Origin of the sequence: Aeromicrobium sp. Root495, from assembly GCF_001426755.1 — a bacterium.
GTDB lineage: Bacteria > Actinomycetota > Actinomycetes > Propionibacteriales > Nocardioidaceae > Aeromicrobium.
On sequence record NZ_LMFJ01000002.1, the window covers coordinates 460957 to 515889 of the forward strand.

A 54933-nucleotide genomic window follows, 5' to 3' on the forward strand; every position below is an offset into this window, starting at 1 on the left:
ACGCGTCGTCGCCTCGCTGCGTCGGCGGGACGTAAGGGCGCGCGGCGAAGGGATCGTTCGGGTCGGTCATGGGACAAGATTCTTCCGTATCTCTGAGAACCCGCTGAGCCACGCGTGTGAGTCCGAGAAGATCTTGGCCCTGACCTGGGCGTTTAGCCCTCCGATGCCAGGGGAAGCGTCATCGTGAAGACACTTCCCTCGCCGGGCGCGGACGCAGCGCTCACGGTGCCGCCGTGGCGCTCGGCGGCCCTGCGGACGATCGAGAGGCCGAGGCCGGAGCCGGGCAGGGTGCGGGCCTCGCTCGAGCGGTAGAACCGGTCGAACACGTGCGGGAGGTCCTCGGCGGAGATGCCGGGGCCCTCGTCGGACACGACGACCTGACCGCCCGTGAGGCGGACCGTCACCGTGCCGTCGGGAGGGCTCCACTTCACGGCGTTGTCGAGCAGGTTGGTGACGGCGCGCTCGAGCAGAGGCGGCTCGCCGAGGACCTGCCACGTCTCCAGCTCGACGTCGAGCGTGACGCCCGCGGCGCGTGGCCTGACGCGGTCGACGGCGGCCTGGACGACGTCGGCGAGGTCGAGCTCCTCGGGGTCGCGGCCGACCGGGTCCTCGCGCGCGAGCTCCACGAGGTCGCCCACGAGCGTCGTGAGCTCGTGCAGCTGCGCGCGGACGTCGTCCATGATCTCGCGGCGCTGGCCCTCGGAGAGGCTGCGTTCCTGGTCCTCCGCGGCCTGGCCGAGCAGCTCGATGTTGGTGCGCAGGCTCGTGAGCGGCGTGCGCAGCTCGTGCCCGGCGTCGGCTACGAGCTGACGCTGACGCTCCTGCGACGCGTCGAGGGCGAGGAGCATCTGGTTGAAGGCGATCGTGAGGCGGGCCAGCTCGTCGGTGCCGGTGACCTCGATGGGCGTGAGCTCCGCCGTGCGGGCCACGTTCTCGATGGCGCCCGTGAGCCTGCGGACGGGGCGCAGGCCGTTGGTGGCCACCGCCCAGCCGGCGACCGTCGCGACGAACACGCCGCCGAGCGTGCTGATGATGAGGATGAGGCGGAGTCGCTCGAGCGCGTCCTGCTGACCCTCCATGGACTGCGCCAGCACGAGTGCGGTGCCGTTTCCGGCCTGGATCGCCACGACCCGGTAGGGCCGCCCGCTGATCTTGACCGACCGGGCCGACTCCGCTGTCTCGCCGATGGAGACCTCGAGCTCCTGGTAGCCGATGTACGGCCGGGCCGCCGTGCCGAGGTCGGAGAACAGTCGTCCGCCGCGGACCACGGCGACCTTGACGTCGGCGAGGGCGAGCGAGGCCGTGGGCGTGCCCTGGATGGTCTGCTCGGCGAACCCCGCCTCCACGGCCGTGTGGGCCCGGCGGAGGAGCGACTCGTCGAGGGACGTGTTGAACTGCGCGCGCACCGTGACGTAGAGACCGATGCTGACGACGGCGAGGATCCCGACGACGGCTGCAGCGGTCAGGGCGACCACGCGAGTGGCGAGCGAGGCGCGACTCGTGAGCGGCTGGATGCGTTCGTGGACGGCCTCGATGGTCCGGTCCACGGCTTCACGCGGCCGCCCCAGGGCGGTGCCCCGAGGGGACCCGGGCTGGCTCACGGAGGCGTCTCGCGCAGGACGTAGCCCACGCCCCGCACGGTGTGCAGCAGCCGGTCCTCACCCTCCGCCTCGAGCTTGCGCCGGACGTAGCCGACGTAGACCTCGAGCGAGTTGGCCGTGGTGGGGAAGTCGAAGCCCCAGACCTCCTCGAGGATGAACGAGCGCTCCAGCACGCGCTTGGGGCGCTGCATGAACAGCTCGAGCAGGGCGAACTCGGTGCGCGTCAGCGAGATGGCGCGCTGGCCGCGGCTGACGTCGCGGGTGACGGGGTCGAGCGTGAGGTCGGAGAAGACGAGCGGCTCCTCGTCGTCCTCGCCGTCCATGCGACGAGCGGTGCGGCGCAGCAGCGCGCGTACGCGGGCCAGGAGCTCGTCGAGCGCGAACGGCTTGGTGAGGTAGTCGTCGGCCCCGGCGTCGAGGCCGTCGACGCGGTCGGTCACGGCGTCGCGCGCGGTGAGCACGAGGATGGGCACGTCGTTCCCCGCGCTCCGGAGCGCGCGGGTGGCCTCGAGGCCGTCGAGCCGCGGCATCATGACGTCCATGATGATGACGTCGGGCGACGTCGCCGGCACCCGCGCGAGGGCCTCGGCGCCGTCGGAGGCGAGCTCGACGGAGTAGCCGTTGAACTCCAGGGACCTGCGGAGCGAGTCGCGCACGGCGCGGTCATCGTCGACGACGAGGATCTTCATGGTGCCCAGTCTGCCCGCTCCGGCTGAGCAATGGCTGAGTCTCGGCCCGGCCGGACCCGTCCGGGGCGGTGAGCCTGTCACCTGACGCCCCCGCAGCGGTGAGCCTGTCACCGCTCCGACGTGCCGATGGGTGACACACTCACCGCCCTGGGGACCCGGGCCGCGGAGGAGGCGGGTCAGGCGGAGAGGGCGGCCTGCGCGGCCGCTGCGGCACGGCTGCCGTACGAGCCGCCGAACAGCACGGCGTGCACGAGGAGCGGGTGCAGCTGGTGCAGCGGCACACGGTCCTGCCAGCCGTCGGCGAGGGGAGCGGCCTCGTCGTAGGCATCGATGACGCGCTGGAGGTGGGGCAGCCCGAAGAGCGACAGCATGGCGAGGTCGGTCTCGCGGTGACCACCGTGCGCAGCGGGGTCGATGACCCAGGCGGTGTGGTTGGTCCCCCACACGACGTTGCCCGACCAGAGGTCGCCGTGCAGGCGCGCCGGCGGCTCCGCCGGTCCGGCCAGCTCGTGGATGCGGCGCATGGCCTGCTCGATGACGGCTGCCTCGTCGGAGGTGAGTGCGCCTCGGTCGACTCCGGCGCGGACGTACGGCATGACCCGGCGCGACGCGAAGAACTCGGGCCACGTGGGCAGGGGCCGGTTGGGCAGCGGCGCGAGGCCGATGAAGCCGTCGACGTCGAGCCCGAACGTGTCGGCGCCCGCCGCGTGGGTGGCGGCGAGAGCCCGTCCCAGACGCTCGGCAGAGTCGCCCGAGGGCTTCTCGGACTCCACCCAGGCCAGGATGATGCAGTCGTCCGCGACGGACAGCACCTCGGGCACGGGAGCGCCGCCGGCCTCGGCGAGCCAGCGCAGGCCCGCGGCCTCGCGCTGGAAGAAGCCCGTGGGCGGGTGCGGCCTGGTCTTGATGACGGCGTTGCGACCGTCGGTGAGGCGCAGACGGGTGGTGGTGCAGATGTCGCCGCCGGCGACGGGCGTCGTGGAGATGACGCCGTGGCCCAGCAGCGTCTCCGCGCGGTGCGCGGTTCCTGTCATGCGAGCCATGGACTCGACGTTACCGCGCGTACCGGTCGCGCAGGTCCGGCAGCCGCTCGAGGAGGACGTCGACGGTCCGCTCGACCATCGCGAGCACGTGCTGGAAGCCCTCGTCGCCGCCGTACCAGGGGTCGGGGACCTCGTCGTCACCCTCGCCGGACTCCGGGTCGAAGGAGCGGAAGAGCACGGCCCGGCCGGCCGCCGCCACCGTGGGTGCCTGCTCGACCATGTCGGCGAGGTTGCTGTGGTCCATCGCGAGCATCAGGTCGGTCTCGGCGTAGGTGTCGACGGAGAACGTCCTGGCCCGGTGCCGGGTGGGGTCGTAGCCGGCGGCGCCCAGGGCCGCAGCGGCCCGGGGGTCCATGCTCTCGCCCTCGTGCCAGCCGCCGGTGCCCGACGACGTGACCACGACGTCGTCGATGCCGGCGTCCTGGAGGCGCGACTCGAGGACGACGTGGGCCATGGGCGAGCGACAGATGTTGCCCAGGCACACCAGCTCGACGCCCCAGGGAGAGCTCGTCATGCGGGGTTCTTGACGCCGCCACCCAGCAGGGCGTTGACGACCGAGATGACGACGGACGCGAGGACGGCCCAGCCGAAGCTCTCGATGTGGAACGCGACGTCGAGGGCGTCGGCGATCGTGGACGTGAGCAGCAGCAGGAGTGCGTTCACGACCAGGAGGAACAGGCCCAGCGTCAGCACGATGAAGGGGAGCGAGAGCAGCTTCACGACCGGTGCGATCCACAGGTTGATGGCGGCGAACACGGCCGAGATGACGGCGAGCGCGACGAGCTGCTCGGACATCGAGTCGGCGTCGCTGCCGATGGACATGTGCGTGCCGAGGAGCCAGGCGGCCACGGACAGGGCCGCGGCGCTCAGGACCCACGAGGTCAGGAAGCGTGACATGGGTCCAGTCTGCCGGATGCCCGGCAGTCGGGCGTGGTCCCGTGGAAGGCGTTCCAGCGCTACTGAGCGGGCGGGAGCGCCGGCTCCGGCGCCTCGACCCGGGCGGTCTGCGCCAGAACGATCCCGAGCAGGACGGCGGCCATGCCGGCGAGCTGGAGCGGGCTGAGGGCCTCCTCGAACCAGGCCCAGCCGACGGTGGCGGCCATGACGGGCTCGAACATCGCCACCACGCTCACGACGGTGGCGGGAAGGCCGCGCATCGCGAGCAGGAACAGGAAGAAGGGGACCACGGTGCCGAGCACGACGATCCAGAGCATCGGGATCCAGGCGGGGACGGAGTACTCGGAGAACCGCCCGAGGAGGGAGGCGTCGGCGCCCAGCGCGTCGGCGGTCCACACGGGTCGGACGACGTTCATGACGACGGCGGCCACGGCGAACGACCACAGGATGTAGCGCAGGGGCTCGTCGGACACGGCATCGTCCTCGCCGAGCAGGAAGTAGGCGGCGAAGCACACCGCGGCGGCGAGGGCCATCACGACGCCGAAGCCGTCGAAGGCGAGGCCGTCCCAGACCTGGCTGACCACGGCGAGACCCACGAGCGTGAGCCCGAGCGCCGGCCAGACCCGGGAGTGCACGGCCTGGTGGCGGCCGAAGCGCACCCACAGCACCACCAGCACGGGACCCAGGTACTCGAGCAGGAGCGCGATCCCGAGCGGCAGGCGGTTGATCGCGATGTTGTACGTCCACTGCAGGCCGGCGATGCCGACCACGCCGAGCGCCAGGACCAGGACGAGCCGGCGACCCCGCGGGACCCGCAGGGCGGAGCGGTCCACGACGAGCGCCACGACCACCAGGACGAGCAGTCCGGCCGTGATGCGCAGCGTCGTGAACGTGGCCGTGTCCGTGCCCGAGCGAAGGGGGACGCGGGACATCCCGGCGTTGAGCCCGAAGAGGGTCGCGGCGGTCAGCACGAGCACGTAGGCCAGCAACGGGCTCGTGGGTCTCAGGCGCACCCGAGCATCCTCCCAGGGCTACCCTGCCGACATGGCCGCACCCGTCCCCCGCCCCGCGATCGATGCCGTCCCCGCCTACCGTCCCGGCCGCCCGGCATCCGACGACGCACTGAAGCTCTCGAGCAACGAGAACCCGTTCGGCCCGCTGCCGAGCGTCGCCGACGCGGCCGCCGCGGAGCTGCGCCGCATCAACCGCTACCCCGACGCCGGGATGACGCGGCTCTACGGCGCCCTCGAGCAGACGTCGGGCATCCCGGCCGACCGCTTCGCCGCAGGGACCGGGTCGGTGGCGGTCCTCTACGGGCTCCTGTCGGCCTACTGCTCGCCGGGCGACGAGGTGGTCTACGCCTGGCGCTCGTTCGAGGCCTACCCCATCGCCGTGGAGTTGAGCGGCGCCACCTCCGTCCGTGTCCCGCTGCGCGAGGACGGGACGCACGACCTCGAGGCCATGGCGACCGCCGTCACGCCGCGGACCAAGGTCGTGCTGGTCTGCACCCCCAACAACCCGACCGGGCCGGTCGTGCGGCACGACGACCTGATCGCCTTCCTGGACGGGGTGCCGGAGGACGTCGTCGTGGTGGTCGACGAGGCCTACGTGGAGTTCGTCCGCGACCCCGACGCGGCGCGCGGCCTCGACGTGGTGCTGGAGGAGCGACCCAACGTGGTGGTCCTGCGCACCTTCTCCAAGGCCTACGGCCTGGCCGGCCTGCGCGTGGGCTACCTGTGCGGTCCGGCCGCGATCGCCGAGGCGGTGCGCAAGACGACGCCGCCGTTCAGCGTCACCGACGTGGCGCAGGCCGCCGCCGTCGCGTCGCTCGCCGCCGTCGACGAGCTGGCCGAACGGGTCGACGCCGTGGTCTCGGAGCGGACGTCGATGCTGGCGGCGCTGCGGGCCCAGGGCTGGTCGGTGCCCGACAGCCAGGCCAACTTCGTGTGGCTGCCGCTGGGCGACGACGCGCTCGACTTCGCGGCCGCCGTCGACCCCATCTCGGTCCGGGCCTTCGCGGGTGAGGGCGTCCGGGTCACGGTCGGGGACCCGCAGGTCAACGCGCGCCTGGTCGAGGGCGCCGCACGCTGGATCACGGGGCGCTGAGCGGTTACCGTGGACCCAGGTGTGACACCCGTCACCCCCGTGTGAGTCGGCCGGACCCGCCACCCCTGGGTCCCACGGCTCGCAGCTTCGCCTCCGCCTCGGTGATCCCGGGCCGGCAGACCGAGGAGCTCCATGAGCGATCCCGCAGTCCACGCACCCGTCCTCCAGCTGCTCACGCCTGAGGGGGAGCGCAGCGCGTCCGCCGGGCAGGACCCGGCCATCCGCTTCGACGGCGACGACGACACCGTCCGCGCGCTCTACCGCGACCTCCTGCTCGTCCGCCGCATCGACACCGAGGCCCACGCGCTGCAGCGCCACGGTGAGCTCGGGCTCTGGGCCCCGTGCCTGGGTCAGGAGGCGGCACAGGTCGGCTCCGGACGGGCCCTCTCGCCCCAGGACTTCGCGTTCCCCACGTACCGCGAGCACGGCGTCGCCTGGTGCCGCGGCATCGACCCGGCCCGCCTGCTCGGACTCTTCCGCGGCGTCGAGCTCGGCGGCTGGGACCCGGCCGAGACGGGCTTCGGCCTCTACAGCATCGTCATTGGCGCGCAGACGTTGCACGCCGTGGGCTACGGCCTCGGACTCACCATGGACGGCGTCGTGGGTCACGACGCCGCCGCCGGCACCGAGGGCACGGACGCCGCCGTCATCGCCTACTTCGGTGACGGCGCCACGAGCCAGGGCGACGTCAACGAGGCGTTCGTCTGGGCGGCCTCGTTCCAAGCGCCGGTCGTCTTCTTCTGCCAGAACAACCAGTACGCCATCTCGGTGCCGCTCGAGCGTCAGACCCGCGTGCCGCTCGCGCAGCGCGCCCAGGGCTTCGGCTTCCCCGGGGTGAGGGTCGACGGCAACGACGTCCTCGCCGTCCAGGCCGTCACCGAGTGGGCGCTCGACCGGGCCCGCTCCGGCCAGGGCCCCGTCCTCATCGAGGCGGTCACGTTCCGGATGGGAGCCCACACCACGTCCGACGACCCCTCGCGCTACCGCGAGCAGGCCGAGACCGACGAGTGGAAGGCCAAGGACCCGCTCCTGCGGGTCGAGCGATACCTGCGGTCGGTCGGCACCGACGACGCGTTCTTCACCGACCTCGACGCCGATGCCGAGGCGCTCGGCGAGCACCTGCGCTCCGTGTGCCGCGCGATGCCCGATCCCGACCTCGCCGCGATGTTCGACGTCGTGCACGCCGAGATCACGCCCGAGCTGGCGGCCCAGAAGGCCGAGCTGCTCGCCTACCGGGCGGGCTTCGAGCCGGAGGTGGCCCGATGAGCACGCGCACCCTGAGCATCGCCAAGGCGGTCAACGCCGGCCTCCGCGCCGCGATGGAGCACGACGAGAAGGTCCTCGTGATGGGCGAGGACGTCGGCCGTCTCGGCGGCGTCTTCCGCGTCACCGACGGTCTCCAGAAAGACTTCGGCGAGCACCGGGTCATCGACACCCCGCTCGGCGAGTCCGGCATCGTCGGCGCCGCCGTGGGCCTCACGTTCCGGGGCTACCGCCCCGTCGTGGAGATCCAGTTCGACGGGTTCGTCTACCCCGCCTACGACCAGATCGTCAGCCAGGTGGCCCGTCTCCACGCCCGCAGTGGTGGCCTCGTCACCATGCCGGTCGTCATCCGCATCCCGTTCGGCGGTGGCATCGGCGCGGTGGAGCACCACTCCGAGAGCCCCGAGGCGCAGTTCGCGCTCACCGCCGGGCTCAAGGTGGTCTCACCGTCCAACGCCCACGACGCCTTCTGGATGATCCAGCAGGCGGTGGCCTCCGACGACCCGATCGTCTTCATGGAGCCCAAGCGGCGGTACTGGGAGAACGGCGAGGTGGGCGACGAGCCCCATCCGCTCCACGCCTCGCGCGTGCTCCGCCGCGGCTCGCACGCCACCCTCGTGACCTACGGACCCATGGTCCGCACGTGCCTCGACGCGGCCCAGGCTGCCGCCGCCGACGGCATCCAGCTCGACGTCATCGACCTCCGCACTCTCTCCCCGCTCGACCTCGTGCCGGTGCTGGAGTCCGTGCGTCGCACCGGTCGCCTCGTCGTGGTGCACGAGGCCGCGCGCACGCTCGGCCTGGCCGCGGAGGTGGCCACCCGGGTGCAGGAGGAGTGCTTCCACTCCCTCGAGGCCCCGGTGCTGCGCGTCACGGGCTACGACGTCCCCTATCCGCCGAGCCGCGTCGAGGAGGAGTACCTGCCGGACCTCGACCGGGTGCTCGACGCCGTCGACCGCTCGCTGGCGTTCTGAGGAGGCGGAGATGAACGCGAGCACCTTCAACCTCCCCGACGTCGGAGAAGGCCTCACCGAGGCAGAGGTCGTCACGTGGCGCGTGGCCGAGGGCGACGTCGTCAAGGTCAACGACGTCCTCGTCGACATCGAGACGGCCAAGTCCATCGTCGAGCTGCCGAGCCCCTTCGCGGGGACCGTCACCGGCCTCCTCGTGGGCGAGGGCGAGACCGTGCCGGTGGGAACACCCATCATCACGATCGGCGCCGCGTCGCCGGCTGCCCCTCCACAGGACCAGGACCCGCCGTTCGAAGCTCCTGCAGAGACCCGCCAGCCCGTCCTCGTGGGCTACGGGCCCCGGTCCGGCGCCACCACGCGCCGACGCAAGAAGTCGGCCTCACCGGTCGAGCCCGTCGAGGCCCTTCGACAGTCGCCCCCAGACGCTTCGGTCCCGGGAGGAACCTCCCAGGGGGCGAGCGCGGCTCAGGGAGCGAACGGCGTGCGGGTGCTGGCGAAGCCGCCGGTCCGCAAGCTCGCGAAGGACCTCGGCGTCGACCTGGCGTCCGTCCCGGCCGCGGGGCCCATCGTCACGCGGGCCGAGGTGGAGGCCTTCGCCCGCGGCGCCCAGCCGCAGGCGGCACCCACGCCCACGTCTGCTCCTTCCGTCGAGGGAGACGTCCGCGTCCCCGTCAAGGGCGTCCGCAAGGCCACCGCCGAGGCCATGGTGGCCTCGGCCTTCACCGCGCCCCACGTCACGGAGTGGGTCACGGTCGACGTCTCCCGGACCGTGGAGCTCGTGGACCGGCTCAAGGCCGACCGTCGCTTCGCCGACGTCAAGGTCACGCCGACGCTCCTCGTGGCGCGGGCCGTGTGCCTCGCGCTGCGTCGCACGCCCCAGCTCAACGCGTCGTGGGACGAGGCGGCCCAGGAGATCGTGCTGCGAGCCGGGGTGAACCTCGGCGTCGCGGCGGCCACCGAGCGCGGCCTCGTGGTCCCGGTGGTGCCGGCAGCGGACCGCATGAGCCTGGCCGACCTCGGCACGGCGCTGGGCGAGCTCACCCGCACCGCGCGCGAGGGCCGCACGCAGCCGGCGCAGATGAGCGGCGGCACGTTCACCCTCACCAACGTCGGCGTCTTCGGCGTCGACGGCGGGACGCCCATCCTCAACCCGGGCCAGTCGGGGATCCTCGCGGTCGGGGCCATCGCCCGTCGGCCGTGGGTGGACGAGAACGACGTCGTGGTCCCGCGCTGGGTCACCACGTTGTCGGTGAGCTTCGACCACCGCGTGGCCGACGGCGAGCAGGGCTCGCGGTTCCTCGCCGACGTCGCGGCGATGCTCCACGACCCGGCCCTGGCGCTCACCTTCTGAGCACCGGCACCGCGGGTGGGCGTCAGGACAGGCGCTCGCCCGCGGTGACCGACGACCCGATCGTGTTGCCCGGAGCAGCGAGCGGGCAGCGCCAGCGGTCGTCGTACCGGCACGAGGGGTGGTACGCGAAGTTGAGGTCGAGGACGAGCTCGTCGTCAGTGCCCCCGAGCCACGAGCCCTTGGCCGTGTCGAGCACGTAGCGGCCCGCGCCGTAGCTCTCGCGTCCGCTCGTGCCGTCCTTGATCGGCACGAAGAGCCCACCGGCGTACTGGTGCATGCGCCAGACGTCGAGACCCTCGCCCTCGGGCAGCGTCGCGCGCCCGACGCGCCGCATCACCAGCGATCCGTCGTCCCCTGTGTCCAGGACCCGTTCGTCGTCCTCGGCGGCAACGACGGGCACCACGAGCCGCCAGTCGGTGTCGTAGGGCCAGTACGGCAGGCCCGTCTCCCGCAGCGGGTCACGCGCCGGGAGGGGCGACTGCGGGTGGGTGCGGAACAGCTCGTCGCGGCCTGATCGCCAGCGGGCATGGGCCCGGTCATGATCGGCGTCGGCGCGCACTGCGGCGTAGAGGTCCGCGACGCGGAGCCGCCAGTCGACGAGGGAGGCTTCCATGGCCGTCACGCTGCCACATCCTGGGGCGGTCCGCCGGAGGCCCCGGTCCTAGACTGACGAGGTGACCACGGCAGGCTCGACCCCCGCGGCGCGGGCGGGAAGGTCGGCCGTCCCCATCTGGCTCGTGGGTCTGTCGGTGTACCTCCTCGCCGTGTTCCACCGGTCCTCGCTCGCCGTGGCCGGCCTTGCGGCCGGCGACCGGTTCGGGATCAGCGCGGCGCAGCTCTCGACGTTCGTCATGCTCCAGCTCGTGGTCTATGCGGGGATGCAGATCCCGGTGGGCCTGCTGCTGGACCGCTTCGGGCCGCGACGCCTGCTGATCCTCGGCACCGTCATCCTCACGCTGGCTCAGACCGGCTTCGCCTTCGCGGACTCGTATCTCGTGGCCCTCGTGGCCCGCGTGTTCGTGGGGCTCGGCGACGCCCTCACGTTCGTCTGCGTCCTGCGCCTCGTCAACACCTGGTTCGCACCTCGCCGCATCCCGGTCGTCACGCAGATCACCGGGGTGACGGGACAGCTCGGCGCGGTGCTCGCCGCGGCGCCGATGGCCTGGGCCCTGCGCGAGCAGGGGTGGACGCCCACCTACCTCACGGCGGCCGGCATCGGAGCGGTGCTGCTCCTGCTCGTGGTCCCCGTGGTGCACGACTCGCCCCAGGAGCGGTCGGCCTCGGGCCCGGCTCTCGCGTGGTCCACGATCCGCTCCAGCCTCGCCGCCTCCTGGGCCCACCCCGGCACCCGGCTCGGCTTCTGGACCCACTTCACCACCCAGTTCAGCGCCACCACCCTCGGACTGCTCTGGGGCTACCCCTTCTTCGTGCGTGGTGAGGGGAGGACGCCGGGCGAGGCCGGGTTCCTGCTGACGATGCTCGTGCTCTCCCTCATGGTGGCGGGCCCTCTCATCGGCTACCTCATCACGCGCGAGCCGTGGCACCGCTCGTCGCTCGTGCTGGGCATCGTGTGGTCGATCGTCGGGGCATGGACCGTCGTCCTGGTCTGGCCGGGCAACGCCCCGTGGTGGTTGCTGCTCGTGCTCGTGGTGGTCACCGGGATCGGCGGGCCGGCGTCGATGATCGGGTTCGACTTCGCCCGGTCCTTCAACCCGCCCGACCGGCTGGGTGCCGCGACGGGCATCGTCAACCAGGCCGGCTTCGTCGCCAGCCTCGTGCTCGTGCTGGCCATCGGCTTCGTTCTCGACTGGCGCACGCCGGGGAGCAGCACCGCGTACACGCCGGAGGCGTTCCGCTGGGCGATGTCGGTGCAGTACGTGCTCTGGGCTCTCGGTCTCGTGCAGATCTGGCGCTACCGGCGGCAGACCCGCGCCCAGGTCCCGCGCTCGTAGGCTCCCGTGGGTCGGCTTCGTGGTGCAGGCGCAGGACAGCCCCCGGAGCATCGCTCCGGGGGCTGCTCCGAGTGAAGGTCAGGCGGCGTCGGGCTGACGCACGAACATGACGTTCGTGGTGCCGTTGTGCTCCAGCTCGCCGACGGGCTCGAAGCCGCGTCCGCGGTGGAAGGCCAGCGAGCCCTCGTTGTGGTCGTAGACCTCGAGGGCGACGGGCTTGTCGCCCTCGATCTCCTCGTAGAGACGCGAGGCCACGCCCTGGCGACGGTGGTCCTCGGAGACGACGATGCGGTCGAGGTATACGTAGTCGTCGAGACGCTTCTCGAACCAGTCGTAGCGGCTCGAGTCATAGGTGGCGCCCGTGGGGAGCGTGATGACGAACCCGGCGATGTCGCCGTCGTCGTCGAGCACGAGGGCCTGGTCGGCCTGCTTCACGAGCAGCGCGAGGTCCTCGCGGTCGAGCGGACCGACACCCTCCAGGGCTGTCTGGTTGATCTCCACCACGGTGTCGAGGTCGGACGGGCGGATGTCGCGCACCGTCATCTGGTCGGCCGGGGTCGTCGTCTCAGTCATGTCTAGGCTCATCGAATTCGACGTTACGTCAACCTGGCGCGCCTGGCCACCTGAGAGGGGTCCGCCATGAGGCATCTCACGAAATTCGTGTGATGCGGGTCACGTCTGGGCGGTCAGACCCGGAACGACAGCCCCGTGGCCTGCTCGGAGGCCGTCCAGAGGTTGGCCGCGAGGTCGGCGTCGCGGGCCCAGCGCGTCATGCCGGAGAGCTCGGGAGCTCCACGGGTGCCACCGAGACCGCGAGGTCCGTAGTACTCGCCGCTCTTCGCCGCGGGATCGGTGGCGGCGCGAAGCGTCGGCAGCGCTCCGGCGGCGGCCGACTGCGAGAACGGCTTGCTCACCTGGGCGAAGGCCGAGCCCAGGACGGGGTTGCCCATGGCCACTCCGGTCTTCTGCAGGTTGGTGGAGGCGACACCGGGGTGCGCGGCGATGCTGGCGATGCCCGAGCCCGCCGCCTCGAGCCTGCGGTGCAGCTCCTGCGCGAAGATCAGGTTGGCGAGCTTGGACTCGGCGTAGGTCTGCCAGCGGCGGTACTTGCGCGGCGACCCCTCGGGGGTGAGGGCGCGCAGGTCGAGCCCGGTGGCCTGCTTGTGGGCGATGGAGCTGACCGAGACCACGCGGGCGTCGGGCGCGAGGTTGGGCCAGAGTCGCGCGTTCCAGGCGAAGTGGCCGATGTGGTTGGTGCCCATCTGCAGCTCGAAGCCGTCGACCGTCCGCGACTCCGGGGGCACCATGATCCCGGCGTTGTTCACCAGCAGGTCGATGCGCTCGTACCGCTCGGCCGTGGTCTCGGCGGCCTCCTGGACCGACCCGAGGTCGGCGAGGTCGAGGGCGATGACGTCGAACGTGCGGCCGGGCAGCTCCTTCTCGAGCCGGGCCACGGTGTCGGCGGCCTTCTGCTCGTTCCGCGCGGTGACCGCCACGTCGGCGCCGTGACGGGCCAGCTCGAGCGCCGTGTAGAAGCCGAGGCCTCCGGTGGCGCCCGTGACGATGGCGCGGCGACCGCTGAGGTCGGGGATGTCGGACTTCTTCCAGGTCATGCCGTCACCGTAGCGGCGACGTCCTGGCCCCGCTGGTCACTGGGTGGCGCCACGCGGCTACTGGCCGGTGCGACCGTCGATGCACTCGCGCAGGAGATCGGCGTGGCCGACGTGCCGCGCGTACTCCTCGATCATGTGGACCACGAGGTCGCGCACGCTCACGACGTCGTCGACGCCCGGGACGGGCAGCTGGGTGGCCAGCTCGGACTCGGGCAGGGCGTCGAGCCAGGCGGCGGCCTCGGCCGTGACGGCGTCCCAGCGGGCGAAGGCCTCGTCGAGGCACTCCTGCGTGCCGAAGGCCTCGTTGAAGTCGGCGTCGCGGTCGCCGTCGTGTCGGTACGGGCGCGGGACGGGGCTGCCCTGGGCGACGACCCGGAACCAGTAGTGCTCCACGGCGGCGAGGTGGCGTACGAGGCCGAGCAGGCTCATCGTGCTGGGCGGCACGCTCCGGGTGGCGAGCTGCTCCGGTGTGAGGCCGTCGCACTTGAGGCGCAGGGTGATCCGGTAGTTGGTGAGGTACTCGGCGTAGGTGGCCTTCTCGCCCTCGGGGTTGCCGTAGGTGCGGGGGTCGTCCTCGTCGGTGGTCCAGACGTCGCTCATGACTCGACGGTAGGCCGAGAGCGCCGGCACCACCAGGTCCAGCCGGCGAGCGCGAAGCCGGCCAGGGACGACAGGATCCCGATGCCCAGCCCCAGCCGCTGGCGGTCGGTGAAGCCCTCGACCGCCGCCACCGCGTACGTGGCCGGATCGGTGGCCCGGTCCTTCGGGGCGCAGGCCACCTGGACGTCCTTGCCGCCGTCGGGCACGAAGCCGATGAGCGTCCAGACCGTCCCGTCGCGTGTGACGGTGAGGGTCAGGGACGCGTCGTCGACCTGCTTGGACTCCGAGCCCTTGGGGCCGTTGCGGTAGCGGCACCGGACGTCGCGGTCGGTCTGGGGCACGTCGGTGAACACGGCGACGGACCGGTTGGGTGCGTCGACGGGTGAGGTGGAGGGCTGCAGCGTCGCTTCGCGGACGAGGTTCCAGGAGGTGCCGGCGGTGGCCACGCCGACCATCCAGCCGCCGAAGATGAGCACGATGGCCACCAGGTACCAGCCGGTCTTCACAGGACGCACCGCCTCACTCTGGCACACGTCCACCACGAAGTGGCCCCATGACACCGCGGCGCGGGCGCTTGACGCTGCCGAGGGCTGCGCGCGAAGATCCTTGAAAACTCAATGACCTGGAGGTCATCCCATGGACGAGGTCTTCCTCATCTCCCGCATCCTGTTCGCCTACCTGGTGATCGGCTCCGGCATCGGCCACCTGACCGCCACCGGCGCGATGGCCGGCTACGCCGAGTCGAAGGGTCTCTCCAACGCCAAGACGATGGTCCAGGTGAGCGGCGTCGCGCTCCTGGCCGGTGGCATCTCGGTGCTCCTCGGCATCTGGGGCGACATCGGCTCGCTGGGCCTCGCGATCCTCTTCCTCGTCATCGCGGTCGTCATGCACGCGTTCTGGAAGGAGTCCGACGCCCAGGCCAGGCAGGCCGAGATGGTCAGCTTCAACAAGAACGTCTCGCTCGCCGGTGGTGCGCTCGCGCTCTTCGTGCTGCTGTCGAACGACTTCGCGCCGTACACGATCACGGGCTCGCTCATCAACTGGTGACCCGACACGAAGGCGCCCCGGCTCGATGAGCCGGGGCGCCTTCGTGCTGTTCAGCTGCGGATCAGAACGCAGCCTCGTCGAGCTCCATGATGCTGTCGTCGATGTTCTCGGCGAGCGCGCGCTCCGAGGCCAGCTTCGGCAGGATGTTGCGCGCGAAGAACGAGGCCGCGGCGACCTTGCCCTCGTAGAACGACTGCTCCGTGCCGGTGGCGCCGGCGTCGAGCGCTGTCTGCGCCACGGCCGCACCGCGCAGCAGGAGCCACGCGACGGTGAGGTCGCCGAGCACGTAGACGAGACGGGTCGTGTTGAGACCGACCTTGTAGATGTTCTTCAGGTCGCCCTTCTCGTCGGCCGGGTTGGACGCCATGAGGTCGTTGAAGACCGCGCCCAGGATGGCCTGCGTGTCCTCGAGGCCCTTGGCGAGCAGCTCGCGCTCGACCTTGAGGCGGCCGTTGCCGGCGTCGCCCTGGGCGAACTCCTGGATCTCGTTGGCGAGGTGACCGATGGCGCGGCCCTTGTCCTTCACGATCTTGCGGAAGAACAGGTCCTGGCCCTGGATGGCCGTGGTGCCCTCGTACAGGGTGTCGATCTTGGCGTCGCGCACGTACTGCTCGATGGGGTAGTCCTGCAGGAAGCCGGAACCACCGAAGGTCTGGAGCGACTCGGTGCCCAGCACGACCCAGGAGCGCTCCGAGCCGTAGCCCTTCACGATCGGGAGCAGGAGGTCGTTGACGGCCTCCTCGAGCGAGGCGTCCTCGCCGCTCTTGGCCTTGAGCGTGATGGCGTCCTGCCACGTGGAGGTGTAGATGGCGAGCGAGCGCAGGCCCTCGGCGAACGCCTTCTGCGTGAGCAGCGAGCGGCGGACGTCGGGGTGGTGCGTGATGGTGACGCGCGGGGCCGTCTTGTCGGCGGCCTGCGTGAGGTCGGCGCCCTGGACGCGCTCCTTGGCGTACTCGAGCGCGTTGAGGTAGCCGGTGGACAGCGTGGCGATGGCCTTGGCGCCCACCATCATGCGGGCGTTCTCGATGACGCGGAACATCTGGTTGATGCCGTCGTGCACCTCGCCGAGCAGCCAGCCGCGAGCGGCCTGGCCCTCGCCGGTGGAGGAGTCTCCGAAGGTGACCTCGCACGTGGTGGACACCTTGATGCCCATCTTCTTCTCGACGTTGGTCACGTAGGCGCCGTTGCGCTCGCCCGTGAGCTCGCCCGTCTCGACGTCGAAGTGGTACTTGGGGACCAGGAAGAGGCTCAGGCCCTTGGTGCCGGGGCCGCCGTGGCCCTCGACGCCCTGGGGGCGGGCGAGGACGAGGTGCATGATGTTCTCGGCCATGTCGTGCTCACCCGAGGTGATGAAGCGCTTGACGCCCTCGATGTTCCAGGTGCCGTCCTCGTTGGGGAAGGCCTTGGTGCGGCCGGCACCCACGTCGGAGCCCGCGTCGGGCTCGGTGAGCACCATGGTGGCGCCCCAGCGTCGGTCGACCATGTGCTGCGCGATCTTGACGTCGCGGTCCTGCGTGCCGTTCTCGAAGACGATGCGCGCGAAGGCGGGGCCGCAGGCGAACATCCAGATGGGCGGGTTGGCGCCCAGGACGAACTCGGCGGAGGACCACACGAGCGAGTTGGGGGCCGTCTGGCCGCCGAGGGCCTCGGGCACCTGGAGGCGCCACCACTCGGCGTCCATCCACTTCTGGTAGCTGTCGGCGAAGGACTTGTTCATCGTCACCGAGTGCGTGGCGGGGTCGTAGACCGGCGGGTTGCGGTCCGAGTCCTCGAAGGAGTCGGCCAGGTCCTCGCGGGCGGTGCGCTCGATCTCGCCGAGGATGCTCTTGGCGGTGTCGACGTCGAAGTCCTCGAAGATGCCCTGGCCGTAGACCTCGCCGCGGTCGAACAGCTCGAAGAGGTTGAACTCGATGTCGCGCTGGTTGCTCTTGTAGTGGCTCATGCCGTGCTCGTTCCTTGTCGCATAGTCAGGAATCCGGGGGGTCGTCCGGTGCCGTTGACGTCGAGACGGTCCGACGGCTACCGGCGGGTAACTTAAGTATCCGTCGTACCTGGGTCAGAACACAAGTCCTGCGGTGTGAGGTTCAGCGCGTGACGACTTCGAGGGAGCTCGACCGCTCGGGACTGAGGGCGCCGCACGTCACCGTGCGGGCCAACCGCCCTCCGTCCGGGCCACGCCTGCCTGGGTCAGGCCGTCGAGGCAGTCGTCGCGCCTCTCCAGCGAGGCGGTGTCCTGGAGCAGGCCCTTGGCACGCAACGCGTTCAAGAGCTCCTGGGTGCGCTGGGCTCCGGTCCCCCCACTGGCCGGCGGGTCGCGGAAGTCGAACACCTGGACCCGACCGGCGCGGCGGCTGGTGTCGGCCCACGCCGGGAGGTCGTCCGTGGTGAGACGGCCGCTCTCGAGCCACGCGCGGGTCGCCTGGACGGTGCAGTAGAGGTTGCCGTAGGAGCCGAGGTCGAAGCAGCCGTTCGAGGTGCCGGCACCGCACGGCGCACGGGACGCCGTGGAGTCGTCGTCGCACCCGGAGACCGCCAAAAGGAGCAGGACCGCCGTGACCGCCGAGAGAAGACGACGGGAGGGCGTCACCGGTCGGCCAGGTAGCCAGGACCGCCCTGCGACCTCTCCACGTCGGCGTCGGTGGTGCTCTCCATGCAGCTCTCGACCTCGGCCGGGTCGAGCTCGACGCTCTTGAGCCCGGGCGACGACAGCAGGCGACCCACGAGAGCGGCCGAGCTGTCGGAGGGCTGCTTCGTGAAGTCCACGATGCGTGGCGTCCCCTCGACCTCGGTCCGGTCGGCGAACGAGGGCAGCTCCGAGCGCTCGAGCTCGCCGTCGTCGATCATCTGGCGCAGCTGCTGGACCTGGCAGTACGAGTCCAGCGACGCGACCGACGTCGCGAGCGTCGAGGCCGGGGAGGGCTCTGCGGGCTCGGACCCGTCGTCGGACTGACAGGCCGTCAGCACGAGCACGGCGGCCGCGCCCACCAGCAGCCTCCCGAGCGCACGGGAGGCGACGGCGCAGGAGGTCACGGGCGACCCCAGTCGTCCTGGTCGAGGAAGTCGTCCTTGTTGAGCTTGTCGGCCTGGTCCAGCTTGTACTGGTCGTTGTACCCCTTGTAGGTGGAGTGAAGCTCGGTCGTGAAGTTGGTGTAGACGGAGTCCTGGTGCGGCGGGTTCTGGGAGAAGTAGTCGCTGAAGAAGTCGATCGCCGCGCCCTGCACGTTGGCGTTGGAGGTGCCCTCGGGGTTGGCCAGCGACGCGGGCAGGTCGGCTCGGTCGATCCGGCCGGAGTCCACCAGCGCGTCCACCATGGCGAGCGTGTTGTTGGTGGTCACGTTGGCGCCGTCGGCCTGCCAGTCCGGCAGCTGCTCGGCGTTGGGCTCGGGCATGTGCTCGGCCGTCAGCAGGTTGGACAGCAGGGTGTTGCCCACACCCGCTGCAGGCCCGAGGATGTCGCCGGCGCCGGGGATCTTCCCGGCCAGGGTCGCAGCGATGCCGGAGGCGATCTTCATGTTGCGGACCCGCTCGGCCTCCTGGTCGTCGGCGTTCAGGCCACGCTCCTGCGCCTCGTTGATGAGGGCGGCGTCCCACAACCCCTGCAGGCGTCCGTTCTTGTCACCCAGCACCAGCGTGTTCTCGGTGGTGGGGTGCTCGGACCACTCCCGGATGGCGTCCTGCTGGTAGGCGGCGACGTACGCACTGAGCCGTCCGGCGCCCCGGTCGTAGTCGAAGGAGGACGGCTGACCCGTGTCGGCGTCGCCCACGTGGTCGCTCGCGATGTAGGTCATGAGTCGGATGCGGTCGCCCTCCGAGAGCGGGCTGCCGCTTGCTCCGTCGGTCCCGGACTCCGAGGCGAACTCGTCGAGGTGGTCCGAGAAGGCGTCGGCGATCTCACGGGTGATCAGCGTGTTCCGGTAGGCGGCGGACTCGCCCTCGCCGCCCATCAGGTGCCGGAAGTTCCCGTCCTCCGTCGACGTGATGTCCTGACTCAGCTTGTCGAAGGCGCGGTCGGCGCGTTCCACGGCGGCCGGGTCGTCCGAGACGGCGTCGTCGTGGATCCAGGAGTACATCTGGGCCGCCTTGGCCTCGTCGCCGTTCTCGAGGTCGAACGGCTGGTCGAGGATCGTGGCGTTGAAGTCCGAGCGGTAGTTGGGCGGCACGTCCTCGCCCGCCACGAGATCGGCCGTGGCGTCGCGGTTGCGGCTGGTCATGTCGAGCACGTCGGCGAGGAGCCCCGTGTTCCAGGGGTCCTGACGGTCGCCGCCGGGCTGGTTGGCCCAGAAGTCCTCGGAGTTGGCGGTGGACGTGGCGGCCGATGACGCCATCTGCTTGGCCAGGTCGTCGCCGGGGGCGGCGTCGCCGTGCACCATGAGCTCGGCCAGGTCCTGGAAGTCGCCGGCGTCGTCGAACGTCCAGTAGGCGCCGCTGATGCTGCCCTTCATCTCCGAGGAGAAGACCTGCTCGGCGTCGTGACGCAGGTCCTCCGGCAGGTCGGTGTACCCGCCGCCGAAGTCCTCCTGCGACGTGTTGAGGATGGCGTTGGCGTACGCCTTGAACATGTTGGACTGCTGGCCGTCGCTGTAGCCGTCGCCCTCGTGGTACTCGAAGTGGGTGCCGTCAGAGACGGTGTAGCTGGTGGTCCAGCGGTGCTTGTCGTCCTTGATGTAGTCCTGGATGTCGCTCTGCTTGTCCCACGTGTCGGCGACGAACTTCTGCAGGTAGTCCTGGGCGCCGGTCACCGAGGCGTTGCGCGCCAGGTCGATGCCGTTCTTGGCCGCCCAGGGAGCCAGCAGGGCGAGCCCGTTGTTGACGTCCTGCACGTTCTCCATGGCCGAGAGGAACCCGGCGGGGCCGGAGCTGTTCGCGTCGTCGAGCGCGCGGACGACCCGGTCGGCGTCGGCCTCGCCGTCGTCTGCGTCCACCCGGGGCAGGGCCAGCGAGATGATGGCGGCCTGCAGGTCCTCGCTGGGGTGGGGCACCTCCATCCACTGCTCCAGCAGCTCGGGGTTGGCCTCCCGGAACGCGAGTCGCTCCTCCTCGGTCATGAGACCGGCGTTGACGCGGTTCTTGTAGTACTGGAACTTGTCGTCGGCGTTGAGCGTGAGGCCGGGCCACAGGCTCGCCTGGGTGAGCGGGATGAGGCCCGCGAGCACGAGCGACCTCACGTCGGCCTCGGTGGGCCCTGACTCGAACTTGCCGGCGACGGAGTCGGCCTCGGTCTCGAGCGTCTCGAGGGCGCGGTCGTAGCGGCCCTGGAGCTTGGCCTTCTCCTGGGCCTTGATCTCGGGGTACGTGAGCGGATCCGGTGTGTCGGCGCCGTCGCCGCTCCCCTCGTCCTCGGACGGACTGGGCTGGGCGTTGAAGCGCGCCGTGGTGTTGGCGTTCAGCTCCTCGCTGAGCGTCGTGACCGTCGAGTCGAAGGTGGAGACCGTCGCCGCGAAGCTGGTGAGCAGTCCGATGGCGTAGGTGCCGTTCTGGGCCAGGCGCCGGGCCGCGTTGGTGGCCGGCTCGAGGTTCATCTGGGTGGCGTCGGTGACGTCTCCCTCGATGTTGCTCGCCACGGCGGCATCGTCGTCGGCCAGGTCGCCGATGAGCGACTGCACCGTGGCGGTGTGTGCGGTGGGATCGTCGGCCGCGCTCTTGATCTTGTCGGCGGTCACGCCGCCATGGAGCTCTGCGTAGTCCTCGAAGTCTGCAACCATCGGAAACTTCCCCCCAGAAGTCGTGTGGTGGTGGTCGTTCACGAACGAGGGGCACGGCGCGTGGTCGCGCCGTGCCCCTGCTCGGTGCCAGGTCTGGTCAGACCTGGCGGTTGATGCGGTCGCCGATCTCGGTGTCGAGACCGATGTCGGCCTGGAGGGCGCGGGCGCCCTCCTCGTCGTTCGAGCGCGCCGTGGAAGCCACGTTGGACACGTTGTTCCCGCCGGTGTCCAGGTGCACGCCGAGCTGGTTGCTGTCGTCGACCAGGTGGTCGGTCACGAAGCTCGAGAGAGCGCTCTTGATCCGACCGTGCCCGACCGTGCCCGAGGCCGAGTCGAGCCCGGTGCTGAGACCTCGAGCCGCCGCGCGAGCGCCCTCGGAACGGCCCGCGATCTTGCGGCCGGTCCCGTGGAGACCGTCGACGTCGACGCCGGTGACGTTCGAAGAACCCTCACCCATGACGAGCCTCAGATGTTCCGGAGCGACTTGTTGGCAGCGTTCTGCACGTTGCTGACGAACTCGTCGGTCTTCTCGACCGTCTTCTGAGCCGTGCGGTTGATGCCCGAGTCGATGTCGGTGGCGTGACGGCTCGTGGAGGTGCGGATGGCGCTGAGCTGCTCGGAGCCGACACCGTCCTCGCTCATCCGCTGCAGGTGTGCCTGCTGGCGGTCGACCTCGTCGTTGATGTTCTTGGCCGAGCCCGCGTTGCTCCGCGTGGCGTCGGCGTGGTTCTGGATGGAGGCGCGATCGACGCGCAGCTGATCTCCGGACATGGTGTTCTCCTGACGTCTCTCGGGCCTCAGGCCCGGTTGATCTTGCTGTGAAGGTCGGAAGCAGCCTGGTCGAGTGCGTTGGACTCGGCGGCCTGGCCGGAGGACGCCTCGTCCTCGTGCGCGGCGGTCTGCTTGACGTAGCGGGCGCCGCCCTCGGCGTTGGCCGTGTGGAGCAGCGCGGCTGCACCCAGGTTGTTGGCGGTGGCCGTGGAGCCGTTGGCCGCCTGCGTGGCGAACGCACCCTTGTTCTGGCCCTGGAGCTCGGACGTCTGCCCGTGCTGCTTCTTGGCCAGGCCCTGGACGCCCTCGCCGGAGCCGGCGACGCTGCGGTGGCCCGCGATGGCGCCCTCGTAGCCCTCGGTCAGTGAAACGCGATCTGCGGTCATGAATCCCCCTGAATTGATGCGACAGTCCATTCAGGGTTGCACAACTTCGGATGGAGCGAAAGCGCAACCGGTTCAGGTCGTGTGATGTTCATCATCGACCTGGGCCGTCTGCACGAGCGAGGCGGCGCCGTCGCGCGTGACGTAGAGGGCGCGGCCCTTGGGCAGGCGCCGCGAGGCGTGCCCGCCGATGAGACGTCCCTCCATGCGGTCGCCGGAGAACATGAAGCCGGGTGCGCTGAGGTCGATGAGTCGCTGGATGAGCGGGTCGAAGACAGCGCGGCTCATGCCGCCGGTGCGGCGGGTCAGGACGAGGTGGAAGCCCAGGTCGCGGCCCTGCGGGAGCAGGTCGACGAGTGCCGTGAGCGGATCGCCCTGCGAGGTGGAGACGAGGTCGTAGTCGTCGACGATGACGAAGACCTCGAGACCTTCCCACCAGGTGCGCGTGCGGAGCTGCTCCGACGTGACGTCGGGACCCGGGATGCGGGCGCGGATGGCGCCGGCGAGGTCCTGCGCCGTCTTGGTGGCCTGCTCGGCGCCGGTGGCGTAGGCCAGCAGGTACTCCTGCGGCACGACGTCGAGGAGGGAGCGCCGGTAGTCCACGACGGCGATGCCGATCTCTTCGGGCGAGTGGCTCGAGACGAGGTTGTGGATGATGAGCTTGAGCAGGTTGGACTTGCCCGTCTCCCCGTCGCCGTAGACCTGGAGGTGCGGGTCGGCGCCCCACAGCTCGATCTCCGCAGGGCCGAGGTTGATCTCGGAGAGGCCGACCAGCACACCCTTGTCGCCGAGCTTGATCTCGGGCAGGTCGGCCATCCCGACGTGGCGCGGGAGGACCTGCACGCGGGCGACGGCCTGATCGCCCCAACGCTCCTTGACGGCCTCGATGAGCGTCCGCTGGGCGTCGTCGAGCACCGAGGGGTCGTCCTCGACCCCGTCGGGGATGGCGAGCACGGGCAGCGCGGTCTGGAAGATCGTGGCCGACTTGCGGCTGCCGGTGATGCCGCGCCCCATCATGTCCTTGGGGATCTGCTCCATCACGGCGCGCTCGAACTCGGAGTCGTACGCGTCGTTGAGGCGCAGCTCGAGGCGACCGCCCATGGAGCCCTGCATGCGCATGCGGACCTGCATGGCCTGGGTGACCGTGACCACGACGTGGACGCCGAAGTTGGTGCCTCGTGCGGCGATGTCGGCGATGGCGTAGTCGAGGTCGTCGTACTCGTCGCGGAACGTGCCCCAGCCGTCGACGACGAGGAACACGTCGCCCGGCTCACCCTCGGGGAGGGTGCCGGCGGCCCGGGCCCGGCGGTAGGCCGCCATGGAGTCCAGGCCCTTCTCGCGGAAGAGGGACTCACGACGGTTGAGGACGGCGCGGACGTCGTTGACGGTCCGGGTGATGCGCTCGGGGTCGACCCGCGAGGTCACCGACGCGACGTGGGGCACGCCCTCGAGCGCCGACAGCGAGCCGCCGCCGAAGTCGATGCAGTAGAAGCTCACGGCGCCGGGCGCGTACGTCATGGCCATGGACATGATCATGGTGCGCAGCAACGTGGACTTACCGGTCTGCGGGGACCCCGTGATGATGAGGTTGGCACCGCCACCGGTGAAGTCCCACTCGAGTGGGAACTGGTCCTGGTGCTTGGGGTCGTCGACGAGGCCGAGCACCGCGTGGCAGGAGGAGTCCGGCTGCGAGTCGCCCACCTCGACGAGGGACCCCAGGGGCAGCCGCGAGGGGAGCGGGTCGAGCCAGACCGGCCGCACGCGGTCGCGGCCCGAGGTCTCGATCTGCTCGCAGATCACGTCGAGGACGCTGCTCTTGGCTCGCGGGTCCGTGGCGGTGGCCTCGGCGGCCTGCGCGGCCATCTCCATCTTCTCGAGGGCGGCGGCCTGCTGGGCCAGCCAGGCGCCCAGGCCGTTGGTGGCGACGTAGGGCACCACCGGCACGGCGGTCTTGGGGCCGTCGGTGGGGGGCACGTAGGGCGACGACACGAGGGCTGCCTTGAAGCGGTCGAACACGGTGGTGTCGACCTTGAGGTAGCCCGAGCCGGGCTCCGGAGGAAGGTGGAACGCGTCGGGCACGCCGATGGCGTCGCGGCTCTCGCTCTCGGAGAACGTGCGCAGGCTGATGCGGTAGGACAGGTGGGACTCCAGGCCGCGGATCTTGCCCATCTCGAGCTTCTGCGTGGCGAGCAGCAGGTGGACGCCGATGGATCGACCGATGCGGCCGATGGCCACGAACATCTCGGCGAAGTCGGGCTTGGCGGTGAGGAGCTCGGAGAACTCGTCGACGATGACGAGCAGGTGGGGCAGCGGCTCGAGGTCCTCGCCGGCGTCGATCCGGTCCTGGTAGGCCGTGACGTTGGGCAGGTTCCCGGCGCGCTTCAGGATCTCCTGGCGGCGCTGCATCTCGCCGTACAGCGCGTCGCGCATCCGGTCGACGAGCGTGAGGTCGTCCTGGAGGTTGGTGATGCTGCCCGCGATGTGCGGGATCTGCTCCATGGACGCGAACGTGGCGCCGCCCTTGAAGTCGACGAGCATGAGGGCGAGCCGGTCGGGTCCGTGACCGATGACGAGCGAGCTCACGAGCGTGCGCAGCATCTCCGACTTGCCGGCGCCGGTGGCACCCACGACGAGCCCGTGCGGGCCCATGCCGCCGTGCGCCGACTCCTTGAGGTCGAGCACGACGGTCTGGCCGTTGGTGCCCACGCCGATGGGCACGCGGAGCAGGTCGCGCAGGGCGCGCTGCTGCCAGGAGCGCCGGAGGTCGAGGTGGGCCGGGTCGGCGACGCCCAGGATCTCGGTGAGACCGACGGTGTCGGAGAGGCCCTCCCCACCCATCTCCTCGGCGGTGAGGCGCAGGGCCGACAGCTGCCGCGCCACGGAGGACTCGAGTCCCGGTGCCGGGACGTCGAGCCGGAACGCGGTGGGGTGGGAGGCGGCGGTGACGGAGCCGTCGGCCGCGATCTCGAGGCGGTCGTCGACCGTCTCGGGCTCGTCGCGGGCCACGTCGAGGAGGTGGACGACGTGCACGCCCAGCAGCGCGAGCGGGACGTTGGGATCGGGCGAGGAGAGGTGCTGGCCGGCCTGCAGGCCGTCGTTGTCGACGATCACGACGAGGTGCGAGCTCTGGGAGAACTGTCCGCCGCGGGAGCGGGAGTGCCGGTCGAGACGCTGCTCCAGCTCCGGCGCCAGCAGCTCGGCCATGGCAGCCACGGAGGAGGTGACGCGCCGCGACGGGACGTCGCCGTCGGTGCGCGTGGGGTCCTGGACGTGGGGCAGCCACTTGGTCCAGTCCCACGCCGAGGCGGCGTCGTCGGAGCGGACCACGGCGAGGGCGACGTCGTGGGGGGAGTGGAGGGTGGCGACCTGCAGCGCGAGGTGCGTGGCGAGGGCGCGGCGGGCCTGCGGGTGACCGATGACGCTCACGTTCCCGCGCGGTGCGAGCGGCAGCACGATGGGCTGGTCGCGCAGCGCGGCGTAGCGCTCCTGGAGCTCCTGCGCGGCCTGAAGGCAGACGGGGTCGAAGTCGTTGAGCGGGCCGGTGTCGGCCTCGAGGGTGAGCCCGGACGCGAGCGGCACCTCGCCGGTGCCGACGCGCAGCGCCAGGAAGTCGGGGTGGCTCGGCCGACGCTCCCAGCGCCGGCCGTCGTCGCGCGCGACGTCGAGGAGCTGCTCGACCCGGGGATGGCGCCAGGCCTGCTCGGCGCGCTGACCCGCGATCTGGTCGCGCACCGAGTGCCGCAGGGCCTCCACGTAGTCGAGGTAGCGCTCTCGGCTCTCCCGCACCTGGCGCTTCGTGCCGCTGCGCTGGCTGATCATCATGACGAGGCCGATGGCCACCGAGCCGATGAGGGCGAGGACGGCCGCCACGGCGACGATGGGACGGTCGCGCTGCGTGATGGCCACGGTGAGCGAGCCGGTGCCGCTCATGATGGGCATCATCATCATGCTGGCGCCCGCCATGGCCGGCGCCGCCTGGCCCTTGTTGGGCGGCGGCTCGATCTGGATGGGCTCGCTCGTGGTGGTGGGTGGCTCGATCCTCGCGGGTCGGCGCACGAGCGTGGTCGTCATGGTCCCCCTGGACTCGTTCCGTGGCCGGTCGCTCCCGGCACCGTTATGCTCGCGGTCGCAGACCAGGTTTGCAAGGCAGACCGGTGCAAGGCCAAACGGGACCTGGTGTCCAAGGGGGAACGAGTGCTCACCGCGTACAGCCTGGTCACGGTCGTGACCTCCGAGCGGACGATCGACCTGGCGCTGCCCAGCGGGCTGCCGTTGTCGGACGTCGTGCCGCAGGTGCTGCGCTACGCGGCCCCCGACCGCGCCGAGGGTGGCCCGCTCACGTGGACCCTCGCGCGCATGGGCGGCGCCTCGCTCGCCCTGACCCAGACGCTGCAGGACGCCGGCGTGCTCGACGGCGAGGTCCTGGAGCTGCGCGCCCAGGCCGACGACGTCCGCCCGGCGCTCGTCGAGGACGTGCGCGACGCGGTCGAGGACAGCGTCGATGCGGCCGGCGGCGCCTGGTCCACCCGCACCACCGGGTCGTTCGTGGTGCTCGCGGCATCGGTGACCCTCCTCCTCCTCGGCATCGGCGGCTGGCTCGCCACCTCGCTCGACGTCGGCGGCGGACTCAAGGGCCTCGACGACGGGATCGCGGCCGGCACCGCCACCGTCGTGCTGGTGGGGCTCACGGCGTGGTCCGGACGCTTCGTCCGTGAGCTCGACGCCCAGTGGGCCGCCGGTGTCGCCATGCTCTGGGCGGGCCTCGCCGGTCTGGACCTCGGCTCCGCCCTCGACCTCGACATGGCCCAGAGCCTGACCGTCGCCACGGCGCTCGCCGCGGCCGTGGCCGGGCTGTGCCGCCTCCTCACCCCGGCCGCCACGGCCCACGTGGCCACTGGCGTCGTGCTCCTGGTCGCCGCCGGCTTCCAGGCCCTCGTCCCCGCGCTCGGGCTCGACGGTCAGCACGCCCTGCGCATCGCACCCGTGCTGGCGATCCTGGTGGTGGGCGTGATGCCGAGGGTCTCGCTCTCCGTGGGCGGGCTGGCGAGCGCCGACTACCGGGTGCGTCACGTGGGTCAGCTCGACCTGGCCGCCCTCCAGCGCCGGTACCGCGACAGCAACGCGATCCTGGTGGGATCGCTCGTCGGGATCGCCACCGTGGTCGTGGTCTGCGCCGCGGTCCTCGACCTGGGTGGACCCTGGGACCGGACCCTGGCGCTCAGCCTGGCCGGCGCCGCACTCCTGCGGTCACGACTGTTCTCCCGGACGCAGCACATGGTGCCGCTCCGGGCGGCCGGCATCATCGTCGCGACGGTCGTGCTCGTGCGGTTCGCGGCCGACTCCGACGCCGACACGCTCGCCTTCGTCGTCCCCGTGGTCGCGGTGGCGGCCGTCGTGGGGCTGGGTCTCGCGTCGCTGCCGATGTCGGAGATCACGCGGGCCCGCGTCAAGCGGCTGCTCAACCTCGTCGAGTTCCTCGTGGTGGTCGACCTCCTGGTCGTCCTCGTCGGATCGCTCGACCTCTACTCCAAGCTCGGGGGGATCATCTGATGGCCGACGACGACCACGACGGACCTGACGACGAGACGCCGGACACCCTCGGGCGGTCCCGCCGCGACGCAGAGGGCGCAGCGGCCGACCTGGCGCGCATGGGCATCGACCCGCGCAGCCTGGGTCTCGGCGACGCCGTGCCGCCGCCACGCCCGCCGGCCCCGGAGGCGCCCGACGAGCCTGAGGGCCCTCGGGCCCCCGTGGTGCCCATCCGTCCCGACCTCGTCCGCGAGTCGCAGCCGCAGGACGACGCGGCGAGCGCGGCGCCCGCCCCGGCGCGACCCACGTTCAGCGTCGACGCCCGGGCGGAGCAGCCTGCCGCGCCCTCGGCGGCGCCGCGCACGGTCTCGAGCATCGAGCAGCTGCTCGCCCGGACCCAGGTGGCCGCACCGGCGCCCCACCGCTCACGGGGCCTCGTGCGCTCGGTCACCAAGGGACTCGTCACGCCCGACGCCGCCGAGGCGGTGCAGGGCGACCGCGAGGTCGTCGAGGCCATCCGCCATCGCCAGGTCGACCGTCGCGTCGTCACGTTCCTCTCGGGCAAGGGCGGCACCGGCTGCACGGCCGTCGCCGTCGGCGTGGGCACGAGCCTCATGGCCATGCGCGACGACCGCACCGTCGTGGCCGACGTCCAGCAGGGCTCGGTGCCGCTGGGTGCCCTGCACGGCGCCGACACGCTCCTCACGCTGGCCGCGGCCGCCGGGGCGGGCGAGGCGCTCGCGGTTCCGCAGGCGCCCTCGGGCCTCGGCCTCGTCGACGGCGGCAGCTGGGACGCCGAGGTCTCGCGCCGCGAGGTCGTCGGAGCCCTCGACGCGCTCGGCGCCGACCACACGTTCGTGCTCTTCGACGCCGGCGACGACGCCGGTGCGGGCGCGCACGCGGCACTCGCTCGCGCTGACCAGGTGGTCGTGGTGGGCGGCCCGGGCATGACCGGCGTGACGGCCCTGGCCCAGGCCGTCGACCGCGTGCGTGACGTGAACCCCACGGCGGCGAGCCGCCTCGTCCACGTCGTCGTCTGCCCGCAGGACGAGTCGTTCCGCCAGGCGCACCGCGAGGTCGTGGCGCAGCTGGCGGTCCGGCCCGAGGCCGTCGTGCTGGTCCCGCCCGACGCCCACCTCGGGGGCGGCCACCCGTTCGACCCCGCCAAGGTCGGGCCGGCCACCCGCGAGGCGTACCTCCGGGTCGCCGCAGCCGTCGCACTGGGGGCGCACGGTCCGTCGGGTCGTCCCTCATGAGCACCCCGGAGCCGCCTCCCGGCTCGCCGCGCCGCCCCGGCACCGGGCCGGTGTCGGCCCTGCAGAACACCCCTAACGCGGAGCGCTACGTCCTCGAGGCCGACGCCATGCGCCGCCGGCAGCTGCGCTCGGCGCTGCTGCACGGCAGCCGGCGGACCTGGCGCGAGCACCAGCGGAGCTGGCCCGCCGTGACGGTCGGTCTCCTGGTCGCGGCCTTCATCGTGGCCGGGATCATCGTCTACAACGCGGTGCAGGTGACCGAGGACAACACCAAGAAGCAGGAGCAGGAGCGGCAGGCTCCCGCCACCTCCACCTCGGCGCCCGCCTCGCCCTCCGCCCGGCCCTAGACGTTCGGTACACCTCTGGATGAGCGGACGCGGTCCGGTCCGTGTACGGTTTGGCCGAGATCGATCGGGGGACACGGTCAGCGGCCCCCGCGTCTTCGTGAGAGGTGACTCGATGGCCCGGTCCGTAACGCCGCAGGGTGGTCGTCAGGCCACCGTGTCCCGACTTCCCTCCACCCGGGAGTCCCGACCCGCGCTCCTCGCGCTCGCGGTCGTGCTGATCCTCGGCGGTGCGCTGGCCTCGGCGTACCTCGCCATCCAGTCCGGCAACCGTGCGTCGTTCGTCCAGGTCAAGCAGGAGATCGCCCAGGGCGCGCGCATCACGCCCGACGACCTCACCACCGTGAGCCTGCCGGAGGACTTCCAGGGCGGTGTCGCGTCGTCGCAGACCGACAAGGTCGTGGGCCAGTCCGCCACCACGCGGATCCTGCCCGGCACGGTGCTCACCCCCGACATGACGTCCGAGAAGTCCGGCGTCGCGGTCAACCAGACCCAGCTGACCATCCCGGTGGCCTCGAGCCCCTTCGTGCGCGACCTGCAGCCCGGCGCCCAGATGGCGCTCGCCGTCGGCGGGTCCGACGGCGCGAGCCGCTCGGTCTTCGCCGAGCTCGTCGCGGTGGGAGAGGCGGAGGACTCCGGCATCGGCGGTGGCGGCAACGACATCCCGCTCGTCGTCTCCATCGACCTCTCGTGCCTCACCTCCGTCGCCAAGGGCGTGGAGGACAACGCCGTCACCCCGGCGCTCCTCGGCAGCGACGAGGCGGCGTCCGTGCAGAAGACCTGCGGAGCCTGACATGGGTCTCGTCGCGTTCGCCTCGGCCAAGGGATCGCCGGGCGTCACCACGGCGTCCCTGCTCGTCGGTGCGCTCTGGCCCCGTCCCACCATCGTCGTCGAGTGCGACCCCTCCGGTGGCGACGTCGCGCTGCGCATGCCGGGCGACGACGGCCAGCCGCTCGACCCCCAGCGGGGGCTCCTGAGCCTGGTCGCGGCGGGTCGCAAGTCGCTCTACCCCGGCCTCGTCCCGGCGCACGCCCAGCGGCTCGTCGGCGGCCAGGAGGTCGTCGCGGGGGTCTCGTCGCCGGAGCAGTCGGCCGGCATCGGCCAGTGGGCCCAGCTCGGCGAGCTGTTCGCCGAGCTGCCGGGCAGCGACGTCATGGCCGACCTCGGCCGCATCGGCGCCGGCACCCCCCAGAACGCGCTCCTCACGCACGCGGCGGCGCTCGTCATGGTGGTCGACACCGTGCCCAGCAACGTCATCCACCTGCGGGAGCGCCTGCGTCGGGTGAAGGACCAGACCGGCGGTCCCGTCGGCGTGCCCGTCCACGTGGCCGTGGTGGCGGAGCCCAAGCGTGCGCGCGCCGTCCGCGAGGTGGCCGAGGCGCTCGAGCGCGCCGAGCTCCAGCTGGCCGGCGTGCACCACCTGGCGCACGACGTCCCGGGAGCCGGCTTCTTCCTCGGCCAGGTCTCGGGCAACCCCGACCGGACGCACCTCGTGCGGTCGGCGCGCCCCATCGTGCAGGAGCTCTCGGAGCGCACGCAGCCGTACTTCGTGCCGCAGGTCTCCACGCAGGACGACTCCGAGTCCCTCCTCGACCAGGAGGGTCAGGCATGACCGACCACGACCTCGTCCGCCAGCTGCGGACCCAGGTGGCCGACCGCCTCAACGAGCAGCGGCGACGCGACCAGATCAGCGGCGTCTCGCCCATGAGCGCCGACGACGAGCGCGAGTACGCGCGCTCGCTCATCGTCCAGGTGCTCGAGGACCACGCCCGGTACGAGGTCGCCGAGGGACGCTCGCCCATCCCGCCGGAGGAGGAGGCCGAGGTCGCCACGGCGATCCACTCCGCCCTCTTCGGCGTCGGTCGCCTGCAGCCGCTGCTGGAGGACCCCGACGTCGAGAACATCGACATCAACGGCTGCGACAACGTCTTCGTCCAGTACGGCGACGGACGCGAGGAGCGGCACCCCGCCGTGGCCGAGAGCGACGAGGAGCTCATCGAGCTCATCCAGGTGCTCGCGGCGCACACCGGGCTCTCGAGCCGCCCCTTCGACTCGGCCAACCCGCAGCTCGACCTGCGTCTGCCGGACGGCTCCCGCCTCTCCGCCGTCATGAACGTCTGCGCGCGGCCCTCGATCTCGGTCCGCAAGGCGCGCCTCGGTCGGGTCTTCCTCGACGAGCTGGCCGAGAACGGGACGGTCTCGCCCGACATCGCCGACTTCCTCAAGGCCGCGGTCCGGGCCCGGAAGAACATCATGATCGCGGGCGCCACCAACGCGGGCAAGACCACGATGCTGCGCGCGCTGGCCAACGAGATCGACTCCAAGGAGCGGATCGTCACGGTCGAGCGGGCCCTGGAGCTCGGGCTCGGCGAGTACCAGGACCTGCACCCCAACGTGGTCTCCTTCGAGGAGCGGCTGCCCAACTCCGAGGGCCTGGGCGGGGTGTCCATGGCCGAGCTCGTCCGACGCTCGCTGCGCATGAACCCGTCGCGCGTCATCGTCGGTGAGGTGCTGGGCGACGAGATCGTCACGATGCTCAACGCCATGAGCCAGGGCAACGACGGCTCGCTCTCCACGATCCACGCCAACTCCTCGCTCGAGGTCTTCAACCGCATCGGCACGTACGCCATCCAGGCCCGCGAGCGCCTGCCGCTCGAGGCCACCACGATGCTCATCGCCGGTGCTCTCGACTTCGTCGTCTTCCTGCGCAAGCACAACGACCACGCCACCGGCGGCGGTCAGGCCCGTGTGGTCGAGAGCATCCGCGAGGTCGTCGGCCACGACGGCCAGGTCCTCTCGAGCGAGGTGTTCGCGCCGGGCCCCGACGGTCGCGCCGCGGCCCACGCGCCCATCTCCTGCAGCGACGACCTGCGCGAGTTCGGCTACGAGCCCGACGTCCACGGACAGTGGGCGTGAGGGGCACCCCATGATCGAGGAGCTGCGAGTTCCGCTCGCGACGACGGCCGGGGCCGTCGCCGGGGTCGGCATCGTCCTGCTGCTGCTGGCTCTCAGCGGCCGGCGGCTCCGTCCGCAGCGCGAGAGCGGCACGTCCTCGGGCCGGCTGCAGATCGTCCCGTCGGGCTCGCAGACCAAGCAGCTGCTCGCAGGACTCGCGGTCGCCGTCGTGGTCCTGGCCGCCACCCGGTGGGTCGTCCTGGCCGTGGTCCTGGGTCTCCTCGTCGCGTTCTGGACCAAGCTGTTCGGTGGGGTCCGCCAGGAGCGGGCAGCCATCAACCGCGCCGAGGGGCTGGCCGCCTGGATCGAGGCGCTGCGCGACACCATCGCCGGCGCCGTCGGTCTCGAGCAGGCCATCCCGGCCACCGCGGTCAACGCCGCACCGTCGATCCGTCCGGCGCTCAACCTCCTCGTCGACCGGCTGCGCGTCCGTGACCCGCTGCCCGACGCGCTCATGAAGTTCTCCGACGACCTCGACGACGCCTCGGCCGACCTCGTCGTCGCCGCGCTCATCCTCAACGCCCGGCTGCGCGGACCAGGCCTGCGCGACGTGCTCTCGGCCCTGGCCACGTCGGCACGCGACGAGCTCGACGTCCGCCGCCGGGTCGAGTCGAGCCGACGCTCCACGCGCCGCAGCGTGCAGGTCGTGGTGGGCGTCATCCTCGCCGTCGCGGCCGCGCTGGTGGTCTTCAACCAGGAGTACGTCGAGCCGTACGGCTCCTTCCAGGGCCAGCTCGTGCTGGCCGGCGTCCTGGGCGTCTTCGGCCTGAGCGTCCTGTGGCTGCGCAAGCTGTCCGGCGTCACCGAGCCCGAGCGCTTCCTCATCGGGGCCCAGGTCGTGGAGACGCGGCCCACCATCTCGGCATCGCCTGCCGCCCGGACCGGACCGGCCCGGGAAAGCACGGCCCTGCCGTCCAGCGGCGGCCGACCGCGGGGGACCGTCCGATGATCGGCGAGCTGCTGGCGGGCGCCGCCGTGGGCCTCGGGATCTTCCTGGTGGTCCAGCTCTCCTCCCGTCCGGTGCCGGGCATCGCGGCCACGCTGGCGCGTCTCGACCGGTCGCGTGGTGGACTGCGGCGTGCACTCACCGAGAGCGCAGCGGCTGGCAAGACCGATCGTCTCGACCAGGTGCGGACCCGCCTCGGCAGCCGGCTCGAGGACGAGTACGGCGCTCGTGGCTGGGGCCTCGGCCGCACCCGCGCCGACCTCGCGGTCATGAACCGCTCCATGACCACGCACCTCGGCACCAAGGCGCTCCTGTCGCTGGCCGCCTTCGTCTGGTTCCCGGCCGCCGTCGTGCTCCTGGGCTACGGCAGCAGCGTCGGGGTCCCCGTCGTGGTGGCCCTCGGTGCCGCCGTGCTCGGCTTCCTGCTCCCCGACCTCACGCTGCGTCGCGAGGCCGAGCTCCGCCGCCGCGACTTCCGTCACGTGGTGGGGTCGTTCCTCGACCTCGTGGCCATGAACCTGGCAGGCGGCCGCGGACTGCCCGAGGCGCTCATGGCGGCCTCCTCCTTCGGCGACCACTGGGCCATGGTCCGGCTGCGTCAGGCGCTGTCCAACGCGCGCATCATGGGCTGGACGCCGTGGGAGAGCATCTCCCAGCTCGGCAAGGAGCTCGGCATCGACGAGCTGCGCGACCTCGCCTCGGCCCTGGCGCTCGCCGGCGACGAGGGCGCGCGCATCCGTTCCTCCCTCATGGCACGAGCCGAGTCCATGCGTCGCAAGGAGCTGGTCGACGTCGAGGGGGCGGCCGGGGAGTCCTCCCAGTCGATGCTGATGGCACAACTGCTCATGTGCATCGCTTTCCTAGTATTCTTGGCCTATCCGGCTGTCAGTCAGCTCGGATGAAAGACAATCGACGATGAGGGGTGAATCGACGTGGCACCGGAGTTCTTCTACGCACGGGCTGTCATCATGTTCGTGCGCGCGCGTGCCGAGGAGGCACGACGCAACGGTCGGAACGAGATCGGGGCATCGGCCATCGAGTGGGCCATCATCTCTGCCGTCGTCGTGGTCCTCGCGCTTCTCGTGGCGCGGGTCATCCAGGGCGTGGTCGAGGACAACGCCAACCAGATCGAGCAAGGCTCCAACTGAGCCTCGGGTCATGAGCCGGCGCGGTGAACGGGGCACGAGTGCCATCGAGTTCTCCATCATCGCGCCGGTCTTCCTGCTGCTCGTCTTCACGATCATCCAGACCGGGCTGTACTTCTACGCGCGCAACACCGCGCAGTCGGCAGCGCGCGAGGGTGTCTCGTACCTGAGGCTCGCCGGCAACAACTCCGACCCCCGATCCTTCCGGGGCGGCGCCGAGCAGCTCACCGAGAGCTACGCCACCAAGCTGGGCCGGCTGAAGAACGTGACGGCGGTCGGCACCATCGACGAGACGACGGGTCGGGTGACCATGACGGTGGTCGGCGACGTCGTGCTGCCGCTCGGCGGCAACGTCTCGGTCTCACAGTCCTCGCAAGCGACCCTGGAGCAGTTCCGTGGCGACCTGCGCAACTGACCGCCGGAGCGGACGAGGCACGGCGAGCCTCGAGCTCGTCATCGTCGCGCCGTTCCTGTTCGCGCTGATGATGCTCATCATCGCGTTCGGCCGCTACGCGCAGACCGAGAACCTCGTCGACCAGGCCGCCCGCGACGCCGCCCGCGCGGCCACGGCCCAGAACGCCAAGGACGCGGTGCCCAAGGCCGCCGAGCAGGTGCTCAAGGAGTCCATGGTGGACGCGCCGTCGTCGTGCCGGGACACCTCGGGCGTGGGTTCCATCGACATGACGCCCGGCGCCTTCGGCCTGCCCGACCCCGACGACCCACTGGCCATCGACACGGTGACCGTCACGGTGGAGTGCACGCTCGACCTGAGCGACCTGGCAGGGCTCCCGCTCAAGAACGTCACCATCTCGCGCACCTTCACCAGCCCGCTCGACCGCTACCGGGGCTACCGATGAGGCGCCGTGACGAGCGCGGGTCCATCACCCCGTTCGTGGTCATCATCTCGCTCGCCCTCATCATGCTGGCCGCGCTCGTGGTCGACGGCGGGCGCCAGCTCAACGCCAAGGGCCGGGCCATCGCGTATGCGCAGGAGGCCGCCCGCGCCGGGTCCCAGGCCATCGACGTGACCGACCCGCGGCTCGACCTCGTGCCGGCCCTCGCGCTGCGCGCCGCCTCGGCCTACTGCGACCAGGCCCGCGCCAACGACCCGCAGCTGGTGCGGTGCGCCGCGTCGCTCGAGCAGGTGCGGGACGGCGCCGGCACCTTCACGGCCGTCCGGGTGGACGCGCAGATCCAGATCGACGCCATCCTGCTCGGCATCATCCGCAAGCCTGTGCTGACGTCCAGCGGTGCGGCCCTCGCCCGACCGGTGAGCGGCATCTCCGAGGCCGACAGCGGCAAGGTCCCCACGGTGGCCCCGCCGTCGCTGTCGCCGCCGAGCCAGGGCACGCCCACCGAGACGGCGCCGCCCACGCCCGACGAGATCGAGGTGACGCCGTGCGCGCCCCGGCCCACGGAGACGCCCAAGGGCGACAAGGACGACAAGGACAAGGACGACAAGGACAAGGACGACAAGGACGAGGACGACGACCTCGAGGAGTGCAAGAAGCCGGAGTGAACCGGTCCACTCGGTGAACTTCTCCGGGCTCGAATGTGCTAAACGGCCCGTCGTCGCTATCCTTGGACCGTTCTGCCAGTGATGGACGACGACGGGGGAAGTCGTGAGGACACGGGGGAAGACTCGGGTCGACGCCGCAGCCTGTGCTGCCGCGCTCCTGGTGCTGCTCGCCGCCTGCAGCGGCTCGAGCGACGCCAAGGATCCTGAGGCGTCCGCCACCCCGAGTCCCACGGCCACCGGTCCCAGCGTCGCCCCGCAGCCCCCCGGTGCCCACGGCGTCACGTACACGGTCCGCAACTGGGAGGAGTACGCCGACGACCCCGTCGTCCTCGCCTACAAGCAGGCCTACGAGGGCGCACTCGCCTCGGCCAACGACAAGAAGATCTACCCCGAGTTCCGCGACGGGTTCACCCAGCGTGGGCTCCGCGACCAGCTGCCCGGCATCAAGCTCGCCTGGCCCGACGACTGGAGCGTCCCGTCGGAGGCCCTGATCGACGTCCGCAGCGTGAAGACCACCGGCAACAAGGCATCCATCGAGGTCTGCGCCTGGGGCGAGAGCACCGACTACCGCAACGCCAAGGGTGCGTTCGTCGACCCCGACGGCACCCGTCAGTGGAACCGCCGCACCGCCGTCCTCGTCAAGTCCGGCGGGGCCTGGAAGATCGACACCCGCAAGGTCAAGGGCACCTGCCCGTTGGAGGCACCCGCATGAGCCATGTCCGCAAGGCGCCGCTGCGCCGCACCCTCGTCGGTGCACTCCTCGCCGTTCTCGTGGCCGGAGGTCTGGCCGCGGTCGTCGTGGCACCCGCCGCGGTGGCGGGCTGCAACTCCGACGGCTGCACGGGCGACGACTCCGGCAGCAGCTCCAGCGGCAACGGCGACCTCACGAGCGGCACCAAGACCGAGAGCTACAACACGCCCTCACGCTCGTGCAGCGTCTACGCCAACGGTGCCGGCATGGGCTCGTACTGCGTCACCGCCGGTGGAGCCACGGCCGAGTCGCTGCGCGAGCGCTTCGGCAAGCAGAAGCTGCAGCGCTGCCGCTACAGCGAGATCCCGCCGGGCGTCCCGCAGCCGTTCAACAGCCGCCCCGAGGAGGGGCGGTACATGATCATGACCTGCCTCGGGAACATCGACTTCGACACCGTGGCCGGCGGCCCCGACCGCACGCTCGACATCTCCATCGTCTTCGTGAAGAACGGCACCGACATCGAGGACCGGCACAACGGCATCACCGACTTCCTGTGGCGCCGCATGGGCGCCAGCGAGCAGATGCCCGTGCCGTTCCTCCGCACCCAGCCCAACGTCACGCCGCTCGTGGGCATCCCCACGTTCTTCACCTTCCGCTGGATCGACCCCGTCAAGAAGAACGTCGTGGCGCAGGGCCCGTACGACGGCAACCCCAACGGTGGGCCCTACAAGCAGATCGACCTCGCCGCCGGTGGCGTCACCATGCGGGCCCGGGCCGACCAGATCCGGATCAACCCGGCGCAGTCGGACATGAAGGCCATCAACTGCGACCCGTCCACCCCGTACGTCCAGGGCGCCAAGTCCTCGGACCAGCCGGCCGACGCGTGCCAGATGACGTTCGAGCGTTCGAGCGCCTCAGCGCGCAAGTTCGCCACGGAGGACATCCCCGACGGCGTCGACGACGCCTTCTACGCCGTCATCGCCGTCCACTGGCGCGTGACGTACGGCGAGGACACCGCAAACATGCAGGAGCTCGGCGACGGCTTCTGGATGAGGCTCCACCAGGCGGTGCCCGTCCAGGAGGTCCAGACCCCCAACCAGCCGCCGGCCGTCATCTACTAGTCCATCCCCGCGGGGACCACGTACCGCAGCACCAGAGCAGAGGTGAGCACCATGTCGCCCACGACCCAGCAGTCATCGAGCCGTCTTCCCGTGGCCGTCGACCTGCCCAGCCGCCGCGCCCAGGTGCTCAAGGGCCTGGCCGCGCTCCTCGGCACGATCGTCGTCGTGGTGGGTGTGCCCATCGCGCTGCTCGCCGCGTTCGGCACGCCGTGGCCGGACGAGAAGCCCACGACCGAGTGGCTCACCCAGCCCACGACCGGTGACACCGTGCTCGGAGTGCTGGCTGTCGTCGTGTGGCTCGCATGGCTGCACTTCGTCATCTGCCTCGTGGTCGAGGCCGTGGCGGAGCGCCGCGACCGCGGCATGGCTCCCCAGGTGGTCGGCGGAAGCGTCGGCACGCAGGCCCTGGCCCGGCGTCTCGTCTCGGCCATCGTCCTGCTCGGCGCCGCCAGCGGCATCGCCCTCAGCACGGCCGGGTCCGCGTCCGCTGCGCCCGTCGAGCACAGCCCGAGCGTCTCCGCGCTCCAGTCGGCCTCGCTCACGGCGCCGCAGGTGGTCCAGGTCGCAGGCCAGGTCGAGGAGGGAGAGCTGCCCGGACTGGGAGACCTCCAGGACGCCACGGCAGCCGACGAGGCCGGGGGCGCCACCACCTTCTACGACGTGAAGCCGCCCAACGGACGCCACTACGACACGCTGTGGGACATCGCTGACCGGTACCTCGGCGACGGCCTGCGCTACAAGGAGATCTGGGCGCTGAACGAGGGCGTCCAGCAGCCCGACGGTCGCGTGCTCAAGAACGCCGACCTCATCCACCCGGGCTGGGTCCTCAAGATGCCGTCCGACGCCGAGGGCCCCGGGCTCAAGGTCGTCACGCACGACGACGTGACCGTCCCGGCCGATCCGGCCGGCGGTCCGTCCGTGACCGACCAGGGTGCCGAGACCGCCGCCGACGCCACGGCCGTCACCGACGGCGCAGAGGCCGCCGACTCCGACCTCGTCCCGGCAGGACTCGAGCCGTTCTTCGGCGTCGCAGCAGGGCTCGCGCTGGCCGGCGCGGCACTGGGCCTGCGTCGCCACCGCGCCTCGCTCTCCACGGGCGCCCGCTGGACGCTGCGTCGCCCGGCCGTCAGCGGCGGTCCCGACACCGATCCGGACCCGGACTTCCCGGGCCCCGGAGGACGCCTGACGCAGGAGTCCGACGTCGACACGGCCACCTGGCTCGATCGCGCGCTGCGCTCGCTGGGCAGCTCGCTCGGCACCGCCACACCCGCCCGCGTCTCGGTCGGTCCGGCCGGTGTGGCCGTCGTCCTGGAGTCGACGCCCGAGAGTGGGCCGCCCACGGGCTGGACCCGCCGCGGGGAGTCGGCCTGGGCGCTCGACCGCTCGGTCGTGCCCAAGGCGGGCGGCCCTGCTGTGCTGCCCGGTCTCGTGAGCGTGGGACGACGCGACGACGCGAGCCTGCTCCTCCTCGACCTGGAGTCCGTCGGAGGCGTCGTGGCGCTCGAGGGCGACGACGCCGTCGCGCGCGGCACCGCGCTCAGCATCGCCGTGGACACCGCCACCCATCCGTGGGCCGATCGTCGGGTCGTGAGCCTGGTGGGATTCGCCGACGACCTCACCGCCGTGGGCCAGGGCGCCATCCGCCGCCACGACGACCTCTCGCGGGTCCTCGACTCGCTCGACAACGTGGCGCGGCTCCAGCGTGCTGCGGTGCGGGCAGCCGGTGTCACCTCGGTCCGGGAGGCCCGCCGCGTCGACACCACCACGGACTGGACGTACCAGCTCGTGCTCTGCTCGGGACTGCCGTCCAGCGACGAGATCCGCCGCCTGCACGACCTCGCAGCCGACCCCGCCGTCTCGCTCGGCGTCGTGGTCGTCGGTGCAGTCGACGACGCCGCCCTGCGGCTCTCCGCGCGTGCCGACGGACGCCTCGTGGCACCTCTGCACGGAGTCGACGTCGAGGCCCAGGTCCTCGACGTCCAGGCTGTCAAGGCGCTCACGTCGCTCTACGCCCTGCCGGAGAGGACGCGCCAGGTGGGCCTCGACGACCTCGTCGACGTGCTCGAGGCCGAGCGGGCCGCGGCCGAGGCCGGGACGGCCGTCGTCGCCCGGGTCTCCGTGCTCGGACCGGTCGCGGTCACCGCACCGGGACCGGTCGACGAGCAGCGTCGTGCGCTCCTCACCGAGATCGTCTGCTTCCTGGCTCTGCACCCCGACGGCGTCCACATCAACCGCCTCACCGCAGCCATCTGGCCGCGCGGGGTGGAGGAGCAGCACCGCGAGGCGGCCCTGGCCCAGGCGGGTGAGTGGCTCGGCAGCACCGAGGACGGCCAGCCGGTCCTCACCGCGGCCGCCGGGGTGTGGCAGCTCGCCCCCGGCGCGGTACGCCTCGACTGGGACGACTTCCGCGACGCGCTCAACCGGGCAGGTCACGACGGCAAGCAGCGCGAGTCCCACCTGCGCGCTGCGCTCGACCTGGTCCACGGCCTCGCGTTCGCGGGCGTGCCGGCGGGTCGCTACGGCTGGCTCGAGGGCTCGTCCATCAGCACCGACGTCTCGCTGGCCGTGGCGCTCACGGCGCAGGCCCGCGCCGAGCTGGCGGCCGGCCGCGGCGACGAGGCCACCGCCCGTGGCGCCCTGGAGCGAGGCCTCACCTTGCTGCCCGCCAGCGAGGAGCTGTGGCGCTCTGCGCTGCGTCTCGCAGCAGCGTTCGGCGAGCGCGAGGACGTCGAGTCCGTCGCCGACGACATGTACGCGGCGATCGCCCAGCACGGGTCCCCGGTGGGAGCCTCGGCCACCACCGACACGCTCGTCGACGAGCTGCTTCCCGGCTACCGCACCGCCGCCGCCTGACCACGGTCGTCAGAGACACGCCACCCCGCTGAGCACGGCTCAGCGGGGTGACGTACGTCTGCGGGTCGGTGCGCTCAGTCGAACTGCTGCACGGTCGCGCGCGGGCCGCTGTCGTGGGCCACGGTGGTGAGCGTGCGGACGATGCCGGCGACGGAGATGGCGGTGATGGTGATGCCGAGGGCGATCATGGTGGCCTCCTTCAAGGTCAGGTTGTACCTCCAGAGTTGCACCGTGAATCGTCAAGGACAAGCGAACAAAACTAGGTAGTACGTGTAGCGTTTCTACATGGACATGCGCAGGCTCGAGATTCTCAGGGAGTTGTCGGAGCGCGGGACCGTGGGCGCCGTCGCCGATGCGATGAAGGTCACTCCCTCCGCGGTCTCGCAGCAGCTCAAGGTCCTGGAGCGCGAGGCCGGATACGTGCTCGTGGAGCCCGCCGGACGTGGGGTGGCCCTCACCGTGGCGGGCCAGGCACTGGCGGAGGCAGCCGCCGACATTGCGGTGGCGCGGGAGCGTGCTGAGGGTCGCTGGCGGGAGTTCATGCAGCAGCCGGCGGGACGCGTCACGCTCACCACGTTCCCCACCGGCGGGGAGATGCTGCTTCCCGGAGTCTTCACGAGGCTGGCCGGACGCCCCGACATCGAGCTGGAGTGCTTCGACGAGGACGGCGTACGGGTGGAGTTCGCCGAGCTCACCCCCGACCACGACATCGTGCTCGCCGACTCGGGCGGGATGGTCTCGGCCGCGTGGCACCAGCGCGGGCTGCAGGTCGTCTCGCTCCTGAGCGAGCCGCTGGACGTCGCGCTGCCTGAGGACCACCCGCTGGCGCGCAAGGCCACGCTGTCACCGTCGGACGTCGTCGGGGAGGCCTGGATCGGCGTGCCACACGACTACCCGTACGACCGGGTGCTGCAGCAGGTCGTCGTGGCGACGGGCCAGCCCACGCGGGTCCTTCAGCGGTTCGCCGACAACGGGATCATCGAGGCCATGGTGGCAGCGGGCCACGGGATCGCGATCCTGCCGCGCTTCACGACGCGCGAGCACGGCAACGGGCTCGTGACCCGGCCCATGGTGGGGATCAGGGCGAAGCGCGAGATCGCGGCACTGCTCCGTCCTGACCGGTTCGAGCGCCCGTCGGTCAGGGCCGTCGTGCAGGCCCTGCGCGACGAGGCGCGCCACGTGGCCGACACCCACACGTCGGTCTGAACGCAGGGCTCCCCGAGCCTGACGAGGAGCGGGCTCAGCCCGCGGAGTGGACGCCCTGCAGGGTGTCGCGCACGAGAGAAGCCATGCCGGCGTACCCACGGTCGTTGGGGTGGAAGTGGTCCTGCGCCAGCCGACCGCGCCAGTCCCGCATGTGGGGGACGCGGAAGTCGGCCACGACGAGGGGCCGACGCCGCACGGCGTCCTCGATCACCGCGTTCAGGGAGGCGGCGGCCCGCTGGAAGCCCGGCTGGGTGGCCACGACGGTGCCCTCGGGGACCCGGTCGAGGAGGGCACTCATCGAGGCGTCGAGCGTCTTGCGCCAGCGAGGGCTCATGAGGTCGTTGTTGCCGATGAGCAGGGTCACCAGCTCGATCCGGTGTCCCTGGTCGCGGACCAGCTCGAGCGCGTCGAGCTGCCGTCCGGCCACGTCGTCGACCCGGGCTCCCGTGAAGGAGAGGTTGAGTGCGGCGAGGCCCTCGATCCGCGGCGGGGGCTCAGCCAGGAGCTGGCCCACCCAGCCACGGTCGGGCGCGCTCGCGCCGATGCCCTGCGACATGGAGTCGCCCAGGACGACCCACAGCCCGCGCCCCGAGTCGAGAGCACGTCGGTTGCTCTCGGCCCACCACTGGGCGTACGGCTCGACCTGGGCCTGGACCGAGCGGATCCCGGGCAGGACCCAGGCCAGCTTGGACACGACGCGGCCGGGGCCGCGCTCGTTGAGGTTGGAGTAGGTGAAGGACATCGCCTCCATTGCAGCCTGAAAACGGTCCGCCCGCAGGGGAACCGGGCCGTGGGGTTCGTCTCAGCGGCTGAAGCGAGCTGCGAACTTCTCGAACGTCTCGGAGCTGAGGGACCTGGCCTGGGCCAGGGCCTCGAAGGCGAGCGACTCCTCGGCGCTCGCGGTGGACGCGAGCCTGACGGACTGCTTGATCGCAGCCATGACCTCGGGCTCGCGCCCGGCATAGTCGGCTGCGAGAGCCGTGGCCCGCTCGAGAGGCGAGTCGTCGACCCACTGCGCGATGCCGAGCCGCAGGGCGTCGTCGGCACCGATGAGGTCGCCGGCGTAGAGGGCGGCGGCCGTGTTGGCGGCGCCGATGCGCTGGGTCAGCATCCAGGTGCAACCGCCGCCGGGGTGCAGCCCGATCTTGGCGAACGTCGGCCCGAATCCTGCCTTCGGTCCGGCCACGATGACGTCGCACGCCAGTGCGATGTTCAGGCCCGCGCCGACGGCCGGTCCGTGGACGGACGCGACCGTGGGGATCGTGAGGTCACGCAGGCCGAGGAAGCACGCGTACACACCCATGAGGTGGTCCTTGAGGACCTCGACCGGGCGGGTGCGGTCGCCGAAGAGGTTCTCCAGGTCGGCACCGGAGCAGAAGGCGCGCCCGGCGCCCGTGACCACGAGCGCGCGGGCGTCGGCGTCGTCGGCGACCGCGGCGATGGCGACCTTGAGCTCCTCGAGGAGCGGCCAGTCGAGGGCGTTGAGCCGGTCGGGCGCGTTGAGCGTGATCGTGCGGACCGGTCCGTCGGACTCCAGCAGGACGAGAGGCATGACCGCAGGCTAGCGGTCATGCCTCGCGGTCCCGTGTGAGGTCGGCGACCCCTCAGAGGTCGTACGGGGCGTTGCACTTGAAGCTGATCTCGGTCAGGGCGAGCTTGCTGGCCTCGCCGGTGTCGGCGCTGACCTGGAAGTCGTGGCCGGAGACGACAGCCGAGCTGTACGCCGTGGTCCCTCGGGTCTGGAAGACCGTGAAGCCGCTGTAGAAGCCGATGAACGAGTCGGGATCGCGGAACACCCCGGTGACGGACGAGTCCGCCGCGCCGGTGTCCACCCCGGCCCTGGCCGAGAACGAGATGCAGCCGTGCGGTGACAGGTCGAAGGTGACAGGACTCGCGTTGTAGACCTCCCAGCCGCCGCGCGAGCTGACGCCGTCGACGCTCGTGCCGTCGATCTTGCGGTCCGAGAGCTCGAAGCCCGCCACCGTCCGGAAGACCCGGATCGCGGCGGAGGACGTCTTGACCGCGGCGTGGCCGCCCTCGGCCCCCTTGACCACGCGGAAGATGCGGAAGCCTCCGTCGCGCAGCCGGATCTTGGCGGAGTACTTGCCGGTGCTCGTGAGGCCGACGACCTTCTCCTTCTCGCTGGGCGCGTTGTCCTTCGAGGCGTTGTAGGAGTAGATCGTCACCTTGCGACCCGCCACGGGACCGCCGGTCACCGTGCCGGAGACGGTCACGACCGAGCCGACGTTGGTGCGCGTGGCACTGGTCTTGATCGTGGCCTTGTACGGGGTGGCGGCCTGGGCCGCCACCGGGGCGAGAACTACAGCGCCGAGCGCGGAGGCCGCGATCACGGCGAGGACGGTGCGGATGGTGCGGGGCATGGAGGTCTCCTGGGCTCGTCGGGTGTCCCGAAGGTACGCCCAGGATCGCTCTGCCGAGGGCGTTTTCCGGCACGTGGTGGGGGCCCGGACCTACAGTGGTCCTGTCCCGGTGGGAGGAGGACGCATGACCGCTGATGCCTTGATCGCGGAGTACGACGTCGTGGGGCACACGCCCGACGCCTTCGCGTCCGTCGTGGAGATGGCGGCACTCGTGGCCGCCGTGCCCATGGCCACCATCAACATCCTCACGACCGACCAGCAGCACCAGGTGGCGACGTTCGGCTTCGACGCCTCCATCTGCGCACGGTCGGACTCGATGTGCGTGGCGAGCGTCGAGTCCCAGGCCCCCGTGGTCGTGGCCGACGCCAGCCAGGACACCCGGTTCGCCGCCAACCCGTTCGTCACCGGTGAGCTGGGCGACGTCCGGTTCTACGCCACGCACCCGCTGGTGACCCCGAGCGGCGTGGTGATCGGCACGCTGTGCGTCTTCGACACCGTCCCGCGCGAGCTCGACGACCAGCAGGAGCAGGCGCTGCTCGGCCTGGCCGACCGACTCGTCGACATCCTCGAGCTCACCCGTCGCACGCACGACCTCGACGTCGCGCTCCAGGAGATGTCCGGGCTGCGCGACGAGCTGCGACGATCCAACGAGCACCTCTCGGCGTTCGCCGGCCAGGTGAGCCACGACCTCGTCGGCCCCCTCGCCACCGTCACCATGGCGCTGGGCGTGCTCGACGACGAGCTGGACAACGCGTCGGAGCCCTCCCCGTCCATGGTCTCGTCGGTCCAGGCCGGTCTCCGCGGGGCCGATCGCATGGAGACACTGATCCGCGACGTCCTGGCCTTCGCCCGGGTGGGCGGCAGCCTGCGACGCGAGCCCACCGACCTCAGCCTCCTCGCGCGGGCAGCCGGGCAGGCCCTCGGCCTCGAGGCGGGCGACGAGCGGCTGCGCATCGAGACGCTGCCGGTCCTCCACGTCGACCCCGTGCAGATCGGTGCCGCGCTGCAGAACCTCGTGTCCAACGCGCTCAAGTTCGGTGGCGACGACCCTCGCGTCGAGATCACGGCCCGTCGCGAGCAGGAGGCTTGGCTCGTCACGGTGGCGGACCGCGGGATCGGCATCGCGGACGAGGACGCGGTGCGGGTCTTCGAGCCGCTCGTCCGGGTCGACGAGAGTGCCGAGGGCAGTGGTATCGGGCTGTCCACCTGTCGTCGCATCCTGGAGGCGCACGGCGGCTCCATCGGCCTGCGACCCCGGGCCGGTGGCGGCACGGAGGCGTGGTTCGTCCTTCCCGACTGAGAAGACTTCGAGGGTCCTACTGCCCATCGCGCGACTCCGCGCCTATTCTTCTCGGGTCGGGGGACGGGAGCACGTCCGACGACCGCCAGGGAGCGCGAGCATGAGCACGTCCAGAACGAGCGGTGCGCGGCGATGAGCCACTGGGGCGTCCTGTTCTCGCTCGGCACGTTCCTCGTCCTGGCGAGCCTGGGCTTCTGGAAGATCTGGAGCACGGACACCACCGAGGAGGACCGTGGACTTCGGATCCTCGGCCTGGGTCTCGGCGCCCTGATCGGCACGGCCGGACTCGTGATGGTGGCGCTCGGGGTGGCTCGGGCTCTCTAGCCGGCGTCTGCGGCCGGCCCGCGTCAGCGGGTGGAGCGGCTCAGCCGGGCGGTCACGCGCATCCCGAGATGGTCGTGGGTGACGGTCCACTCGTCGCACAGCGCATCGATGATGCCGAGGCCGCGTCCGCCCTCTGCCTCGCGCGGGGGGTGCAGTGGCTGGAGCGGGTGGAAGTCCCCGTGGTCACAGACGCTGACGACCAGATGGGACTCGTCCAGGTGCCACGAGAGCTCGAGCGTCTGCTGCGGGCTCGGCCGCCCGTGCCGGAAGGCGTTGGAGACGAGCTCGCTCACGATGAGCTCGGCCATCTCGATGAACGTCTCGTCGGCGTGGCCCGCCGAGCTCAGGTCGTCTCGGAGGAGCTGGCGTGCCTGGGACGCCGCAGAGATGGTGAACGGGAGTGAGGTGGTGGTGCAGGACATCGAGCGGCTTCCGTGGTGCGTCTCAGGGATGGCACCACGGTACGAGGGGTTCAGCCCCGTCGCACCTGCGCCCTCGGTCGTCGGCTCCGAGGCGCCTGACTAGGATTGCTCCGTTCGTTGCTGTGCAGCAGGTCGCGGCGACCTGTATCGGCGAACCCGGAAGAGCACCAACGTTGGATCAGCACGAAGACCTCGAGCAGCAGATCGCTCAGCTGAAGAGCGGCCTCCAGACGCGTGGCCGCGTCGGCATGGCTCTCGGCATCATCATGGAACGGTACGAGCTGGACGAGGACCGGGCCTTCAGGCTCCTGGTCCGCATCTCCCAGCACGAGAACCGCAAGCTCCACACCGTCGCGGAGGACGTCATCGCCGGCCGCGACCTGGCCGGCGGGGACTCGAGCGTCGACGCCTAGCGGCGGCGCACGGTTTCCCGTCGCCGCAGCACGGGTACCTCCTCGTCACGGTCCGAGCGAGTGGCGAGCTGCGGCCCGCCGTGGCGCGGGCCGAGGGGACACCGGCCTCGGTTGAGCAGCCAGTCCGGCGCCGGTGTCTCCGCCCCTCGCGGCGACGCACCGACGACGCGATCGCTCTCCCGCGTCCGAGAAGACCGCTTCTCCTGATGTGCCCTCGAGGCCGGCGGATCCTCAGTACGCTGCCGTCCATGATTCGTCAGCTCCTTCGACCTTCGGCTCTCACGCTTCTGGCTGCGGTCCTCCTGGTGCCGTCCGCGGTCCACGCCGGGACGGGATCGGGGACGAACGGCGAGACCACGGTGGTCCTGACGATCAAGGACGTCTATCTCAACAAGGAGAACGGCAGTCACGCCGTTCCGATGATCTACGACGTGTCGGGCCTGCCGACCTGGTCGGACGGGTCGGACCTGGGCTGGAGCGTCGCCGGTGAGGTCGTCGGGCCGGACAAGCAGAAGCTCGAGCCCGAGGACGGGGGCACCTCGTGGCTGACCAACTGGACCCCCGACGGATCGTCGCAGGGACGACACGTCGACACCTACCACTCCGTGAATGCCCTCTTCGTCTCTCCCGGCGTCCAGACGTTCAGCGGGACGTTCAGCTACACGGTGCCTCAGACGGGCGAGCAGAGGAGCATCGCTCTGAGGACCGCGTTCACGATCCGACGATCGGCCGTGCGGTTCGTGAAGCTCAGCACGCGCACGTGGCAGCTTCGCGGGATCGACCGGAAGGTCACGTTCCACTCGCCCGACATCCGACTGCAGAAGAAGGTCGGCGCGAGGTGGAAGACGATCTGGCAGGACGACCCTGACAGTCTCCGGACCAATCCCTCCGGCCGGTTCAAGGTGCCGAAGCTCAAGAAGGGGACCTACCGCCTGGTCCACCGGGCCGGCACGGCGACCCTGGCAGCCCAGCGGTCGGTGAAGCAGCCCTAGGCGCGGAGGAGTGGTCGGCCTCTTGCGTGAAGAGAGCCGATGACGGGATCCCTCGGGGACGCCTGCGGCGTGGTGGGGGGCCCGACTCGATTCCCGTCACCGTCTCCTCGTGAGACTCGGAGCCGATGACGGGATCCCTCGGGGACGCCTGCGGCGTGGTGGGGGGCCCGACTCGAGACGCGTCACCGTCTCCTCGTGAGACTCGGAGCCGATGACGGGAATCGAACCCGCATATCTTGCTTGGGAAGCAAGCGCTCTACCACTGAGCTACATCGGCGACAGCGCCCTGGGGCACTGGTCCCGATGCTAGCCGACGACGTCCGCCCCGCGACGCTCGCGGCAACGGGAGAGCCTTCGCGTGTCCGTCGAGGGCCGCGTCCTGGGGCCGAGGGCGGACGAGCGCCCCACGGCAGGCCCGGCGGGCGTTAAGGTTTGCTCGTGCTCCTCTCAGACCGCGACATCCTGGCCGAGATCGACGCAGAGCGGGTCCAGCTGGACCCCCTCGATCGCGGGATGATCCAGCCCTCGAGCATCGACGTGCGCCTCGACAAGTTCTTCCGGGTCTTCGACAACCACAAGTACCCGCACATCGACCCCGCGGCGGACCAGTCCGACCTGACGCGCGAGGTCGACGTCACGGGCGACGAGGCCTTCATCCTCCACCCCGGCGAGTTCGTGCTGGGCTCCACGTACGAGCTCATCACGCTCCCCGACGACATCGCCGCCCGGCTCGAGGGCAAGAGCTCGCTCGGGCGTCTCGGCCTCATGACGCACTCCACGGCCGGCTTCATCGACCCGGGCTTCTCCGGCCACGTGACGCTCGAGCTGGCCAACGTCGCCACGCTGCCCATCAAGCTCTACCCCGGCATGAAGATCGGGCAGCTCTGCTTCTTCCGCCTCACCTCTCCGGCCGAGAACCCCTACGGCTCCAGCAAGTATGGTTCCCGCTACCAGGGCCAGCGAGGCCCCACGGCGTCGCGCTCGCACGCCAACTTCCACCGCACCGCGATCTGAACCCGAGGAGTCCTCGATGACACTGCCCCTCTCCGTGGCTCCCGCCGTCGCCGACGCCCTCGCCGTCGGCCGGCCCGTGGTCGCGCTGGAGTCCACCATCATCAGCCACGGCCTGCCCCGTCCCGACAACCTCGAGGCTGCGCGCCGCTTCGAGGCGCTCCTGGCCGACCGTGGTGTCGTGCCCGCCACCATCGCCGTCCTCGACGGTGAGCTCAAGGCCGGTCTCACGCCCGACGAGCTGGAGCGCATCGCGAGCGAGGACGTCCCCAAGCTCAGCGTCCGTGACCTGCCCGTCGCGCTGGCCCAGGGCGGCAGCGGCGCCACCACGGTGGCCGCCACCTCCTTCATCGCCGACCACGCCGGGATCCGGGTCTTCGCCACCGGTGGCCTGGGGGGCGTGCATCGCAGGGCGTCGGAGTCCTTCGACGAGTCGGCCGACCTCAAGACGCTCTCGGAGGTCCCCATCACGGTGGTCTCGGCCGGCGTGAAGTCCATCCTCGACATCGGCGCCACCTTGGAGCGGCTCGAGTCGCTCGGCGTCACCGTCGTCGGCTACGGCACGGAGGACTTCCCCAGCTTCTGGCTCAGCTCGTCGGGGCACCGGCTCGACTGGTCGGTGCCCGACGCCGCCGGCGTCGCCGCCGTCATGGAGTCCCGCGACGAGCTGGAGCTGTGCTCGGCCGTCGTCGTGGCCAACCCGCTGCCCGAGTCCGACCAGCTCGACCCGGCCCTTCACGACAGTGCGCTCGAGGAGGCACTGCGTCTGGCCGACGAGAAGGGCCTCACGGGCAAGGACGTCACGCCCTTCCTCCTCCAGACCATCGTGGACATCACCGGTGGCCAGAGCCTGGCCGTGAACCTGAAGATCGCGGAGAACAACATCCGGGTCGCCGGAGACATCGCCACCGCCTGGTCCGCGCTCTAGGGATGAAGCACGTCCTCGTCGTCGGCGACGTCGTCGACGACATCAGCGTTCGGCTGCTCGGCGAGGTCACGGCGGCGAGCGACACGAACGCCGAGATCCGCATGCGTCCCGGCGGTTCCGCCGCCAACGTGGCCGCGTGGCTCGGGCACCTGGGTGTTCCCACGCGGTTCGTGGGACGGGTGGGCGCCGACGCCGTGGAGCGGCACGGGCGCGCCCTGGCCGAGCACGGTGTCGAGCCCTTCCTGGCAGGCGACCAGGTCCTCACGACGGCCACCATCGTGCTGCAGCTCGACGACGCGGGGGAGCGCACGATGTTCGTGGACCGCGGAGCCAACCGTGGCCTCACGACCGACGACGTCCCTGCGTCCGCGTGGGACGACGTCGGCTGGCTGCACCTCACCGGCTACACGTTCTTCGACGCCGACACCCGTCCGCTGGCGCTGGCCCTGGTCGAGCACGCGCGCAGCATCGGAGCCGGTGTGAGCGTGGACCCCAGCACCGTGTCGTTCCTGCGTGAGGCCGGGGCCTCGACCTTCCTCGACTGGGTGTCGGACGTGGACCTGGTGGTGCCCAACCTGGAGGAGGCGCGGGTCCTCGTGGATGCCCGTGGCCCGCAGATCGACCTCGAGGCCCTGGCCGCACGGTTCCCCCACGTCGTCATCACGCTGGGTGCCATGGGAGCCGCCTACGTCGGGGCCGAGGTCCGTGAGCAGGTCACCGCCCCGCGGGTCCAGGTGGTCGACACCACGGGGGCCGGCGATGCCTTCGCGGCAGGGTTCCTGAGCGCCTGGCTGGTCGACCGGAAGCCCCTCCCAGCGCTCGAGGCTGGTCGGGCTGCAGCGGAGCAGTGTGTGGCACGCTTGGGTGCCAGACCGCACGCCCGCGCCTGAGAAGGTGCTGAGCCTGCGCATGTTTCTGGGCCAGTCGACTGGCACAAGTCGGATTTTTGGGGCAATCTCTGAGTCGGGGAGCGAGATCTGAGGACATGACGTGACGGAGACCAGGACCAAGCGGGCCTACCACTCGCCGCTTCGACAGAGGCGCGCGGCTGAGTCGCGCCAGCGCATCATCGAGAGCTCGCTCTCGCTGTTCAACGAGCTGGGCTACAGCGGCACCACGATGTCGGCCATCGCCAAGCGCGCCGCCGTCTCGGTGGAGTCGGTCCACGGCGTCGGGCAGAAGGGCGACCTCCTGCTGATGGCGTTCCGCCTGGCGTACAACGGCGACAGCCGTGTGACGGACCCGTCGTGGTTCGACCAGGTCGACGCCACCGACGACCCGGAGAAGGGTCTCGACCTCTGGATCGCCGAGCAGATCGCGGCCAACGAGCGCGCTGCCGGCCTCTGGCTCGCGTGCCGCGCCGCCGCTGCGGTGGAGCCCGCCATCTCGCAGGCCCTCCAGGAGCAGATCGAGGCCCGGCTGCAGGGCTACGTCCGGGCCGTCCGCTGGATGGCACGCGCGGGTCTGCTCGACGGCGAGCCGCCCGAGGACCGTCTGATCGACTTCGCCGGTGCCGTGAACGTCATGGTGTCGCCGGAGACCTACATCCAGCTCGTCCACGACTGGGGCTACGACCACGCCCGCTACGAAGGCTGGCTGCGGCGCGCCCTCACCGGCATGCTGGCTGCCAGCACGTTGGCCAAGCAGGGGAAGTAGCGCCGGGCGCTCGAAGCCGGACCGCACCGCCCACCACGCTCGCGTGGTGGGCGGTCCTCGTCCGTGGAGGTGTCAGGGGACCACGGGCAGGCTCAGGACCTGGCCGGCCGAGCCGGTCGCGACGGTGACGGGGGTGGGCACCAGTCCGCCGCGGTAGTTCGTGGACCCTCCGGCCACGACGAGCCGCACGCGGTGGCCCGGCGCGAACCGGTGGACGAACGCGGGCAGCGTGACCGTGAAGCGGGCGCCCGCCTCGGGGACCCGCACGGGTGCCACGAGGTTGCGGACGGTGGCGGCCTTGCCCGCGGCGTCGACGTCCTCGATGCGGACGAAGACGACGAGCTTGCCGGCATCGATCACCTGCGCTGCCTGGGCGAGCGGTGCGCTCACCGTGAGGTCGAGGCGGGGCGACCCGACCACGTCGAGGCGGGACGACAACGCCGGACCGGTCCAGGTGGCGGCGGTTCCCGGGAGATCAGCCTCCGGCAGCGGGACCGACGAACCGACGACATCGATCTTGTTGGTCGTGGTCGGCAGTCCCGCCGGCGGGGTGACGAACGTCTGGGAGCCGACGACGACCTTCTTGGCGTCGCTCGTGAGCGACGCCCCCGAGAGGTAATAGCGTCGTGCGGCGCCCACGGGGAAGGTGGCGCTCGTGGCATAGGCGGGCTTGGCGCTGCCCGAGTACTTCACCCAGTCGCGGAAGTAGCCGAAGAGCGGGCCGGTGCTCACCGACGAGCCCTTGAGGTAGTGGTCGAACCAGGCGTTGACCCGCTCGGTCACGTACTGCTTCGCGCTGGGCGCCGCGAAGTCGATCTCGCCGGGGGCGTTGGGGCCGGAGTGGCCGCCGTTGACCCACAGCATCTTGACCGGGACCTTCGCCTTGCGCAGCGCAGTGAAGGTGGCGACGCCCTCGTTGAGGTTGAAGAGGGTGTCCTCCTGCCCCTGGAAGAGGAGCGTGGGGACGCGGACCTTGGAGATGTAGCTCGCGACGGACCGCTTGCGGAGCTCCGCGACCGCCGCAGGGTCCACCGTGCCGGTCGCCCCGGCGGTGACGAGGGCCGGGCACACGAAGTCGGCGAAGTTGGGGCACGGCACGAGTCGTGTGGGATCGTCCAGGGCCTTCGAGACGCCGCCGGTGACGCCGAGCGCCGAGAACCCGAGCGCCCAGAAGAGCTTGGCCGCGCCCGGCGTGGAGGTGCTGACCCCGGTGGTCTGCGAGGTGTTGTTGGGCGAGAGCGAGTAGGACAGGTCGTTCCAGGTGGCGCCGGGCACGATCGTGTCGAGACGCTTGTCGATGGAGGCGGTCGCGAACTGGATGCCGCCGCCGTAGGAGACGCCGATCATGCCGATGCGCGGGTCGCCGGGCTTGTCGAGCTTCACGACGTCGAGCCTGGGGGCGAGGCGGGTGCGGCCGGCGTCCAGGAACGCGGCGCCGCGCGTGCCCGCGAGGTAGCTGATGAGCTGGCTGGCGGCCTGTCCGTCCACGGCGGGATCGTCGAGGGTGATCTTGCAGGTGGACCCGCCGAAGCCGAGGCCGGAGTACGACAGCACGGCGTAGCCCCGGCCGGCGAGGTACTTGCCGAGGCCGGCCTGGTCGTCCTTGGATCCGCCGAAGCCGTTGGTGGTGAGCACGGCAGGCACGCGCTTGGTGCGGCTCGCGGTCTTGGGCAGATAGAGGTCCGCCGGGATCTTGCACGTCTGCGCCCCCGCCTTGACCGTGAAGAACAACGGTGTGGCGGTGTAGCTGGTGGCTGCGGCCGCGGCGGTGGGTGAGCCGAGGACGGTTGCCGTCAGGGCCGCGGCGGCCAGGCCGGCGACGAGGGACCGAAGACGCACGAGGAGCTCCTGAAGTGGGACGACCGTTTCAGATATCAACGATCAAGCGTGGTCCAGGTCACGTCCGGGGAGACGGACGATGAGGGGTCGTGGTCGTCCTGGCGGCCACCGTGCCCTCGTCATCGGGCCTGGTGCGTCGCTCGACGACGAAGGACCCCGCCCCCGCCGATGGCGGGAACGGGGTCCTGGACAGTGCTTGGCTCAGGCCTTGGCGTCGTCCTCGTCGGTGTCCTTGGCCTTGGCCTCGGTGTCCGGCTCGTCGTCGGTCGCGGTTGCGGCCGCCTCGTCGTCGGACGCGGCCTTGCCGGCCGCGACGGTGAGGTCGCCGCCCGACGGGTTGGCGTCGGTCAGCTCGGCCTCGTCGTCGGAGACGGGGTCGGGGGCGGGCGCGTCCTCGACGGCCACGACCTCGGTCGGCGCCTCCGGTGACGTGACGCCCTCGGACTCGGGCTCGTCGGCCTTGGCCTCCGGCTCGGCGACGGTCTCGGCCTCCTCCTCGCGGGGACCGGGCTCGTCGTCGTCGGGCTCCGCGGTGGCGGGGCCGTCGGCGTCGGTGTCGTCGTCCGCGGGCTCCGGAGCAGGCTCCGGCGCAGGCACGGACTCCTCGTCGGCGTCCTTGGCCTCGGGCTCGTCGGCCTTCGCCTCGGGCTCGGGGGCGGGCTCGTCGGCCTTGTCCTCGGTCTCCTCGACCTCGGGCTTGCCGTCGTCGCCCCACTCCTTCTCGGACTTCCCGTCGTCGTCGACCTCGACGTTGTGCTCGGCGGCGACCTCGGCGTCACTGGCCGCGGTGTCCTCGGCCGGAGCGTCCTCGGTGGTGCTCTCCTCGGCCTCGGCGACGGCCGCTTCCGGCTCCTCGTGGGCCTCGGCGGCCTCGCCGACCTCGGCGGTCTCGGAGATGGACGACGGATCAGCCTCGTCCTCGGCGTCAGGCTCGGCCTCGGTGGCCTTGTCGGTCGTCTCGGCCTCGGACTTCTCGGCCGGCTCCTCGGCAGCAGGCTCGTCGGCCTTCGCCTCGGCCTCGGCGTCGTCGCCGTCGCCACCGGCGGCAGCAGCGGTGGCGGCCTCCGCCTCGGCCACGACGGCAGCGTCCTCGTCGGCCGTGGGCTCGGCCTCGGGCGCACGCTTCACGGCAGCAAGCAGCATCTGCGCGATGTCGAGGACCTCGACCTCCTCGCGGGCCTCGCCGGCCTGCTGCTGGGCGGTGAGACCGTCCGAGAGCATGACGCGGCAGAAGGGGCAGCCCACGGCGATCTGGTCGGCACCCGTGGCGACGGCCTCGACCGTGCGGTTCACGTTGATGCGTGAGCCGAGGTTCTCCTCCATCCACATGCGAGCGCCGCCGGCGCCGCAGCAGAATGAGCGCTCCTTGTTGCGGGGCATCTCGGTGAAGGTGGCGTTGGGGATGACCTCGAGCAGCTCGCGGGGAGCCTCGTAGACCTGGTTGTGACGGCCCACGAAGCACGGGTCGTGGTACGTGATGGTCTTGCTGGGTGCCTCGGCCGCAGGGGCCACCGGCTTGAGCTTGCCCTCGCGCACGAGCCGGTTGAGCAGCTGCGTGTGGTGGACGACCTCGAGCTCGACGCCGAACTCCTTGTACTCGTTCTTGAGCGTGTTGAAGCAGTGCGCGCAGGTGGAGACGACCTTCTTGACCTTCATCTCCTTGAACACCTCGGTGTTCTCCATGGCGAGCTGCTGGAACACGATCTCGTTGCCCGCGCGGCGGGCGGAGTCGCCGGAGCAGGTCTCACCGTCGCCCAGCACGGCGAAGCTCACGCCGGCCGTGTCGAGCAGCTCGGCCACAGCCTGCGTGGTCTTCTTGGCGCGGTCCTCGAAGGCACCGGCGCAGCCGACCCAGAACAGCCACTCGACCTCGTCGAGGCTCTCGACGTCGGTCCCGACCTGCTTGACCTCGAACGGCAGGTCCTTGGCCCAGTTCATCCGGTCCTTGGGGTTCATGCCCCACGGGTTCCCCTTGCGCTCCAGGCCCTTGAAGATGTTGTTGAGCTCGGCCGGGAAGTTGGACTCGACCAGCACCTGGAAGCGGCGCATGTCGTCGATGTGGTCGACGTGCTCGATGTCGACCGGGCACTGCTGGACGCAGGCACCGCAGTT

General features: G+C 71.2%; 57 protein-coding genes and 1 tRNA gene (2 of these 58 cut by a window edge). 30 read left to right on the forward strand and 28 right to left on the reverse strand.

The genetic code is table 11. The annotated features are described in order from the left end of the window. The 7 genes from ASD11_RS16305 to ASD11_RS16335 all read right to left on the reverse strand — a co-directional run. A protein-coding gene (locus ASD11_RS16305) for a S1C family serine protease (RefSeq protein WP_082554515.1) crosses the window boundary here: on the reverse strand, positions 1–70 show its beginning. 1523 nt of this gene lie to the left of the window's left edge; the window shows 70 of its 1593 coding nt (coding positions 1–70); the start codon lies at positions 68–70; its stop codon lies off the left edge, out of view. Positions 71–152: 82 nt separating this feature from the next. Beyond that, positions 153–1547 carry a sensor histidine kinase gene (locus ASD11_RS16310; RefSeq protein ID WP_235503383.1) on the reverse strand — a complete coding sequence of 465 codons (1395 nt, stop codon included), beginning with the start codon at positions 1545–1547 and terminating at the stop codon, positions 153–155. 50 nt (positions 1548–1597) lie between these two features. Then, on the reverse strand, positions 1598–2290 hold the full coding sequence (locus tag ASD11_RS16315; RefSeq protein ID WP_056290009.1) for a response regulator transcription factor: 693 nt from the start codon (positions 2288–2290) through the stop codon (positions 1598–1600). A 176-nt stretch (positions 2291–2466) separates the two neighbouring features. Further along, positions 2467–3333 (reverse strand): fructosamine kinase family protein, encoded by an 867-nt coding sequence (locus ASD11_RS16320; RefSeq protein WP_056290012.1) that lies wholly within the window; start codon positions 3331–3333, stop codon positions 2467–2469. Positions 3334–3343: 10 nt separating this feature from the next. Continuing rightward, on the reverse strand, positions 3344–3847 hold the full coding sequence (locus tag ASD11_RS16325) for a low molecular weight protein-tyrosine-phosphatase (RefSeq protein WP_056290015.1): 504 nt from the start codon (positions 3845–3847) through the stop codon (positions 3344–3346). After that, on the reverse strand, positions 3844–4230 hold the full coding sequence (locus ASD11_RS16330) for a phage holin family protein (protein WP_056290018.1): 387 nt from the start codon (positions 4228–4230) through the stop codon (positions 3844–3846). The genes ASD11_RS16325 and ASD11_RS16330 overlap by 4 nt, the downstream gene beginning before the upstream one ends. A 59-nt stretch (positions 4231–4289) precedes the next feature. Continuing rightward, positions 4290–5243 carry an EamA family transporter gene (locus tag ASD11_RS16335; RefSeq protein WP_082554516.1) on the reverse strand — a complete coding sequence of 318 codons (954 nt, stop codon included), beginning with the start codon at positions 5241–5243 and terminating at the stop codon, positions 4290–4292. A 31-nt stretch (positions 5244–5274) separates the two neighbouring features. On the opposite strand from ASD11_RS16335, the gene ASD11_RS16340 reads away from it, so the two are divergent. From ASD11_RS16340 to ASD11_RS16355, 4 genes are all read left to right on the forward strand, one after another. Further along, complete coding sequence (locus ASD11_RS16340; protein WP_056290022.1) at positions 5275–6336, forward strand: histidinol-phosphate transaminase; 1062 nt, start codon at positions 5275–5277, stop codon at positions 6334–6336. A gap of 132 nt (positions 6337–6468) precedes the next feature. Then, positions 6469–7602 (forward strand): pyruvate dehydrogenase (acetyl-transferring) E1 component subunit alpha, encoded by a 1134-nt coding sequence (pdhA, locus tag ASD11_RS16345; protein ID WP_056290026.1) that lies wholly within the window; start codon positions 6469–6471, stop codon positions 7600–7602. Continuing rightward, entirely contained in the window at positions 7599–8573 is a 975-nt protein-coding gene (locus ASD11_RS16350; RefSeq protein WP_056290029.1) for an alpha-ketoacid dehydrogenase subunit beta, read from the forward strand. Before pdhA ends, ASD11_RS16350 begins: the two co-directional genes overlap by 4 nt. 10 nt (positions 8574–8583) lie before the next feature. Then, positions 8584–9921 carry a dihydrolipoamide acetyltransferase family protein gene (locus ASD11_RS16355; RefSeq protein WP_056290031.1) on the forward strand — a complete coding sequence of 446 codons (1338 nt, stop codon included), beginning with the start codon at positions 8584–8586 and terminating at the stop codon, positions 9919–9921. Between the two features lie 22 nt (positions 9922–9943). On the opposite strand, the gene ASD11_RS16360 is transcribed toward ASD11_RS16355, so the two are convergent. Next, a complete protein-coding gene (locus ASD11_RS16360) occupies positions 9944–10534 on the reverse strand; it encodes a DUF1684 domain-containing protein (protein WP_056290492.1) in 591 nt (196 codons plus the stop codon). A gap of 61 nt (positions 10535–10595) precedes the next feature. On the opposite strand from ASD11_RS16360, the gene ASD11_RS16365 reads away from it, so the two are divergent. Then, the gene (locus ASD11_RS16365) at positions 10596–11873 is read left to right on the forward strand and encodes an MFS transporter (RefSeq protein ID WP_235503384.1); all 1278 of its coding nucleotides are present in this window, start codon (positions 10596–10598) and stop codon (positions 11871–11873) included. Between the two features lie 78 nt (positions 11874–11951). On the opposite strand, the gene ASD11_RS16370 is transcribed toward ASD11_RS16365, so the two are convergent. From ASD11_RS16370 to ASD11_RS16385, 4 genes are all read right to left on the reverse strand, one after another. Beyond that, a complete protein-coding gene (locus tag ASD11_RS16370) occupies positions 11952–12446 on the reverse strand; it encodes a GNAT family N-acetyltransferase (RefSeq protein WP_056290034.1) in 495 nt (164 codons plus the stop codon). Positions 12447–12559: 113 nt separating this feature from the next. Continuing rightward, positions 12560–13486, reverse strand: coding sequence for an oxidoreductase (locus tag ASD11_RS16375; RefSeq protein WP_056290036.1), 927 nt, complete (start codon positions 13484–13486; stop codon positions 12560–12562). 57 nt (positions 13487–13543) lie between these two features. Further along, the gene (locus ASD11_RS16380) at positions 13544–14086 is read right to left on the reverse strand and encodes a DinB family protein (protein WP_056290497.1); all 543 of its coding nucleotides are present in this window, start codon (positions 14084–14086) and stop codon (positions 13544–13546) included. Beyond that, positions 14083–14601: a hypothetical protein gene (locus tag ASD11_RS16385; RefSeq protein ID WP_156464853.1), complete on the reverse strand. Its 519-nt coding sequence runs from the start codon at positions 14599–14601 to the stop codon at positions 14083–14085. The genes ASD11_RS16380 and ASD11_RS16385 overlap by 4 nt, the downstream gene beginning before the upstream one ends. Before the next feature lie 121 nt (positions 14602–14722). Here ASD11_RS16385 and ASD11_RS16390 point away from each other — a divergent pair, with 121 nt between their 5' ends. Then, a complete protein-coding gene (locus ASD11_RS16390) occupies positions 14723–15133 on the forward strand; it encodes a DoxX family protein (protein WP_056290042.1) in 411 nt (136 codons plus the stop codon). 61 nt (positions 15134–15194) lie between these two features. Here ASD11_RS16390 and ASD11_RS16395 read toward each other — a convergent pair whose 3' ends face one another. The 8 genes from ASD11_RS16395 to eccCa all read right to left on the reverse strand — a co-directional run bounded on the left by ASD11_RS16395 (position 15195) and on the right by eccCa (position 26060). Beyond that, a complete protein-coding gene (locus tag ASD11_RS16395) occupies positions 15195–17075 on the reverse strand; it encodes an acyl-CoA dehydrogenase (protein ID WP_056290045.1) in 1881 nt (626 codons plus the stop codon). Between the two features lie 198 nt (positions 17076–17273). Beyond that, the gene (locus ASD11_RS16400; RefSeq protein ID WP_056290048.1) at positions 17274–17720 is read right to left on the reverse strand and encodes a hypothetical protein; all 447 of its coding nucleotides are present in this window, start codon (positions 17718–17720) and stop codon (positions 17274–17276) included. After that, positions 17717–18163, reverse strand: coding sequence for a hypothetical protein (locus ASD11_RS16405; RefSeq protein WP_056290051.1), 447 nt, complete (start codon positions 18161–18163; stop codon positions 17717–17719). The genes ASD11_RS16400 and ASD11_RS16405 overlap by 4 nt, the downstream gene beginning before the upstream one ends. After that, positions 18160–20835 (reverse strand): TPR repeat region-containing protein, encoded by a 2676-nt coding sequence (locus ASD11_RS16410; protein WP_056290054.1) that lies wholly within the window; start codon positions 20833–20835, stop codon positions 18160–18162. The genes ASD11_RS16405 and ASD11_RS16410 overlap by 4 nt, the downstream gene beginning before the upstream one ends. Positions 20836–20932: 97 nt before the next feature. Continuing rightward, positions 20933–21292, reverse strand: a complete 360-nt coding sequence (locus tag ASD11_RS16415; RefSeq protein WP_056290056.1) for a hypothetical protein — start codon at positions 21290–21292, stop codon at positions 20933–20935. Positions 21293–21300: 8 nt separating this feature from the next. Beyond that, a complete protein-coding gene (locus tag ASD11_RS16420; protein ID WP_056290058.1) occupies positions 21301–21606 on the reverse strand; it encodes a hypothetical protein in 306 nt (101 codons plus the stop codon). A gap of 26 nt (positions 21607–21632) precedes the next feature. After that, positions 21633–21992, reverse strand: a complete 360-nt coding sequence (locus tag ASD11_RS16425; protein WP_056290061.1) for a hypothetical protein — start codon at positions 21990–21992, stop codon at positions 21633–21635. 72 nt (positions 21993–22064) lie between these two features. Beyond that, positions 22065–26060, reverse strand: coding sequence for a type VII secretion protein EccCa (eccCa, locus tag ASD11_RS16430; protein ID WP_056290063.1), 3996 nt, complete (start codon positions 26058–26060; stop codon positions 22065–22067). 123 nt (positions 26061–26183) lie between these two features. Here eccCa and eccD point away from each other — a divergent pair, with 123 nt between their 5' ends. The 15 genes from eccD to ASD11_RS16505 all read left to right on the forward strand — a co-directional run bounded on the left by eccD (position 26184) and on the right by ASD11_RS16505 (position 40349). Then, positions 26184–27539, forward strand: coding sequence for a type VII secretion integral membrane protein EccD (gene eccD, locus ASD11_RS16435; RefSeq protein WP_056290066.1), 1356 nt, complete (start codon positions 26184–26186; stop codon positions 27537–27539). Continuing rightward, on the forward strand, positions 27539–28774 hold the full coding sequence (locus tag ASD11_RS16440; RefSeq protein ID WP_056290069.1) for a hypothetical protein: 1236 nt from the start codon (positions 27539–27541) through the stop codon (positions 28772–28774). The genes eccD and ASD11_RS16440 overlap by 1 nt, the downstream gene beginning before the upstream one ends. Further along, complete coding sequence (locus ASD11_RS16445) at positions 28771–29121, forward strand: hypothetical protein (protein WP_056290072.1); 351 nt, start codon at positions 28771–28773, stop codon at positions 29119–29121. The genes ASD11_RS16440 and ASD11_RS16445 overlap by 4 nt, the downstream gene beginning before the upstream one ends. A 112-nt stretch (positions 29122–29233) precedes the next feature. After that, positions 29234–29911 (forward strand): SAF domain-containing protein, encoded by a 678-nt coding sequence (locus ASD11_RS16450; RefSeq protein WP_056290075.1) that lies wholly within the window; start codon positions 29234–29236, stop codon positions 29909–29911. 1 nt (position 29912) lies between these two features. Beyond that, the gene (locus ASD11_RS16455; protein ID WP_056290078.1) at positions 29913–30731 is read left to right on the forward strand and encodes a hypothetical protein; all 819 of its coding nucleotides are present in this window, start codon (positions 29913–29915) and stop codon (positions 30729–30731) included. Beyond that, a complete protein-coding gene (locus tag ASD11_RS16460) occupies positions 30728–32035 on the forward strand; it encodes a CpaF family protein (protein ID WP_056290080.1) in 1308 nt (435 codons plus the stop codon). The genes ASD11_RS16455 and ASD11_RS16460 overlap by 4 nt, the downstream gene beginning before the upstream one ends. Before the next feature lie 10 nt (positions 32036–32045). Further along, positions 32046–33023, forward strand: a complete 978-nt coding sequence (locus ASD11_RS16465) for a type II secretion system F family protein (protein WP_082554520.1) — start codon at positions 32046–32048, stop codon at positions 33021–33023. Continuing rightward, entirely contained in the window at positions 33020–33922 is a 903-nt protein-coding gene (locus tag ASD11_RS16470; protein ID WP_056290083.1) for a type II secretion system F family protein, read from the forward strand. The genes ASD11_RS16465 and ASD11_RS16470 overlap by 4 nt, the downstream gene beginning before the upstream one ends. 30 nt (positions 33923–33952) lie before the next feature. Beyond that, positions 33953–34168 (forward strand): hypothetical protein, encoded by a 216-nt coding sequence (locus tag ASD11_RS16475; protein WP_200940196.1) that lies wholly within the window; start codon positions 33953–33955, stop codon positions 34166–34168. 10 nt (positions 34169–34178) lie between these two features. After that, on the forward strand, positions 34179–34580 hold the full coding sequence (locus tag ASD11_RS16480) for a TadE family protein (protein ID WP_056290084.1): 402 nt from the start codon (positions 34179–34181) through the stop codon (positions 34578–34580). Further along, positions 34561–35022 (forward strand): TadE family protein, encoded by a 462-nt coding sequence (locus ASD11_RS16485; protein ID WP_056290088.1) that lies wholly within the window; start codon positions 34561–34563, stop codon positions 35020–35022. The genes ASD11_RS16480 and ASD11_RS16485 overlap by 20 nt, the downstream gene beginning before the upstream one ends. Further along, positions 35019–35684 (forward strand): TadE/TadG family type IV pilus assembly protein, encoded by a 666-nt coding sequence (locus ASD11_RS18570; protein WP_056290092.1) that lies wholly within the window; start codon positions 35019–35021, stop codon positions 35682–35684. Before ASD11_RS16485 ends, ASD11_RS18570 begins: the two co-directional genes overlap by 4 nt. Before the next feature lie 103 nt (positions 35685–35787). Continuing rightward, a complete protein-coding gene (locus tag ASD11_RS16495) occupies positions 35788–36396 on the forward strand; it encodes a hypothetical protein (protein ID WP_156464854.1) in 609 nt (202 codons plus the stop codon). Next, positions 36393–37496 (forward strand): hypothetical protein, encoded by a 1104-nt coding sequence (locus tag ASD11_RS16500; RefSeq protein ID WP_056290098.1) that lies wholly within the window; start codon positions 36393–36395, stop codon positions 37494–37496. Before ASD11_RS16495 ends, ASD11_RS16500 begins: the two co-directional genes overlap by 4 nt. A gap of 51 nt (positions 37497–37547) precedes the next feature. Next, positions 37548–40349, forward strand: coding sequence for a LysM peptidoglycan-binding domain-containing protein (locus ASD11_RS16505; RefSeq protein WP_082554521.1), 2802 nt, complete (start codon positions 37548–37550; stop codon positions 40347–40349). 74 nt (positions 40350–40423) lie between these two features. On the opposite strand, the gene ASD11_RS18315 is transcribed toward ASD11_RS16505, so the two are convergent. Then, complete coding sequence (locus ASD11_RS18315) at positions 40424–40579, reverse strand: hypothetical protein (RefSeq protein ID WP_156464855.1); 156 nt, start codon at positions 40577–40579, stop codon at positions 40424–40426. Positions 40580–40634: 55 nt separating this feature from the next. Here ASD11_RS18315 and ASD11_RS16510 point away from each other — a divergent pair, with 55 nt between their 5' ends. Further along, positions 40635–41555 (forward strand): LysR family transcriptional regulator, encoded by a 921-nt coding sequence (locus ASD11_RS16510; protein ID WP_056290103.1) that lies wholly within the window; start codon positions 40635–40637, stop codon positions 41553–41555. Between the two features lie 34 nt (positions 41556–41589). Here ASD11_RS16510 and ASD11_RS16515 read toward each other — a convergent pair whose 3' ends face one another. Genes ASD11_RS16515 through ASD11_RS16525 form a run of 3 tightly spaced genes read right to left on the reverse strand, consistent with a single transcriptional unit; the run spans position 41590 to position 43936 of the window. Beyond that, entirely contained in the window at positions 41590–42297 is a 708-nt protein-coding gene (locus tag ASD11_RS16515; RefSeq protein WP_235503385.1) for an SGNH/GDSL hydrolase family protein, read from the reverse strand. 60 nt (positions 42298–42357) lie between these two features. Next, positions 42358–43107: an enoyl-CoA hydratase-related protein gene (locus ASD11_RS16520; RefSeq protein ID WP_056290108.1), complete on the reverse strand. Its 750-nt coding sequence runs from the start codon at positions 43105–43107 to the stop codon at positions 42358–42360. Positions 43108–43159: 52 nt separating this feature from the next. After that, positions 43160–43936 carry a hypothetical protein gene (locus ASD11_RS16525; RefSeq protein WP_056290110.1) on the reverse strand — a complete coding sequence of 259 codons (777 nt, stop codon included), beginning with the start codon at positions 43934–43936 and terminating at the stop codon, positions 43160–43162. 124 nt (positions 43937–44060) lie between these two features. On the opposite strand from ASD11_RS16525, the gene ASD11_RS16530 reads away from it, so the two are divergent. Next, positions 44061–45236, forward strand: a complete 1176-nt coding sequence (locus ASD11_RS16530) for a GAF domain-containing sensor histidine kinase (RefSeq protein ID WP_056290112.1) — start codon at positions 44061–44063, stop codon at positions 45234–45236. Between the two features lie 132 nt (positions 45237–45368). Next, on the forward strand, positions 45369–45560 hold the full coding sequence (locus ASD11_RS16535) for a hypothetical protein (RefSeq protein ID WP_056290117.1): 192 nt from the start codon (positions 45369–45371) through the stop codon (positions 45558–45560). Between the two features lie 23 nt (positions 45561–45583). Here the strand turns inward: ASD11_RS16535 and ASD11_RS16540 are convergent, their stop codons facing one another. After that, a complete protein-coding gene (locus ASD11_RS16540; RefSeq protein ID WP_056290119.1) occupies positions 45584–45982 on the reverse strand; it encodes an ATP-binding protein in 399 nt (132 codons plus the stop codon). A gap of 173 nt (positions 45983–46155) precedes the next feature. Here ASD11_RS16540 and ASD11_RS16545 point away from each other — a divergent pair, with 173 nt between their 5' ends. Together ASD11_RS16545 and ASD11_RS16550 are read left to right on the forward strand one after the other, a co-directional pair. Next, positions 46156–46395 carry an ANTAR domain-containing protein gene (locus tag ASD11_RS16545; protein ID WP_056290122.1) on the forward strand — a complete coding sequence of 80 codons (240 nt, stop codon included), beginning with the start codon at positions 46156–46158 and terminating at the stop codon, positions 46393–46395. Positions 46396–46643: 248 nt separating this feature from the next. Next, positions 46644–47387: a hypothetical protein gene (locus ASD11_RS16550; protein WP_156464856.1), complete on the forward strand. Its 744-nt coding sequence runs from the start codon at positions 46644–46646 to the stop codon at positions 47385–47387. Positions 47388–47593: 206 nt separating this feature from the next. Here ASD11_RS16550 and ASD11_RS16555 read toward each other — a convergent pair. Further along, positions 47594–47664: transfer RNA gene (locus ASD11_RS16555), tRNA-Gly, on the reverse strand. A 161-nt stretch (positions 47665–47825) separates the two neighbouring features. On the opposite strand from ASD11_RS16555, the gene dcd reads away from it, so the two are divergent. The 4 genes from dcd (at position 47826) to ASD11_RS16575 (ending at position 50982) form a co-directional block, all read left to right on the forward strand. Continuing rightward, positions 47826–48401 carry a dCTP deaminase gene (gene dcd / locus ASD11_RS16560; RefSeq protein ID WP_056290500.1) on the forward strand — a complete coding sequence of 192 codons (576 nt, stop codon included), beginning with the start codon at positions 47826–47828 and terminating at the stop codon, positions 48399–48401. Positions 48402–48417: 16 nt separating this feature from the next. After that, positions 48418–49326 (forward strand): pseudouridine-5'-phosphate glycosidase, encoded by a 909-nt coding sequence (locus ASD11_RS16565; RefSeq protein ID WP_056290127.1) that lies wholly within the window; start codon positions 48418–48420, stop codon positions 49324–49326. A 2-nt stretch (positions 49327–49328) separates the two neighbouring features. Beyond that, on the forward strand, positions 49329–50216 hold the full coding sequence (locus ASD11_RS16570; protein WP_056290130.1) for a carbohydrate kinase family protein: 888 nt from the start codon (positions 49329–49331) through the stop codon (positions 50214–50216). Positions 50217–50316: 100 nt separating this feature from the next. Then, entirely contained in the window at positions 50317–50982 is a 666-nt protein-coding gene (locus tag ASD11_RS16575; protein WP_056290133.1) for a TetR/AcrR family transcriptional regulator, read from the forward strand. Positions 50983–51054: 72 nt separating this feature from the next. Here ASD11_RS16575 and ASD11_RS16580 read toward each other — a convergent pair whose 3' ends face one another. Next, entirely contained in the window at positions 51055–52821 is a 1767-nt protein-coding gene (locus ASD11_RS16580; protein ID WP_056290134.1) for an alpha/beta fold hydrolase, read from the reverse strand. A 201-nt stretch (positions 52822–53022) separates the two neighbouring features. Next, positions 53023–54933, reverse strand: partial view of a heterodisulfide reductase-related iron-sulfur binding cluster gene (locus ASD11_RS16585; RefSeq protein WP_056290137.1) — the 3' portion only. Its footprint extends 1167 nt past the window's final position; the window shows 1911 of its 3078 coding nt (coding positions 1168–3078); its start codon lies off the right edge, out of view — the gene reads right to left on this strand; its stop codon occupies positions 53023–53025.

Excerpts from the sequence above, each read along its gene's own strand:
- ASD11_RS16315 (WP_056290009.1), bottom strand. The coding sequence starts at position 2,290 with ATGAAGATCCTCGTCGTCGACGATGACCGCGCCGTGCGCGACTCGCTC.
- ASD11_RS16320 (WP_056290012.1), bottom strand. The coding sequence starts at position 3,333 with ATGGCTCGCATGACAGGAACCGCGCACCGCGCGGAGACGCTGCTGGGC.
- ASD11_RS16325 (WP_056290015.1), bottom strand. The coding sequence starts at position 3,847 with ATGACGAGCTCTCCCTGGGGCGTCGAGCTGGTGTGCCTGGGCAACATC.
- ASD11_RS16330 (WP_056290018.1), bottom strand. The coding sequence starts at position 4,230 with ATGTCACGCTTCCTGACCTCGTGGGTCCTGAGCGCCGCGGCCCTGTCC.
- ASD11_RS16340 (WP_056290022.1), top strand. The coding sequence starts at position 5,275 with ATGGCCGCACCCGTCCCCCGCCCCGCGATCGATGCCGTCCCCGCCTAC.
- pdhA (WP_056290026.1), top strand. The coding sequence starts at position 6,469 with ATGAGCGATCCCGCAGTCCACGCACCCGTCCTCCAGCTGCTCACGCCT.
- ASD11_RS16350 (WP_056290029.1), top strand. The coding sequence starts at position 7,599 with ATGAGCACGCGCACCCTGAGCATCGCCAAGGCGGTCAACGCCGGCCTC.
- ASD11_RS16355 (WP_056290031.1), top strand. The coding sequence starts at position 8,584 with ATGAACGCGAGCACCTTCAACCTCCCCGACGTCGGAGAAGGCCTCACC.
- ASD11_RS16360 (WP_056290492.1), bottom strand. The coding sequence starts at position 10,534 with ATGGAAGCCTCCCTCGTCGACTGGCGGCTCCGCGTCGCGGACCTCTAC.
- ASD11_RS16370 (WP_056290034.1), bottom strand. The coding sequence starts at position 12,446 with ATGACTGAGACGACGACCCCGGCCGACCAGATGACGGTGCGCGACATC.
- ASD11_RS16375 (WP_056290036.1), bottom strand. The coding sequence starts at position 13,486 with ATGACCTGGAAGAAGTCCGACATCCCCGACCTCAGCGGTCGCCGCGCC.
- ASD11_RS16380 (WP_056290497.1), bottom strand. The coding sequence starts at position 14,086 with ATGAGCGACGTCTGGACCACCGACGAGGACGACCCCCGCACCTACGGC.
- ASD11_RS16390 (WP_056290042.1), top strand. The coding sequence starts at position 14,723 with ATGGACGAGGTCTTCCTCATCTCCCGCATCCTGTTCGCCTACCTGGTG.
- ASD11_RS16395 (WP_056290045.1), bottom strand. The coding sequence starts at position 17,075 with ATGAGCCACTACAAGAGCAACCAGCGCGACATCGAGTTCAACCTCTTC.
- ASD11_RS16410 (WP_056290054.1), bottom strand. The coding sequence starts at position 20,835 with ATGGTTGCAGACTTCGAGGACTACGCAGAGCTCCATGGCGGCGTGACC.
- ASD11_RS16415 (WP_056290056.1), bottom strand. The coding sequence starts at position 21,292 with ATGGGTGAGGGTTCTTCGAACGTCACCGGCGTCGACGTCGACGGTCTC.
- ASD11_RS16420 (WP_056290058.1), bottom strand. The coding sequence starts at position 21,606 with ATGTCCGGAGATCAGCTGCGCGTCGATCGCGCCTCCATCCAGAACCAC.
- ASD11_RS16425 (WP_056290061.1), bottom strand. The coding sequence starts at position 21,992 with ATGACCGCAGATCGCGTTTCACTGACCGAGGGCTACGAGGGCGCCATC.
- eccCa (WP_056290063.1), bottom strand. The coding sequence starts at position 26,060 with ATGACGACCACGCTCGTGCGCCGACCCGCGAGGATCGAGCCACCCACC.
- ASD11_RS16440 (WP_056290069.1), top strand. The coding sequence starts at position 27,539 with ATGGCCGACGACGACCACGACGGACCTGACGACGAGACGCCGGACACC.
- ASD11_RS16445 (WP_056290072.1), top strand. The coding sequence starts at position 28,771 with ATGAGCACCCCGGAGCCGCCTCCCGGCTCGCCGCGCCGCCCCGGCACC.
- ASD11_RS16450 (WP_056290075.1), top strand. The coding sequence starts at position 29,234 with ATGGCCCGGTCCGTAACGCCGCAGGGTGGTCGTCAGGCCACCGTGTCC.
- ASD11_RS16455 (WP_056290078.1), top strand. The coding sequence starts at position 29,913 with ATGGGTCTCGTCGCGTTCGCCTCGGCCAAGGGATCGCCGGGCGTCACC.
- ASD11_RS16460 (WP_056290080.1), top strand. The coding sequence starts at position 30,728 with ATGACCGACCACGACCTCGTCCGCCAGCTGCGGACCCAGGTGGCCGAC.
- ASD11_RS16465 (WP_082554520.1), top strand. The coding sequence starts at position 32,046 with ATGATCGAGGAGCTGCGAGTTCCGCTCGCGACGACGGCCGGGGCCGTC.
- ASD11_RS16470 (WP_056290083.1), top strand. The coding sequence starts at position 33,020 with ATGATCGGCGAGCTGCTGGCGGGCGCCGCCGTGGGCCTCGGGATCTTC.
- ASD11_RS16480 (WP_056290084.1), top strand. The coding sequence starts at position 34,179 with ATGAGCCGGCGCGGTGAACGGGGCACGAGTGCCATCGAGTTCTCCATC.
- ASD11_RS18570 (WP_056290092.1), top strand. The coding sequence starts at position 35,019 with ATGAGGCGCCGTGACGAGCGCGGGTCCATCACCCCGTTCGTGGTCATC.
- ASD11_RS16500 (WP_056290098.1), top strand. The coding sequence starts at position 36,393 with ATGAGCCATGTCCGCAAGGCGCCGCTGCGCCGCACCCTCGTCGGTGCA.
- ASD11_RS16505 (WP_082554521.1), top strand. The coding sequence starts at position 37,548 with ATGTCGCCCACGACCCAGCAGTCATCGAGCCGTCTTCCCGTGGCCGTC.
- ASD11_RS16510 (WP_056290103.1), top strand. The coding sequence starts at position 40,635 with ATGGACATGCGCAGGCTCGAGATTCTCAGGGAGTTGTCGGAGCGCGGG.
- ASD11_RS16515 (WP_235503385.1), bottom strand. The coding sequence starts at position 42,297 with ATGTCCTTCACCTACTCCAACCTCAACGAGCGCGGCCCCGGCCGCGTC.
- ASD11_RS16520 (WP_056290108.1), bottom strand. The coding sequence starts at position 43,107 with ATGCCTCTCGTCCTGCTGGAGTCCGACGGACCGGTCCGCACGATCACG.
- ASD11_RS16525 (WP_056290110.1), bottom strand. The coding sequence starts at position 43,936 with ATGCCCCGCACCATCCGCACCGTCCTCGCCGTGATCGCGGCCTCCGCG.
- ASD11_RS16530 (WP_056290112.1), top strand. The coding sequence starts at position 44,061 with ATGACCGCTGATGCCTTGATCGCGGAGTACGACGTCGTGGGGCACACG.
- ASD11_RS16535 (WP_056290117.1), top strand. The coding sequence starts at position 45,369 with ATGAGCCACTGGGGCGTCCTGTTCTCGCTCGGCACGTTCCTCGTCCTG.
- ASD11_RS16540 (WP_056290119.1), bottom strand. The coding sequence starts at position 45,982 with ATGTCCTGCACCACCACCTCACTCCCGTTCACCATCTCTGCGGCGTCC.
- ASD11_RS16550 (WP_156464856.1), top strand. The coding sequence starts at position 46,644 with ATGATTCGTCAGCTCCTTCGACCTTCGGCTCTCACGCTTCTGGCTGCG.
- ASD11_RS16565 (WP_056290127.1), top strand. The coding sequence starts at position 48,418 with ATGACACTGCCCCTCTCCGTGGCTCCCGCCGTCGCCGACGCCCTCGCC.
- ASD11_RS16570 (WP_056290130.1), top strand. The coding sequence starts at position 49,329 with ATGAAGCACGTCCTCGTCGTCGGCGACGTCGTCGACGACATCAGCGTT.